Below are 54,122 nucleotides of genomic sequence, written 5' to 3' on the forward strand. Positions count from 1 at the left end.
TTGTCGAAAGTTAGGGGGTGACTGTGAAATCGGGGTCTGTCCCCTAATATGTCCCCCTAATATACAAACAATGCGTCTGCTCCGCGTATTACGCTGCAACAGCGAACCGTAAATCACAATGCAAACCTTGATGATATTGCTGGTCAGCTGCGTGAACAGGGATATACAGTCAAAGGAAATGGTGCTCGTTTCTATGATAGCGGAGGGAAGACTTATACTCACACGGATCTTGTCGCTCTGCGACCTAATGGCGATCCGATCATTATCGAGATGAAGACCGGTGGAGCAGTGAATGCAACACGACAAAATGAGATATATCCTCAGATATTGGCTGGCAACGCATTGCCGTCGCGTCCTATAGCACGCATGCTCGGTATTAAGCCGAACGTGCCGTTAAGGCAACAGGGCTACCCTAATGGAATTCCTATTTATCAAGTGACGGCGCGTGGGTTATGAAAGTTGATATCCTAATTGGTAAAGCTATTGAAAAAAATGGTGGAAAGTGGAAGGCGGATCGAGATGGGGCATTTTGGGAGGCGGAGAGAAATGGCTTCGTTATCCAAGCTGAGCCATTTATAAGAAATCGTCCGTCTGGCCGCATTTGGTTGGGTATGGATTGCTCTGTCAGTCATAAAGATTTTGCTAAGGTAGCTAACTTCATTATGAAGGAGCGACCCAAGAGCTTTGTTTCGCTGCGCTGGTTTCAGAAAAATGAAGAAGTGGATTCGATAGAGCAAGCACCAGTCACTTTCACTAGGTTAATAGAGGAGGTGCTAGCTGAGATAGATGCTGAGGAGATCGGACAGGCTATCGAAGAGTTTAGGCATAATAGGCCTAATAGCCCTAGCATGTCGCAGGTATGCCATTTAGTAGCTCTAGCGTGGTCGAAAGACAGCGACACACTCGAAGACTATCAACGAATGTTCATTGCAGGTAATCGCTTGAACTTTGTACCTATGATCGACAAGGCTATGATTGACCGCGCCTTAGAGATTGCCCTGAAGTAAGGCACACGCGAATATAAGCGGAAAGGGGGACAGATTTATTTTCGAGTGGTTGGGATGGCCCAAGATTAAATAAATCTGTCCCCTTTTCTTCCTATATTCCCATCTAGGTGATGTAATGCAGGATTATCCCGTTATAAAAAACCTACTCTGCTCTATATTTTCGGTGGATGCTGGTTTGGATGAAAGTGAGGCGTTCGCTGCTTTGGGGCGTGTGCTAAATGATAAGCGTCAGAGAAAAAAGATAGAGCATGAATTGCTTGGGCTTTTTAATGATCAATCTGCTCTTTGGGTTGAGTTGCTTGATAATGACAGTTATGTTGTCTATCCAGCAGATGATAAAAGTGATGCTAAAAGCTACTTGATGGGAATATTGTGGAATAAAGTGTTCCCAGGTGTACCGCTGCCTTAAGGAAAAGGGGCAGATTTATTTTATTGCTGATGGACTAAGCTGAAAGCCTCAATGGAAGGAGGTTGTTATGCCAAGGATGGGACGCATTGTGGTGCCTAACTACCCGCATCACGTAGTGCAGTGAGGCCATAATCGGCAGGTGGTCTTTGTCGGCGATCAGGATTATCAACGTTACATTGCTGATCTGCGCGAGTTGAAAGACGTCTTTGGGATCAAAGTCTATGCCTACTGCCTGATGACGAATCACGTTCATCTGCTGCTGGCGCCCGGTGAGGCCATCGCTGGGTTGGGGCAGTTGATGAAGGCCCTGGCAGCGCGTGCCACGCGGTATAGAAATCGTCTGGAAGGGCGCACCGGCACTCTCTGGGAGAGCCGTTACAAGTCCAGTGTGGCCGAGTCAGACGCCTGCTTGCTTGCCTGCTGCCGCTATATCGAGTTAGACCCGGTTCGGGCCCGTATGGTTGCCGAGGCAGGTGACTACCTCTGGTCGAGTTACCAGATGCGCGCCACTGATCAAGCGGACAGTGATTGGTTGGATATTGACCCTTGCTTCATCGCACTTGGCAATACGCCTGAAAGGCGTCGTATTCGTTATATGGAGTTGATGAAATAGAGAGAGTTTACGGGCAACGGATAGAACTACGGGGTCAGGGGAGGCCTAGGAAAGTGTCAGAAAAATAAATCTGTCCCCTTTTGCATTTTTGCATTCAAAAGGTACTCACATAAATGTATGGGGCTATACTCGAGGTGAAAGCCCTGGCAAAGCAGTAAAGCTGGTTATACCTTTTGATGGTAATGAGAAGGCCTTTGAGGCAATATTGGAAATGCTAAATAGGTAATCAGATGACTCTATTCGAAGAATGTAAAGAAGCACTTGGTGCCGATTTTAGAGTGATTGATGGAGATGGTTTTGTTGCGGCGATGAATGTGTTAAAAAAATATCCAGTCTCAAAGAATGGGGTTGTATGGGAGGAGTTGAGCTTTAAAGATTACGATGGTATTGAAGAGTTGCTGAGTGGAGTTGCTAATAAAATAGATGGTGTGTACGTTCTGGCGGATGATGCTGAGATTCCTTTATTTTGCACAAATTTGAAGCTGATTGCGGAGAATATCTACGCTGTTACAGCGTTGTCTCCAAAGCTGTTGATTTTTAACGATAGGGTGATTATGCAGCCTTTATTCCCAACTGAGATGATACGTTTGGGTTACAGAATAGGGGAGGAAAGGTAAAAATGGAAAGATTTGAATGGCACTTATTTAGCCCTTAACTGATTGATTCTAAGAAGAGAGGCCGATCTTGGTCTGCGGTGATAGTTGCGAACATACACCGAGCCCAAAAAGCAGCCGATATGAATTCTAGGCATCAAGCTGTCATTCATCAACGGCAATGTGCCCGGCGACATATATCAAGTGCCTACGCCTTCTCCAACGACCGATGCAGCCAAAGCAATCGATAGGGGCAGGCTGGATGGCGCAAAGAGTCCCCTGAGAGATCCCGAGGCGAGGTTGAGAGAATGGGTTGAATAATGCATCGAAATCAAATTCAGACCCAGCACTGAGAGACGCTTTGCAAGCGGCGTTGGACTCAGGGAAATCCAAGGTTCAAGGCGTGACCGTCAAAGTCGGTCTGCCGGTCTTTGGTAAAACAGGTGTTGCAGAATTTAAGGTGGAGCCATGGTCCAAGAAATAATTCAGTGCGAGCGCTCGGGCGTAAACCCGAAATGGCCTTCTTACAAAAGTGTGCTGGGGCGCATAGCCAAGGGGCCACACGTATCAGATGAATACGAGTTGAATGGCATCCGTGAATATGTTGAGCGCGGCGATGTATTTGCGAAGCCATCAATGCCTGTACCAAATAGTGACAACGTTACGCGTAGTAGCTCCGAATGGATGGCCGTCACACGAGCCCACAGGGTATTGGCAACCGCACCAGATAATCCGCAATGGCTTCTAGAGTTGGCCCATTGGTTGCGCTATTACCAAGTAGGAATTTGGCAGTTGTTCTTCTGGGCGGGCCAGTTCGACATTATTGCCAAAGCGGCAGGCAATGATCGACGTCGCCAAAACTATAGCATCCAGACCACCACCAATATGATGGCCTCCATGGCGATCCTAGGCTGGAAGAATGCTGTCATCCATCAGGGCTATCTCACCCATGCGGCTCTCAACCGTGGGCATCAATTAGTGATTGAGTACGAAGAGCAACACCGCCGCGCCCAAGCCTTTATGCTGCGTGTGTTTGCCGATTGGGTGGGTGATGTCTCGCATCAATGGCCTGCTTATGCTTATGACGAACCCATCTACGAAGCCTTGTTGGCCGAGTGGCGCACTCCCAGTCCCGACGACCTGATGCCCTGTCTGTTGGCCGCGTGTGACCGCCACACTTGGCAAACCGGCAAAGAGAGCCAGAAGAATTCCTACGACTTCAATCAGGACTGGCACTTGGAGCGCGTGCCGGTGGAAATTCTCTATATCCTGCGCCTGCGCCAGTGGGAAGGTTTAGCCAATCCGCAGAAGATCGATCATCCGCTACTGGCCGCGCCCTTTGACCAATTGCCGCCCGAGCAACCAGTACCTGAGTTGGACGAGTTGATGCAAGGTGTGCTCAAGCGCGCAAGGGAAGATTGGCCACAGTACGATGAAGTGCTGTCTTTGCCAGAATTGAGGGGTTGTAAATCAGGGTCAGAACACGATAGAAATAATTGAAGTCGCATTGCGCCGGGATCAGATTACGGTTAGATAACAAGCTCTTTGATAATTTGGAATTTACATCTGTGATGATCCGTTGTTGTCCCGCAGCGTCGAACACCATGTCCGAACAGGTGCGGATACTAAGCAGGTGGCTTCAGCTCTTTTAAATAGTTATCGCTGGCTTTGAATACGCCCCTATACCAACGACCGCCTGGTCCAAATGGCGCCCTGTTACCGGTCGTGATGTATTTTTTATTTAAGTGGTCTGAACCCGATTCTTCTGTTTCACAAACTAAAAGAGATGTGTACGCGCTAGCTGCTGTGGTTATCATGGCTTCGCTCGGTAGCGAGGGCAAGAAAGCGGCGAAGAAAATCGAAGATACGCCTTTTCAGGTAGGTTACTTCAAGCGTCACTGATGCAATGACAGATAATAATTTTAGAAAGCTAGTTAAAAGTATGCGGCAGGATGGGCTCAAGGATCCAGTTATTCAGTATGTGGAGATCAATAGTGTGCCTCATGTCGTAGTAGGTAATAATCGACTGACTGCGGCAAGGTTTCTAGGAGAGACGTCTGAGTTTATATGCAAGAAGGTCAGTTTCCCAATTCCTAGAACCAATTTTCATACAGAAAAAATATGTTTTAGATACAATTGGCTCGGTTAGACAGCCTAGATGTAGGGGTAGTTGATGTGGCAATTTGGCAATTCGTTTTCTTTCTCGTTCCGCAGGACAAGATTTTGAGAGAGGATGGCTCTTCTCCTCTATATTTGGAGCAATTTAAATCACGTGATGTTGATACTCTTTTTGAGGAAGAGATTTCTGAGGAGTTCATTGATTATTGGGGTGGAGGGTGGCTTCAGTTAAGGGAATATGTTTCTAATATGTTTCCCTCTTTACCTTCTTGGAGTGTAGATGCCGAATTCTTTGGTATTGATGGGCAGGTAAGGGTAGAGTTTTGGAAGGATGAAGTAATTTGTATGGTTGATGCGCGTGCCGATGTAAATAAAAGTATTTACTTTTTTTCATCACTAGCAGAAGAATGTAAGTGCGTCGTCATATTAAAGGAAGGTGGTCGAGTAATTGCTCCCTCAAATTTATCTTTGTATGAGGAGTTTTTGAAATCTAAAGCGTATCAGTTTATTCAGAATCCTCACAAAACATTGCTGGATGGCTAAATAGGGGAAAAGGGGACACCCATTAGCCAGCCTCGCCTCAAGACCCAAAGCCACCCACTCTGCTTTTTAACCGCATAGTTTCCAGCGCCGAACCTGATGGGTTGAACCGCTCGAGTCTGTTGCCCGTTCTTGTCTGCGACCGAGTGGAGCCAGTCACTCATATGGATCAAGCGGTCGCTAGGGCATAGGCGAACCGTATCTCTCCTGTCCGCTTACTCCTCAGCCCCATCGATGGCCATGGAGTGCTCGGTTCCATAGCTGGGGAAGTGCAGGCGGAAGCAACTGCCGCGGCCTGGTTCGCTTTCTACAGTGAGCTGGCCGTTCATTTCATTGACGAAGCCGCGCACCATGGAGAGCCCCAGGCCGGTGCCCTTGCCGTCTGCCTTGGTGGTGAAGAAGGGCGCGAAGACCTTGTCCAGCACCTCGGGCGCCATGCCGCAGCCTTCGTCGACCACGCTGATCACCACGTAGCTTCCCGGTTGGAAGTTGGAGTTGTGATGGGTGAAGTTGGTGCGGTCGAGGTTGGCATCGTGGGTGCTTAGGGTCAGGGTGCCGCCGTCTGGCATGGCATCCCGGGCGTTGATGGCCAGGTTGAGGATGGCGCTTTCCAATTGCTGTTTGTTGGCCTTCAGAAAGCGTGCGTCCGGCGCCAGGCTGAGGTTGATCACGACCTTGCTGCCGACCGCGGTGCGGATCAGCGAAGCCATGCCCAGCAGTACCTGGTTGGGGTCGATGCGCTCCAGTTTCTTGGCGCGCTTGCGAGAGAAGCGCAGCAGGTTGTCGGCCAGCGAGGTGGCTCGATCCACCGCCTCCTTGCAGAGATCGTAATACTTGCTCAGGCGACTGGAGCCAGCGGTCTCTACATCTTTCTCCATCAGTGACAGGGCCATGGACATGCTGGCCAGCTGGTTGTTGAAATCGTGGGCGAGGCCGCTGGTGATCTGGCCGACCACTTCCATTTTCTGCGACTGGAACAGGGCGCTCTCCAGATGCTGCTGGTTGAGCTCCTGGGCGACTTGCTGGCGAAGGTCCTGCACGCTGTTCATGAAGCCCAGCATGGTGCCGCTCTCATCGAACAACGGGACGATATTGGCCAGCACCGGCACACGGGTGCCATCGCGGCGTTCGACGATGGTGCGGAAGTTGGTCACGGCTTTCTGGGTGACGAGAATATCCGCCAGCGGCGTGAGTTCATGGGGGATGTGCACGCCTTCGGGGGTGAGCAGCTTGTGTGCCCCGCAGAATTTGATCTGGCTATCGCCCAGCTTGGGAGCCTCGCCCCAGATTTCCGCGGCCTTGTGGTTGTATGCCACCACCACGCCCGCTGAATTGCAGAGATAAACGCCTACCGGTAGATGCTCAATGAGTTCGTGGCTGAGCTTGCTTGCCAGAGAAGTACCGGCGGGCAGCAGCAGGCTTATGCTGAGCGAGTTTTCTGACATGAGCTTCTACTGATGCGGGAAGGGGGATATCGCCGGCTAGGTTAGTGCCATTCCCCCCACAGTGCGAGGGGGGGTATCAGGTATTCATCGGAGTGACGCCTGCGAGCTCGAATATGTCGCGGGCGAGGGCACCGGCGCATCGGCTGGCGGGTGTATGCCGGCTGTCCGGTCGTCTCGATGTCGATGCAGTCGCGAGGTGGTATCGCGGTGCCTGGAGTCAGTTCTGGCTGAACTCGCCAAGAATCTGCAGCAGGGTGTAGGCACCTGCACCGAGCAGAGATACCAGCGATACGGTTATGGCGATTGCGATCCAGATCATGGCGAGGCTCATCTAGCGAATGGGGATGCATGCCTGATGCGCGACCTGTCGAGGCATCGTGCTATCAGGGCATGATCAAAATAGAATGAGTCTTGTCGCCTTTGTTCAGGCTATTTTTGCGACCGGTCAGTCATCTTTTGGGACCGTCCAGAACAGCTGGTAACCGTCGTCCCGGTGGGCGATCGTGACGTTATCGTTCTCGCCGATTTCTTCCAGGATGCGCGCCCAGTCATCGGGGCTGTCACCCTCTGCATGGAGCAGTACGGCTGTCTGGGATTTTTGCGCGGCCGGTGAATTGATGGCCCGCGAAACCCGGGCGCCAAGCAATTCGTAGGAGGAGGGTGTCGCTGCAGCTGATGAGGTGCCTTTTGCCATGAGTACTCGCCTTTATTGCTGTATGTGCATACAGTAATGGCGAGATCGACAAATGTCACTCTGCCTTGTCGTTTTGCGAGGGGTGTTGATTGAGAGGGATGAGAAGCACGCGCCGCCATCCGTGCAATGGCTTGAGCCGCTCATCTATGCAGGTGCGGCCAGTCACTTGCGTGAGGCCGCATCACAGGGGCAGCGCATGGCAATTGGTTTTTCCACTCGGCAGAACCGTTGCCAATCAGCTGTCAGTAGCCCAGAGAGCCTTTCAGGTCCGCGTAGACGGCGGTCATCAGGATCTTGTTCTGCATCTGCGCGGCAGACAGCCGGCGCGTGGCCACGAGGTTGCATTGCAGATCGAGGCAGTCGACCTGCAGACCCTCCGAGGAGGTTTCCGTGATGATGTGGTAACGGCCAGCGGTTACGGTCTTGAGTTGCTTGATGAGCATGTCCATGCGATTTCCCTCGGTATGTTTCACGGTCTGTAATTTGAGAGCGGTGCCGCGTGGTTGGCGTTCCGCTTAAATTATTCGCCCTGGCACTGCGTGAGTGTCCGCCCTGGCGATTACAGGTCGATGACGCTGATGCCTGGCGCTGCGGTGCGTGAGGCGAAGCCTGCCGCCACCAGGGCAGTGGCATCCGTGCGTATTTATTCCGGCTGCCGGCAGGTGGGTGATGATGCCTAGGCGCAGGGCGTTCAGCGGGGCGTTTGCTGCTTATTTGGGCGAGCGCTATTCGCGGGCATTGCTGCCATTCCCCGGTCACGCTAGCCGGCAGATGAGGCTGCTGCGCCATCAACTTATAATTGGCGCTGGTGAATTGACGTGCAGAGCTAACTCAGGCGTCAGGTTTTTTGTTATGGTGCATTTCTCTCAGGTAGTCGCTGTGCGGCGCTCGCGCAGGTACGAGGTGTTCGTTTGATTAAGGTATTGGTTGTCGATGATCATGACCTCGTTCGCACGGGCATTTCACGCATGCTGGCCGATATAGAAGGCCTGCAGGTCATTGGCCAGGCCAGCTCCGGCGAAGAATCGCTGAAGAAGGTCCGTGAACTGAAGCCCGATGTCGTTCTGATGGACGTGAAGATGCCAGGCATCGGCGGCCTGGAAGCGACCCGCAAGCTGATTCGCAGCCACCCCGACCTCAAGGTCGTGGCCGTCACCGTGTGCGAAGAGGATCCATTCCCGACCCGTCTCCTGCAGGCCGGTGCGGCCGGTTATCTGACCAAAGGCGCCGCGCTGGAAGAAATGGTGCAGGCCATTCGCATGGTGTTCAGTGGGCAGCGCTTCATCAGCCCGCAGATCGCCCAGCAACTGGCCCTCAAGTCGTTCCAGCCGCAGAGCAGCAATTCGCCGTTCGATCTGCTCTCCGAACGCGAGATCCAGATCGCTCTGATGATCGCCGGTTGCCAGAAGGTGCAGAGCATCTCAGACAAGCTCTGCCTGTCGCCCAAGACGGTGAACACCTACCGTTATCGAATTTTCGAGAAGCTGGCGATCACCAGCGATGTGGAGCTGGCGTTGCTTGCAGTGCGTCACGGCATGGTCGATGCCACCAGCTGAAGCCACTCCCGTGTTCGATGCCAGTGCCTTTCTCGCCACCTGCAGCGGTCGTCCAGGCGTGTACCGCATGTTCGACGCGAGCTCGAATCTGCTCTACGTCGGTAAAGCCAAGAACCTGAAGAAGCGTCTTGCCAGCTACTTTCGCAAGACCGGGTTGGCGACCAAGACCTCCGCGCTGGTCGGCAAGATCGCCCAGGTGGAAACCACCATCACCGCCAACGAGACCGAGGCGCTGCTGCTCGAGCAGACGCTGATCAAGGAGTGGCGGCCGCCGTACAACATCCTGCTGCGTGACGACAAATCCTATCCGTACGTTTTCCTGTCGGATGGCGACTACCCGCGTCTGGACATTCATCGCGGGGCCAAGAACCGCAAGGGCCGCTATTTCGGGCCGTATCCGAGCGCCGGCGCGATCCGTGAAAGCCTGGCGCTGCTGCAGAAGGCCTTTCTGGTACGGCAGTGCGAAGACAGCTACTACAGGAACCGCACCCGGCCGTGCCTGCAGTATCAGATCAAGCGCTGCAAGGCGCCTTGCGTCGGCCTCGTCGAGCCGGCCGAGTACGCCGAGGATGTACGGCACTCGGTGATGTTCCTGGAGGGGCGCAGCAACGCCTTGAATGCCGAGCTGTCCACCAACATGCAGCAGGCTTCGATGACACTGGATTTCGAGAAGGCTGCCGAGCTGCGTGATCAGATGGCACTGCTGCGCCGCGTGCAGGACCAGCAGAGCATGGAAGGCGGCACCGGCGACGTGGATGTCATCGCGGCCATGGTCAACCCCGGCGGCGCCTGCGTGCACCTGATCAGCGTGCGCGGCGGGCGCGTGCTGGGCAGCAAGAATTTCTTTCCCCAGGTGGCCATCGAAGAAGAGACCCAGGACGTGCTCGTGGCGTTTCTCGGTCAGTACTACCTGGGCACTCAGGAGCGCGATTTGCCCACCGAGCTGATCGTCAACGCGCCCCACGAAGACTATCCCGTGCTGATCGCCGCCATTCAGGAGCTGCGTGGGCGTGAACTGGGCATCAGCTACCGCGTCCGCGGTACCCGAGCGCGCTGGCAGGCACTGGCGGTGACCAACGCCGAGCAGGCGCTGGGAGCCAGATTGGCCAACCGTGCCCATATGGCAGGGCGCTTCGATGCCCTGGCCGAAGCCCTGGACATGGACGAAGTCCCGCAGCGCCTGGAGTGCTTCGATATCAGCCATTCCAGCGGCGAGGCGACCGTGGCCTCCTGCGTGGTCTTCGGCCCCGAAGGCCCGATCAAGTCGGACTACCGGCGCTACAACATCGAAGGCGTGACCGGTGGTGACGATTATGCTGCCATGCACCAGGCGCTGACCCGCCGCTTCAGCAAGATCAAGCAGAACGAAGGCAAGCTGCCGGACATTCTGCTGGTCGACGGCGGCAAGGGCCAGCTGGCCATGGCCCGCGAAGTGCTGACCACCCTCGAGGTTCCAGAGCTCATTCTGCTCGGTGTGGCCAAGGGCACGACGCGCAAGCCAGGCCTGGAAACCCTGTACCTGAACGACGCCGCCCACGAGTTCACGTTGCCGGGCAATTCGCCGGCCCTGCACCTGATCCAGCAGATCCGCGATGAATCGCACCGTTTCGCCATCACCGGGCACCGTGCCCGGCGCGGCAAGACACGCCGCACGTCGAGCCTGGAAGAGGTGGCAGGCGTCGGGCCAAAGCGCCGCCGTGAACTGCTCAACCACTTTGGTGGTCTGCAAGAATTGTCCCGTGCCAGTGCGGAAGAAATCGCCAAAGCGCCCGGTATCAGTAAAAAGCTCGCTGGGTTGATTTATGCAGCCCTGCACAGCGAGTAGAATGCCGCCTCACTTAACCGCCCAGTCGAGCCGATGAATATCCCCAACCTCCTAACGGTGCTCCGCGTTCTGCTGATCCCGATCTTCATCCTGTTGTTCTACATGCCATTTTCGTGGAGCTACTGGGCTGCCAGCGCGGTTTTCGCCTTTGCCGCCGTCACCGACTGGCTCGATGGCTACCTGGCACGTCGCTGGGAGCAGAGCACGCCGTTCGGCGCCTTCCTCGACCCTGTTGCCGACAAGCTGATGGTCGCCACCGCCCTGGTGTTGCTGGTCGCCGAACATGCCAACCTGTGGCTGACCGTCCCGGCGACTATCATCATTGGCCGCGAGATCGTCGTGTCCGCGTTGCGCGAGTGGATGGCCGAGCTGGGGGCGAGGGCGCATGTCGCCGTCTCCAACCTGGGCAAGTGGAAGACCGCTGCGCAGATGGTGGCGCTGGTGATCCTGCTCGGCAATCCGCCGCTGTTCGGCTTCTGGGTGCTGATCGGTTACGTATTGCTGATCGTCGCTGCCGTGCTGACCCTGTGGTCGATGGTGCAATACCTGCTGGCCGCCTGGCCGCACCTCAGCGTGACCGCCGAAAAGAAATAACTTTTTTGAATCAAAGGCTTGACTGGGCGTTACGAAGCTATAGAATGGCGCCCGTCGACAAGACAAGCGGGAATAGCTCAGTTGGTAGAGCACGACCTTGCCAAGGTCGGGGTCGCGAGTTCGAGTCTCGTTTCCCGCTCCAATTTAAACGGGCCGTCAAGTACGGCCCGTTCGGTTTAAAGGCTGAGTAGCAGAGTGGTTATGCACCGGATTGCAAATCCGTGAACGCCGGTTCGATTCCGACCTCAGCCTCCAAACAGAAAGCCCCGTAGTCACTGACTACGGGGCTTTTTCTTTGCCTGCGATTTGATGGCGATTTCCGAAGCTTTTGGGCGGAAATGGAAGTTCTTCGAGATCGATCTGAAAACCCGGGACATGAAGCCACGCTGGCGAGGTGACGCCACGGCATGAGCGACCGATAGCGGCCGCCTCTTCGCGCCGTGTCGGGTTCCCTTATGGGGGCGTTTTCACGCTTCTGTGGGCGGGGTGCTGTAAATCAGCACGCCGTCCCAATCGCGGCTTCGGTGCGATTCATCATCCCTTGGTTCTGACGATCCGCCCGGACTTCACCTCGCCTGCATATTTGTTGAGCCGATCCTCGCCATTGATCAGTACGCCGACCATACGAAGAATGGCCCAGGCGTCCGCTTCGTTCTCGGTGCCTCTGAGGCGTTCGGCAATTTTGACCAGGTCGACAGATGCCCATTTCAGGTCTTCTGCGACTGCCTTGAGGTCATGTTTCAATATCTGCGTTTGACGCTGTCCCATAGTGCCTGTTTCCCGTCCGTTTACCCGCTATCGCCCCATGAAGATCCGCCATCGCTGTCGGCGCTGGTGGGAGGCCGATTCCAATGCTGCTCGTCATCGAGCGGCCATGAGCCGTCAATGATCGCCGATTACTGCCTTGGCGCTGAAGCGCTGTTTTGGGATCGCGCGGCAATGCGCTATTAGAACACCTGCGTTATGGCTGCGATGTGTGCCTGCCGCCAGTATGGATCTGCCGCCGTGGTGCGTGCGGCATATCCCTCGGACGCAAAGGACTCCATCATGAAAAGCCTTTACCGAGCGCTGGGCTTCAGCGCCATTGTCACTCTGACCGCCATGACTGCCGTTACCGCACAAGCCAGTGCGAGCGCGGCACCGATCGTCATGCCCGCCAAGGTTGCGCTGGACAGTGTGCCGGCCAAGCCTGCGGTGCAGACTCCGTTCGCCAGTGCGAGTCGTCCTGAAGACGCCAAGCATATGGAGGTGGCGCTGTTGCAGAATGGTTGCAGTGACCCGGATCCGTGGTACCAATTCAGCGGTATCCAGGCGCTGACCTGCCTGTTATCGGGGCAGTGGTAAGCGCTGCGCCCCGGCCGCAATGCGACTCGGGGCGCTCCGGCGCTTCGAGCGCATCTGCCTGGGACGATCAATGTGAACGGCTACCCACTGCGGCTTTCCAAGGAGTGTATTCATTGCCGCGGTAACCCTTGTGTCCTCCCTGATCGCCATACCCGATGCACCCGAAGCGGAAACGTCCGCCAGCGACTCCATGATGTTCGGCACGCCGAAAGAGCGTCTGGACTTCTACCGCCGGGAAATTCATTACGAAACTGGCCAGCTATCGAGCCGCACCAACGCCTACCTGGGTGCGCAGTCGTTTCTGGTGATTGCCTACGCGTCATCGATGGCCAATACCAATGAGACCTGGGGCGATCTGTTCACCCTGATCATTCCGGCTCTGCTGGCCTTGCTGGGCATCGTCAGTTCGCTGAGCGCATGGCCTGGCATCAGGGCCTCGGCGGCTATCATCGGGCACTGGCAGTTCAAGCAGGACACGCTCTTGCGCAGCGAGCCGCGGTTCGGTCACGCCTATGACGACTCACCGTTGTTTTGCGAAACCGAGGCGTGTGAAGAGCGCTATCGCAAGTCGCTACTGTTCTCGCTGCGCTCGCCCTGGCTGTTCAGCGGCTTCTGGGGGATTCTGGGCGCGTTCTCGGTGTGGCTGCAGTTCGCCACAGCCAATATCTGAAATGGTTTTGACGCTCAGGCAAGGCGGGCGCTGCCCCGGCTCAAGCCCCGCGTGGGCGGGGCCGGGTCTCTATACGACGGGAAGCCAGGCTGACTGGATCAGCGAGTACCCGTCTTGAGGCCGTCGAGGTAATCGATATTGGGCTCCTGAACCTTCTTGCCGGCCTTGGCTGCAGTTTGCAGTTCGCTCTTGAGCTTCGCTTCCAGGGCGTCGATCAGCAGGGACTGGCGTGCCTGGCCTTCGAGGTGTGCCTCGATAGCCCGGATGATCTCGGTGTTCATGCTGGTGTAATTCTCATTGGCCAGGTCTTCGATGCGCTTGCGCATTCCGTCCGGCAAACGAACCACGAACTTGTCAGCGGTGCGAGCGTTGAATACTGGTTTGGTCACGGTAGGCTGCTCCATGTTGGGTGGTAATAGCTATTTGATGCCATGCAGCACAATAGTTCATATCCCTGGACGATCGGCTGTTTATTCATTTTGCTGTGGGCCGTGTCACGCCGGAAAAGCGAATGGCGTAACATCAGGTCAGCCATCAATGGATGGAGGTGAGGATGCTCAGCGCAATTGACTGGATTTATCTTGTGGTGCTGGCCGTGCTCGCCATCAGCGTGCTCTATGCCTACTTCAGGCCTGCCGCGAAGAAGCGCAAGGCCGAACGCGATTCCAGTAGCTCCAGTGGCGGCTCGGGCGGCACCATGATTACCGACAACGATGTTTCGGCGGATGCTGGCGGTGGTGGCGACGGCGGCGGCGGGGGAGATTGAGCAGGGTGCATTCGCGCTCTTGTTCTGCGACAACTATTTCGCTCCGGTGCTAGGTGATCGAACGCTTCGAATTGTGGCATAGTGATATTGCATGCCAACCTGGTTGGGCATCCGGTAAGGAAAACCGGCAAGGTAGCGCAGCGCTATCCGAATCAACGAGAAGGAGCTCGACATGAATGCACGAAGTATTCCCTTTCCGAAAATCGCTACCGATACCGGCCTGGCCGAAAGTGTGGTCTCCACCTGGGTCACGCACTCCCGCCCCTACCCGGACGGCAGTGGCTACAAGGTGTTCTTCAAGGTCGAAACCCCAGCTGATGTTCGGCAACTGGTGCCAAGAATGACGCCTACCAACATGCTCATCGTACTGGCCACATGACCGGTAGGCGGTAGCCCTACGGCGAGATAGGGTCACTGGCCGGGAAGGTTTCCTCGAGCGCGTTATCCATCTGCGCCTCCCTGTCTTGCGCCTGGCGGCTGATAGTCACGTCATCGCGGTCAGCGGCGGGGGCGTGTCGCTCGTAGGGCGTTCCTTCCGTTTCAGCGGCGCTCAGAAAGTCCTTGAGCTGGCAATGCCCGGTGATGCCACGCTGGGCGATCAGCGCCGACGCCGCGATCTTGATCAGCCCGACGACTCCACCCTGCCTGATACCACTGACTGCACCCACCACGCCTACGGCTAGCGAGAGCAGGCGTTCGGTACCTTCAACATTGTTGTACGCGTGCATGTGACACCTCATCTGGATGTACCTCCGCATGGAGGTAACGCAATAGTGAGGGGTGTCGCAGAGGCAAGGTTCAGGGTCGCTTACCAACGGTTGAATCAGGTGGCAACGACGGATTTCGATAGGCGATGCTGGCCAGCCGACAGGCGGGACGAAATGCCTCATGCCAGTTTATTTGCGCGAACTAGACTTGAGGGGTCATCAACGTGAGGAAGGAGTTTCCAAGATGATGTCCGTTCTCGAGCAGCGCCACATTGTCGAATGTGCGTTTCTACCGCTGGCCTGCAACTGCTCCATCGATGGTAGTGAATCGGTAACCATCCAGATTCGGGATCCGGTCACATCGCAGGTTTATCTGAATGTCACCGGCATATCCCGTTCCGAACTCTCCACCTCGCGGCAGATATCCCAGCTGGTGGCGCAGCTGCGTCAGGATCTGCGCACGCTGAATTCAGGGAGCGATCGCAAGGAGGCCTGAGGCCGTCATCCGCGCTCGCGGTCAGACAGAGTGAACTGCCTCCCTATCCCGCAGCCTCAGTTAGCAATACTGACTGGTGAAGAGGATGAAGATATGGACGGTGGAAAATTCGATGGCCTCGACCTCGAGCGCTTCCATTCGCTGTTGGCGCAAGAGCTGGGGCTGACCGAGGATGAGCTGGAAACCTGGATGGTGGAGGAGCGTGAGCGGGTCGACGAGGACGGCCAGTTGATCGGCCATGCCGTCACTTTCAAGCACGACATGCCCTTCGATCTGCGTGCTCGCGTGCGCGGCATGGCCGGCGACCATGTCGCCTATACCGGGCTCATCGAGCTGGACTCCTGAGTGCGCAAAGGCGGCGATCGGCAAAAAACCTGAACTCTGGCGGCCGGCGGCGCCTCCAAAATAGCGTCAATCACTTTATGGAGTATTCGCTAATGGCTCGTAAAACTTCGCTGGAAAGCGGCCTGGATCAGTTTCAACAGGAAAGCGCCAAGGAATTGAAGAAACTTCTCGACCAGGCCAGCAAAGCGCTGGGCGATGCCGAGTCCTTTTCTGGTGACAAGGCACACGAAGCTCGTGAGAAAGTGATCGCGCTGCTCAATGAAGCCAAGGGTTCGATCACCGACAAGGGCCGCGAGGCCGTCGAGCTGGGTCGTGAAACCATCGGTAACGCTCAGGATCGCATCGAAAGCAATCCATGGACGTCCGTCGCCGTGGCCTCGGGCTTCGGTCTGCTGATCGGCCTGCTGGTCGGTCGTAGCAGCAAGTAAATCGCCGCCAGCGGGTCGCAGCTTCGGGTTGCGGCACGCCAGTATCGATTCGAGCGCAACTGCATGGTCAGCCTGCGGTCGACTGAATAGCCTCGTAGATCACTGATTTACGGGGCTTTTTATTGCGCCGTTTAACCTTGCAGCGCCGCCTGGGGGTGTATATAGTCCAGCCCTCGCACATTTCGCCGCCCCGATGGTGAAATTGGTAAACACAGCAGACTTAAAATCTGCCGACCGCAAGGTCTTGCCGGTTCGATTCCGGCTCGGGGCACCATCTGCAGCTCCAGGCTGCGATCCCTCCGTGCGATCCTCCCTATCTTCCAGATCATTCACGCCACGGGCTCGTCCATGGGGCGTGCGTAGCCTGGCCGCCATTTTACCGACGGCAAGACCGGCAACCCCCTTAGAAGTGAGCCTTGACCAGTAGGCTGATGGCGCTCTGGTTGGTGCCGCCCAGCACTTCGTCGCCCAGCGGGCTGTCGTTGTCGATGCCGTACTTGTGCTTCCAGTAGTCGTATTCGACGCCCACGTAGAATTTCTTGCCCCAGCCCATGGCCTTGGCCAGGTCGTATTTGATCTGCGGGTTGATGTGCAGGTTGGCGTGGTAGCTGTCGTCGTTGTCGACCACCCAGTCGATGAAGCCGTCGATCACTAGGTCGGAATTGCCGACCGGCACGGTGTAACTCCACACAGGGGTGATCTGCCAGACGTTACGGCCGTCGCGCTTGCCATCGGGGCGGCGCAGGTAGGTGTTGAGCTGGAAGTAGTCGAAGCCGGGAATCTCCAGGTCGATGGCCGGGCCCAGCAGGTAGGCGTCGACGTCGTCTTCACCGAACTCGTAGGTGGCGGACAGCAGCACATCCTTCATCGGGCCGAACGACAGGTCCGCACCGCTGATCTTGCCGAACGACAGGCGTGGGCTGATCTCGCCGTAGAAGGTATGCCCGTCGCCCGCGCCATTGGTGGCCTCGGTGTTGTACTTGATGCCGTCGACGAACAGGAACAGGTCACCGAAGCTCCAGCCGCTGGCGTGCTCGAACGTCAGCGTCTGCTGGCGAGGCGGGTCGATCTTGAAGTCGATGCCGTTGAGATAGGTCAGGCTGTTGTCCTGCCACAGCAGCAGGTCTGCCATGGTCTGCACAGGAGTCAGCAGGCTGCCCGCCAGCAGCAGGGAAGTCGCGGTGTGTTTCATCGGGCGTGTTCCGAAAATGTTGAGTGATCGGCCCGCCGGTTTCGGCGAGCGGTGGCAAGAGCGGTACTTGGCGGTCTGCAGATGCAGGCGAGGGCTCTGCAATGCCTGTCCCGGCTCAGCGCGGCGCGGGAGTGTACAGCATTTGCGAGGGTGGATCGTGTCGAGGTGAGGATGGCGGCAGAGACGAGAACGCCGTTTCCTCAGGACGAGAAAACGGCGTTGTTGGCAAAGCTCAATCGAACGTGGTGATCGGCCAGCGACGGATCACGCGTCGAGCTGTTTGGCCGTCTCGACACCTGATGAGCTGAGCTTGATGGGGTAGTTGAGGGACAGTTCACCTGCAGTGCCCGAGACGGCACCATCGTGAATCAGCCCACTGTCCTGCAAGTGCTTGAGCGTATCGGCGACCGCGTGTTCGCCGCGGAAATTATCCAGCACCTCCTTGCCAAGGCCGGCAGGGTGAGCGTGCAGCAGGCGGGTGAGAACCTCTTTCTTCAAATCATTGTCAATGGACATGCGAACCTCGCGTTGCGGTGGGTTTCACTGTTTGTGACTGCCTGGCTGAGCAAACGTTTTAGGTGATTACCGTCCTGCCGTTGTAAGCCGCGGGCGTCCTGATAAACTGCTTCGGCGTCGATAACCCTCTCTCATTCAGGGACTTCCATGATCAAGAAATGCTTGTTTCCCGCCGCTGGCTACGGCACTCGTTTTCTCCCGGCAACCAAGGCCATGCCCAAGGAAATGCTGCCGATCGTGAACAAGCCGTTGATTCAGTACGGTGTGGAGGAAGCGCTGTCGGCTGGCCTCAACGAGATCGCCATGGTGACGGGCCGCGGCAAGCGCGCCCTGGAAGACCACTTCGATATCAGCTACGAGCTGGAAGAGCAGATCCGCAACACCGACAAGGAAAAGTACCTGGTCGGTATTCGTCGTCTGATCGACAACTGCACCTTCTCCTACACCCGCCAGGTGGAAATGAAGGGCCTGGGCCATGCCATCCTCAGCGGCCGTCCGCTGATCGGTGACGAGCCGTTCGCCGTGGTACTGGCCGATGACCTGTGCCTGAACCTCGAAGGCGACAGCGTGCTGACCCAGATGGTCAAGCTGTACAACCAGTTCCGCTGCTCGATCGTGGCGGTGCAGGAAGTGCCGATGGAAGAGATCCACAAGTACGGCGTGATCGCCGGCGAGACGATTCGCGACGATATCTTCCGTGTTAACAGCATGGTCGAGAAGCCGAAGCCGGAAGACGCGCCGTCGAACCTGGCGATCATCGGCCGTTACATCCTGACGCCGGACATCTTCGAACTGATCGAGAAGACCGAACCGGGCAAGGGTGGTGAAATCCAGATCACCGACGCGCTGATGAAGCAGGCCCAGGACGGTTGCGTGCTGGCCTACAAATTCAAGGGCCAGCGTTTCGACTGCGGTGGCGCAGAAGGCTATATCGAAGCCACCAACTTCTGCTACGAGCACCTCTACAAGACAGGCAGGGGCTGATCGCTCGCTGGCAGCACTGGCTGACAGAAAAACCGCCCTCGGGCGGTTTTTTCATGCTCAGCTTTCGCTGATCGGTTTGGCCCCTGGTCCCAGCGGCTGGCCGTAGCTGAACTCGATGTAATGACCTGCCGGATCCCGCACACCACAGAAAAATCTTCAGTAAAGTGATAGCCTCTAGTTTTGAGCAGGGGCGAACTCATGCCGTTGGCAATCTCTTATGTGCGGTTTTCGAGCAAGGCCCAAGAGGAGGGCGATAGTCTCCGTAGACAGCGCCAGATGGCAGCGGATTGGATTAGCCGTAACCCTGACTACACCTTGTCCGATGTGCGATATGAAGACCTTGGGTTGTCCGCCAGCAAAGGCCATCACCTGGGCGGGAATCTTGGCAAAATCCTTGAGGCGGTCGAGAGCGGTGCGATTCCCTCGGGCTCAGTGATCCTTGTCGAAACCCTAGACCGATTTTCTCGTTTACCGGCAATACAGACGCTGACCATGCTCCAGTCGGTAGTAGAGCGTGGCGTGGACTTGATCACGCTGAATGATGGCGTCCGATACAACCAAGGCAGCGTAAACAGCAGTCAGCTTTTTATGCTCGCTGGGGCAGCATTGGGAGCCTATGAGTACAGTCGGCAACTGGCACGGCGGGTTAAGGAAAGCTTTGCAGGGCGGTCTCTGAAGGCGAAGGCGGGACAGCGGATAAACCGGCGTAACGGCTTCTGGTTGAACTCAGATGGCACTCTCAAAGGGCCGGATGAAACAGCCATAGTAAATGACGTGTTCGATGCATTCGTCCGTGGAACAAGCATCCATGAGCTAGCGCGTAAGCACTCAAAGCATTTTGCCAATCCTTCATCTGTAAGGAAGCTGCTGACTAATGTCGCCGTGATTGGGCACTGGCAGCAGTACAGTGCGGGAGTAGACAAGGTTTCTGGGAAGACAATCAGGGCGCCAGCAGACCTGATCAAGAACGTCTTTGATCCTGCCATCGATGAGGTGCTTTTCCATCAAGCTCAGCAACTGATGCGGAAGCAGGAGACGGTCACGCATGCGCGGGCTAACCCCCTGGCCGGTATCGTTGTATGTGCCACGTGTGGCGGGAACTTTGCCAAGCGAAACGCCAATGGCAAGAATGCGACTGCCACCATGAGTTGTTACACACGCGGCCTGAATAAGGCGAATTGCACAAACTCGAAGAACTACCCGATGCCAGTGCTGGGGGCTGTCTTCTTTGAAACGATGCGTGGTCACGTCTTTACCAGCTTGCAGAAAACGAAACTCGGCACCATCGAAAAAGAGCGCGTATTGCTCGAAGCACTGATCGACGAGAACGAGACCAAGCGGCGGCGTCTGATGCCACTGATTGCAGATGGCGATGATCCACTGGCGCTTGATACATATCAGGCATTGAAGGCAGAGCATGCTGACATAACAAGACAACTTGCGGCGTTACCTAAAGTGGGCAACAGCGGGACAGTGCTTATCAGCGATGTGTACAAGACGATCAATGGCGATCCATTCGCTCTAGCCAAAACGCTCCAGCTCGGCGGATACCGCATCGTCTGTGATGAGCATGGGGTAATGCGGGTTGGTGATGAGGTTTACGAATACGCCGGGTATGTACGCAAAGGGCGGACGCACTGGATCAAACTACCGAATGGGGAAGTCGAGTCTGTTGACGCTCTGTTGCGGGCGGGAGGAAGTGAACCGCAAGACGGGGAACTCCCACCTGATGACCACCCGGAAGACCACGATCTGGAAATCATAGATAACCCTCCATACATCGAGTGGAAGCGTCAGCGACCAGAGTGATTTATAGATAATAGACTGAGATAAAACTATGAGCGGAATTGAAAGCAGGCATAGCTATGAGAAAGTAAAGAAAGATTTTCAGAAGTTACTAGAGGATTTAGATGCAGCTATTAAAGAATTTAAACCAAGATTCGACATACGCTCAACCAGACTGGCTAGGTTTGAAAAAGATTTACGCAATATAACTCAACTGGACAATAAATCAATTTCAAGGTTGGCGGAGATTGTTGCAAAGTTTGGTAGTGTGAGCAAATTACTTGCGCTCAAGGGTTGTTATAACGAAAAGGATTTACTTAAAATAGTTGAAGGTGGGGCTGATTATACTATTGATAGTGATGAGGGCTATAATGACCATTTGTTTGAAATGTCAATGGCTGCAAGGTTCATCCCTCGCAATGCTGATAGCGTAAGTATAAATTTAAAGGGTGAGTGCGACATAATAATTGATGATATCGTCGCAATTGAGTGTAAGTATATACATAGTATCTCTAGTCTCACGAAAAATGTGAGCAAAGCGAAGTCTCAGATAAAAAAGCGGATAGAAGATGATCAGGCGAAGTTTGGGTTTATAGCATTAGACCTGTCAAATGTAATATCAAGAGAGAGGATCGAAAGCTTTTCAGCCTATACATATGAAAGTTATATGGGGAGCTACGGTGTACTGCGGCAAAAAAGAAAGCTAAACGGTAGCTTGATAGAGGGGGTGAGAAGTAATCGCAATGCTGCTCAAATAATATCTAACGTTATAACTGATGAGCTTGAGACTCAATTTTATGGTGAGGTTGGTTTTGAATATGATATGGGTGAGGACTGTAAAGCAATAATTCTTCAGGCGTTGATCAATGTGTGTGTCGAGCATGAAGGAGAAATACTGCCTGTTTCGTTTAGGGGAGTAACGTATGTCTTGAATCATAGACTCTCTAAAGAAGAGGCTGCTGCTATTAAAAAATTTATTCACTCTCTTCCAACTGGCATATAAAGCTGTAGGTGCTAGTATCAAAATGGTGGTATGTGGTTTTTTGCTTATAAAAAGTTCAATAGCTCCATGGAGGGAGCTATGGAAAATATAGTCATCAAGACGTTGGATTTCTTTGCGGGATTGTTAATTGTCCTGTCACTGGTTGCAGCAGCATTCGCCATTCTCTTTGCACAGAATCGAATCGGTGTTCTGACTGGATTGGGGATATTCGTCGGTGCCTGCTTTACGTGCGGCTTCTGGATGGCAGTGTCCAAGATCATCGATAACCAAGAGCGGATGATCGTAATCAATAAACGCCTTCTACAGTCTATGGAGAAGATTGGTGACGGTCTCTCTGAGCCAGTGCCCGGTCAGGCGAAAGATGAGTCAGGTAAGGCCTCCTCTGAAAAAAAATTCAGCTCCTGTCCTTGAAAGCATGGCCAGTGGCCATATTTCTGGTTTTCCACCAATCCAAGGAGTTAGGAAATGAAGTCCAGAAAGCTGCACACAATCCACGATCTAATCGTGACCAACTATCGGGTTACCCAGTTGCCTTCAGGCAAGTTCCTGCACCAGTTCAACCCTCAGAGTTCTGACCGGGTGTACGAGTTTGAGGGGAATAGTACAAGGGTGTTGGTCAACGGCGAGCGATACAACGTCGGGTATACCCCTGCACCTGATGGGCGTTGCTTAGTCGATATCTCTGCACTGGGTAAGGTGGATACCGCAGACAAGGTGCTGAGCTATCAAGTGTCCAAGCAGCTATCAGCGGATATCTACGCGGAGAATCGGGCCAAGAACGATGAGCGTGTCAGTCATCGCGCCACTGATGGTGGGTACTACTGGGGCAAGAAATATGCCTGGCGCCGCTATGGGCTTGTGATTGCAAAGGATGCTTTCTTCAAGTACCTCGACCACATCGGCCATCCATCTGTTCCCTGTGTAACCTCTAATCCTGATCTGCCGTTCGCTGCTAATGAGCAATCCACGGCGTACCTAGATCATGGTTTAGAGCAAGCGATGGATGCGCTGATAAACACAGCTGTAAAGGTGGGGCGGTACTATGAGTCGCCGCGATATCCCGGCAGCTTTCAGATTAAAGCCATCAACGCAATCACGGACAAGAAGTAGAAACCTTCCCCCGCCAAAAAACGGGATGCATCGCGTCCCGTTCTCCAGTTTCAACATAGAAAATATCTGATGGGTCAGATGCTCGCCACGTCGAGGCGACAGCCGAGTATCAAGATAGCTCTCTACCTGGGGTGTTTAACACAGCCCACCCAGGCCACAGCTGAGACGTCTTAAAATCAAAAATATCAGAGGGGGCGACACTGCGTGTCTTCCTATTAGGCGTTCTCTGCTCCCGTAGGCGTGTCCCGCATCGATGCTATTGGGAATCGACGTAGACGTCTCACACGAGCTATCAGACGGCATTCCAGAGGCGTTTGACAGTGCTCAGACTGCAACCAAGTTGCTTGGCTACAGCTGACTGAGAGAGATTGGTCTTCTTCAGCTCCTGCACTTGCTCGGAGGTAGTTGCAGCAGGGCGGCCAAGCGTCTTTCCTTCTGACTTAGCACGACTCAACCCGGCTTGTGTACGTTCGATCAGAAGATCACGCTCAAACTGAGCTACAGCAGCGAGAACGCCCATCGTCATCTTCCCGGCAGCTGAGGTTAGGTCTACGCCGCCAAGGGCCAAGCAATGCACGCGGATGCCCTGAGACTCCAAGAGCTGGACGGTTGTTTGCACATCAATGGCATTACGGCCAAGGCGGTCTAACTTGGTGACCACCAGCACATCACCATTCTCCATACGCTCAAGCAACTTGTTGAAGCCTGGACGCTCGCTTGCACTGGTGGAGCCGCTGATGGTTTCGGCAATGGCACGTTGAGCCTGGATATCGAAGCCAGCGGCTTTGATTTCCTGAATCTGGTTCTCTGTGGTCTGGCCTGTGGTGCTGACGCGGCAATAGGCGAAAGTGCGGCTCATGGCTGAATGCTCTTTGGTGTCATAAACGTGGGTTCATTATGGGGTTGGTTTCACAACTTGTAAACCCTAATTTATGACATCAGCTGCATGGGTTCTCCTGGGTGGTGTCAGATACGACCGTTTATGAGCCAGGAGAATCTTGATCCCTACACCAAACTGCACGGCGCTATCATCGTGGTATGTCCAACCATAAGGTATCCGTTCATGAGCAACCCACGAGCGCTCACAATCAATATCGAAGCCGTCTCTGCCGAGCACCTACGTAAGCTGCTGGAACTCGCTTTGTTCGACCTCGACAAGCTGAAGGAGGCGGCATGGTCTGAGGATGAGGGGGAATCTATTCCCTTGTCGATGGCGGGAGATATGGGCAGTTACCGACTGGAATACAAGCTGGGGACGCATGCTCTCATTGCTGAGCACCAGAGCCTGCTTGGGCAAGGCTACACAAAAATAGAAACCAGTTCATGGAGGAAAGACAACTACAGCCTGTACGAGCACGCTGAGAAGGCTCCCGTCAGGCTCTACCTAACCTCTGCTCAACTGACGAGCCATGACGCTGAGGAACATGAGAAGAACTTCTTGCGGTTTTAAAAGCGCCTAGGGTGCACCTTCCTTCTCTGCGATGCGGAATGTTTTGCTTCGTTTTGATTATCTGGAGCAATTTTGCAAAAAAGGAGGGGAAAGCTGCCCTGTTTAACCCAAGAGGGGTTGAGTAACGTGATTGCTGGGGGAGAGACGTGCTACGAATAGAAAAGCCCTGGGAAACCATCTATTAAAAATGATTTTCCAGGGCAATTTTCATTGTTGTTTTCTAGGGCGTCCACGGCCTCGTTTCACCGGCTCTGCGTAGACGCCACGGACGTGTGCCACGCCTGCGAATAGCTGGTCTACTAGCACTTCTTCCTCGACTTCGTCATGGAGGGTGGCTAGCCGTATTGGTGGATGTTCTGCATATCGATTGGCAAGCCAATCATGGTGCTGCTGGGGTGTTGTTTCCATTTGATGATTCCTTTGTCTGTCACAAGCGTGACGAGAGAATTTAAGCTCCTAAGCTCGAATAATCTGGCGATAAGTTACGCCCAAGAATCGGGACACTTTTAGGAGCAATAGGTGGGAGTAGGCGTTCAGGGTTTCTTTGCATCAGTTCCGATGTTGAAAACACTGCCAGCGCTGATGATTCCGCCTGGGCCTGGGACTTCGATCTTGTTGGTTCCTGCACTAATCGTCGTCTTACTCTGGCTGAGGTATGCCGGGTTACAAAACGCAGGTGATCGTATGATTCCAGCCACCTCGGATACCCTCAGCGACTGGTGGTCGATTGCACGTAACAACGTCGATTCTGTGTGCTGGTGTTGAAACCTGACAGCCTCGATGCGTGTACTGATCTCGCTGGTGTTCCAGCAGACGACCCCCAGGAAAACAAACAACACTATCGAATTGAGCACCTGCAAAACTGAGCTGAGGTGCTTCATCGTTTGGCTTCCAGCATGTTTACCTTGGCCACGCTGAAAGTTTTGTCCATGTGATATCGAGCGGCATCAATAGCCATGCGTCCAAGACGATCTTGAAGCTGGTCAGCAATCTCTGAAGCGTTCACTCCTGCTGCGTTAACCGCTACGTGGAACTGGTTCGTCGTGATGCTATTCATGTTCGTCGTGCTGGAATCGATCAGCTGCTGCATGGCCTGGGCGGGGTTTGTGGCGAGCGTATCGAGCATCGATGGCGTGAATTTCGGGATCAATGGCGACGGTTCACGTAAAGGGAGTGGGGGTTGTGCATCGAATGGACGCCCTGTGTAGCCATCCTTACGAGATGCCTTGTGTTGCTGCCACTCACGTTCCAGACCGAACATGCGGAATAGCCTGTTTACATTGTCCTCAATGCGTCTAACGATGGCATCAAAAGCATCTGGTACCGCAGCAAGGATCGGGTCTAGACGTGTCCAAACCTCATCCATACGTGTCAGGAAGGTGTCGAAGCTCTCGCCGATCTTCTCGAAGGCAACCGAGCCCATGAACGTCGTAACGTTCGTCAGCAAAGTGAGCAGTGGCTCAAGGTGCGTGGTGAGCTGATCGAACTTGGCACCAAGCTGGTCGAGGTATTGGATGGCCTTAGGGTCGCCAGTAAGCTCGTTGATCTTGGATTGTAGCTTCTCGATCCAGGCAACCATGCGCGTACTGCCATCGACGAAACGGGTTTCCAGTCTCAAGCTTGCAGATTCCAGCGTTGAGAATCCTGGGATCAATTTTTCAAGCGAAACCTGAAGGCGTTCCTTTGCTTGGTAAAGCTCGACAGAGGATTGCTTCAGGGCCCCATCATTAAACTCTGCCGTACGAATGCTGCGTTCAAGCTCCATGTTTTGAAGGCGAGCTTTGGAAGCATCAGCCGACTGGCGAACCTCATCGAGACGGCCACCGGCATTGGAGCGTTCCTGTAGCACCTGACCAAACTGTTTCCAGAACTCGACAAGTGGCTTACCTGCAATCTTGCGGTCTTCCATGTCTTTGGAAAATCGTAGCGATGCTTTGTCGCCAGTGAGGCCAGATTTAGTCTGACGTGACCATGCCTCGGCTGCTGCACTCCACGCCCCTGGAAGCCTCTCTGCGAGCTGCTGACGCATCTCTTCGCTGTAGAGCTGGCCTTTGCTCAGGGACTGCTGGATAGCTCTCAGAGCGCCTGCCTGATCGTCCGTCGAGACCCCAGCACCACGGCCAAAGGACATAAGCCCCTGGAGCATTGTGGCGCTTTCTTGAGGGGTCATTCCCGCCTCAGTCAGGTTCACCGTAGCCATGGTGTATGGACGGGCAATTTCTGATCGGACGATACCTAGATCATTGGCCAGGGCGGTTAGGCGATTCTCTGCCTGTGTGGCTAGTGCTGGGCTTCCTGTCGCTACGCGAAAATTGGCACGTTCAACCATGCGCTCATCACGAGATGAAATGTCTGTCTTGGCGAACTCGTTCAATTTAGCCTGAGCTGCTACGGCTGCTGCTGCGACAGCCCCCAAACCAACAGCGGCTGGATGCAAGTTCATACCGAACATGCCAAGACTTGGGATCGATGCACCTACGCCAGCACCAAGGCCAGCAGATGCAACATGACCGAGTGAGCCACCCAAACCACGACCGCCAGCACTACGCCAGATCGACGGGGAAGGGGAAGGGGCGGCGTGTCTTCCTGAAGGACTACGCATGGCACCTGGGAGACGTTTGTTGATGCGTTCTTCAAGGCGTAATGCCGTGATACGTGCACGATCTGAAGCGGCCTGTGTGCGTGCTCTAGTGGCTTCTAAGCGGCTTGCTGCTGCACTGGTACGAAGCTGTTCTTGCTGGAGCTTTAAACGACCTTGTTCTTGTCGAAGGCTGAATGCCTGGGCTGCTTGCTGAGTTTTGATCTGTTGAAGCTGTGCACGGTGTTGTGCAGTTTCCTGCTTGGCCTGCTGCTGGCTGAGCTTCGACTGAAGGCTTTGAGACTTAAGCTGTTGGTGATCCACCGCTAACTGAAGTCTCGAAACCTTCAAACTATCCGCAAACTGTTGCTTGGTCAGGCGCTGTTGCTGTTGCAACTGGCGTTGAATGTTTGCATTACCCTGGGGATTGAGACCGAGCCGCTTGTTCAGCCTCTGGGCTTGCCGGTCAAGCTGCGACATCTGCTTAGCAACACGATCAAGAAGACGTTCAAATTTAAGCAAACCAGATGCATCAGCATCAAATCGTAGTTTACCAACTAAGCTCGCTATGATTTTTTCTGACATCTCTTACGCCCCCATTCTTTGCTCAAGCATCAGCTTGAAAACATCCGCTTGAGATTTTCTAGGCGACTTGGATAGTTTGAGTTTTATATCTTCGATGATGGCGTCGATACTTTCATATGCACTGCCGTGTAGTAATGGCTGACTGGCCTTATCAAGTAGAGCTTTGGATACTGAAACTTCATCTTCCACGATAGTTTGTTGCAGCGCTTTGAGAACGATAGTTGCGTTCTCTTTCATGCTTGGTGTGCCGTACTTTTGGAGAAGTAGCAGCTTTGTACGATCTACGCTCATGTTATACGGCCCTCAGTTCGGGAGTTGTGATAATGGTTTTAGGTTTGAAGCTGTACGTTGTACCTGATTCGCTTATGGTGACTTCTTTGTCATTCAGCCCGAGGTCATCGGCGATGGAGTCTAAGGTTAAAAGCAGTACGTCGAGTGTGTGGTCGAAGCTCTCAGCTTTATCAGCGAATATGTTAGTAAAATGTTCGACGATAGCCATTGCATGCGGTGTTAATGTGAATGTTCTTTCTTCGACGCTATAAGACTTAATTTTATTAGCGGCTGGGTTGCCGTTGATCAGTTTCATGTGTGGTATCTCCATGTGTGATTGGTCTGTTTTTCTTTTGGCTTATATAGTTCAAAAACTGGTTGATCTATATCATCCTCGATATCGAAGTGGTTAGGCTCTAATAAATCTGGATGAATGACGCTGTTAAATTCAGCTTCTAAGATTACAAGTTCTGCGTAATCTTGAACGGTGAAAATAGCGCTCCTAGTTGGTTCAATCTGAGAGGCAGTATCGTCCTTAAAAACAGGGACAACTTTAGGAGCGAAAGGCAGCACTAGGCTTTCAGAAGTGTGGTAGGTATTGAGAGCTGTTAGAAAATCCTCAATCTTCCCGCCGTGTAGTAAGTTGAACTGAGCTTGTCGGAGACCTTTTAGCGGCTCTAACGCTACCTTGTATTCACTTTCGGAAGGGCCGCACCATTGCAGATCGAAGACAAGAGGCAGAATGGTGTCAGTTGCTGCTAACCATGGCTCGATAACTTTTTCCAGGTTGGGGCGGTGCTGTGATAGGCGTTTGAGTTCTGCCAAGAACACGTCATTGCTGTTAATTCCAGAAACTGGAGCATAACCAGCTGACTTTCCAGTAATCTCAGCTTTGAGCTTTGAAAGCGCTGCTGTAGTCATTCCCTCACGTTCTGCAAGAGCTGGAACACGATCATCAGTACAAGAAGCCAGCCAATCTAGAACTGCTTGGCGTCTAGCTGGTTGAAGCTTCAACTTAACAGCGATTGTGGCGGTGTAGTCTTCGCCAAGGTATTCAACTATCTTTGCGACTACCGAGCTTTTAGTATCCTCTTTGCGTACTAGCCACTTTGGTTTTAGGTTAATTCTACTGATCTTGTGACCAGCGCCAGCGGTGAAGCCGTTGCTGTGACTGCTGTTAAGGTCGCGGTAGCTCACTGTCAGGTTCTCGGCATACATGGTGCCGATGGAGTGGGGATGGGTAACGGGGAAGATGTGACACAAAGAAAATTGATCGTCTTCACCGTATGCGTTGGCTTTCAGTGAAAACTTGTACAGAGAATAAAGTTTTTCTAGTTCGCTGAGCGACTTAGGCAAGACTTCTATCGTTCCACTTCTGCGACACGAGTCCGCAAGGTAGTAAACGAATGCCGAAGTCGAGAATCTGTACTTACGCTGATCATCTAGTTTCTTCGATCTTGCACGTTGAAATTGCTTCTTATGTGCTTCAGTACAGTATTGGGCTTTGGCTGATTTGAATTCAAATAGCTGGTTGCAGAATCTGCAGGGTTTGGTTTTGTTCATGTTGGGCTCCATCAAGGCAAGCGGGTTTCGGATTAATTAATCCATATGATTTTCTGCATCTACCAGAGCAGAATGGTTGTAACTTTACGCTGTAGAATACGTGGCCACAGTTTTTGCAGGTGACGAGTTTCATTCTGAATCCTCTTAATATTTGAAGCGGCTTATGCCGCTTCCTTCAAGGCAACTGTCTGGCAATAGAACGAGCAGTATTTTGAATTTCTCTTATGTCGCTCGTTACATTCCACACAGTCCTTTTCATGGCTTTCAGGCTCTGCTTTTCTCCATGTTTTAATCTGGACTGCATGCGGGTAATCCCACCAGCGTTTCATGGTCGTTCGCCTAGTGCTTCAATAGCCGCTTTTCGAGCTGCTTCGACTGCTTTTTCTTTGGCGGCTTCAACTTTCTTTAAAGCCTCACGTTCACTTCGAGCTACCGACTCAGCTACAATCTTTTCAAGATGCTGATCGTATTTCTCTTGTAAGTACTGTTTGTACTTTTCACGAACTTGCTCTGTGAGAGATTCAATGTCTTTCTCTTGGTCAGCTACAGGTCGAGTGACGAATGTAAAAGAATAGCCACTGCTCATGTTGGTATGAGCGGTCACGTCAAAGTCATAACCAACTTTAATCTTTTCGATGACGGCAACAAGCAAGCCTGCTGGGTAATCTGCACTGACAAGCTCGATAGCTCCGAGTTGATTAGCGTATGGCTGATGCTCGCGGCTACGGTAGAAACTGAGTTCGTTACTTAGCAGGGCTTGAAAATCTTCTTCGTTATAGATGTGAGTGATTGCAGTCATTATTTAGTCTCCTGTGGTTTTATGATTTTTAAAGCTTCTTTAAATTCTGTGATAGCTGTCAGTAGCTCTAACTTGAGTTCAGCGAGCCCGATTTTCGGTACTGGTGACTTCAATTTTTGGCGAGCCCTGTAGGCTGCAACTGTGCACTTGTTACTGCAATGCACCTTGCGTGGGTTAGCATCATGATCAATGTGGGCGCCGCATACTTCACAAGCACGTTCTGGTTTTATTTCGGACATAGGTTTACCTCCAAGGTAAGTAGGATGATTAGTAATGGTGTGTCATGGTGTCAGGCAAAAAAGAAAGACGACAAGAGCCGTCTTCTAAGGATTAACACATGAGATATTCGAAAATTAGTAGCCACTTTCTAGCAGACGGTGGCGGCGTCAGGCGATGGGTAATCACGACCCGGCTAGAATTTGAAGTTGCTTAACGGTAGGAGGGCGAAACAACTTCGGAGAGACGGTAGAGTGACTAAGTACCGTTGAACTTATGCGAGGGAAAATTGAAAACCCGTCACTGAAATGGAGAAATTTTTCTCTATTTCTATATATATAGTATCACGGATAGTGGCATTTTGTCAAGACTCTGACGGAAAAATACTTGCAATCGCTTGCTGGATGTGCTTTCGATTTCTGTCGTGGTGGCGCCTGCCAATCTTCTGCTTTACACAAAATATCTTTGCCCGCAGTAGTAGCCAACCGGATAGGGCTCGTCGCGCTGCGCCCAGACCAGGCAGCCGGCCGCCTGGGCCTTGGCAGCGATGGCGTCGACTGCCTCGCGGCTTTGCAGGGCGAAGCCGAAGTGGCTGTAGTCATTGGCCGCCAGGCGCCGCGGCTCGCCACCGGGCATGATCACGAAGATGAATTCGCTCTCGCGACCTGGCTCGGCCATCCACACGATCTGCGAACCCTTGCCGGGCCTGCGGTGGATGACGTGCATGCCGCAGAAGCCTTCGTAGAAATCGATACAGGCCTGCAAATCGGGGACGTGCAGAGCCAGGTGTGTGAGGATCGGGCGCATACGTAGCTCCTTGTTCTATCGAGACTAGACCGGCCGCATCGAGGATAAGTTTGCGCCATGTGCCAGGCGGGCAGGGCGCTTCGTTTACGGTATGCTCTGCATCTGTTCAGGAGGCTGTGATGACCTACGATTTCGATCTGTTTGTAATCGGTGCCGGTTCCGGCGGTGTACGTGCGGCGCGCTTCTCCGCCGGCTACGGCGCCCGTGTGGCGGTGGCTGAAAGTCGCTATCTGGGCGGTACCTGCGTCAACGTGGGTTGCGTGCCTAAAAAATTGCTGGTGTACGGCGCGCAGTTCGCCGATGAGTTCGAGCAGGCGCAGGGTTTTGGCTGGACGCCCGGCGAGGCCAAGTTCAGTTGGCCGACGCTGATCGCCAACAAGAACCGCGAAATCGAGCGCCTCAATGGCATCTACCGCAAGCTGCTGGTGGGTAGCGGCGTGACCCTGCTCGAGGGCCATGCGCGGCTGCTCGACGAACACAGCGTCGAAGTCGACGGCAAGACCTACAGTGCCGAGCGCATCCTCATCGCCACCGGTGGCTGGCCGCATGTCCCCGATATTCCTGGGCATGAGCATGCGATCAACTCCAACCAGGCGTTCTTCCTGGAAGAGCTGCCCAAGCGCGTAGTGGTGGTCGGCGGTGGCTATATCGCCGTGGAATTCGCTTCGATCTTCAATGGCCTCGGCGCGCAGACGTCGCTGTTGTATCGCGGTGAGCTGTTCCTGCGTGGTTTCGACAATTCCCTGCGCACCCACCTGCATGAAGAACTCGCCAAGCGCGGCCTGGATGTGCAGTTCAACACCGATCTCGCGCGGATCGACAAGCAGGCCGACGGCAGCCTGCAGGCCACCCTGAAGGATGGCCGCACCCTGCAGGCCGATTGCATCTTCTACGCCACCGGGCGCCGGCCGATGCTCGAGAACCTGGGGCTGGAAAACACCACCGTCAGCCTGGATGACAAGGGCTATATCAAGGTCGACGACGAGTACCAGACCACGGCGCCATCGATCCTCGCCATCGGTGACGTGATCGGTCGCGTGCAGTTGACGCCCGTGGCCCTGGCCGAAGGCATGGCCGTGGCGCGTCGTCTGTTCAAGCCGGAGGAGTACCGCAAGGTCGATTATCAGAACATCCCGACTGCGGTGTTCAGCCTGCCGAACATCGGCACGGTCGGGCTGACGGAGGAGCAGGCGCGGGAGGCCGGCCACCAGGTGAAGATCTTCGAAAGCCGCTTCCGGCCGATGAAACTGACCCTGACCGAAAGCGATGAGCGCACGCTGATGAAGCTGGTGGTCGATGCCGACACCGATCGCGTGCTGGGCTGCCACATGGTCGGCCCCGATGCCGGCGAGATCGTCCAGGGCCTGGCCGTCGCCATCAAGGCAGGGGCGACCAAGCAGGTGTTCGACGAAACCATTGGCGTTCACCCGAGCGCGGCCGAGGAATTCGTCACCCTGCGTACCCCGGTGAACTGACTTGTCGATGAGCCAGTTGTTCTACCTTGCGGATCTGTTCGGGGTGGCGGTATTCGCCATCACCGGCGCGCTGATGGCGGGGCGCAAGTCCATGGATCTGTTCGGTGTGCTGGTGATCGCCATCATCACCGCACTCGGCGGCGGTACGCTGCGCGATGTGATCCTCGACAATCATCCGGTCAGCTGGATTCGCAACGACACCTACATTCTGGTCGCTTCGCTGGCTGCCGTGTGCACGGTGATCTGGGTACGCCTGACCCGACCGATTCACGAAAAAGGCCTGCTGATCGCCGATGCCTTCGGGCTGGCTGTGTTCACCGTGATCGGTACCGAAGTCGCCCTGCAGTACGCGATGCCGTCCAGTACGGCGGTAATCATGGGGGTCATGACCGGTGTCGCGGGCGGCGTGATGCGTGACGTGATTTGCAACGAGATCCCGCTGATCTTCAAAAAGGAGATCTACGCCACCGCCTGCCTGGCTGGTGCGGTAACCTTCGTGCTGCTGCGCATGCTGGAAACGCCGCATTGGCTGGACACCGGTATTGCCATGCTGGTGGTTCTGGCGATCCGCCTGGCAGCGATCCGCTGGCACTTCTCGCTACCCCGATTCCACCTGCTCGACCGCGACTGATTCAAGAGGCGGCGAGCTGCTCGATAACGCTGTTACCCATCTGTATTCACCAAGGAAGGTCGATGCGTCGTTTGCTCTTGTGTCTGTGCGTGCTGAGCATGGGCGTCTGCGCTGAGGAGGTGGTCAATGACGTCACCGGCCTCAACCAGGTCGTCGTCGAGCGGGTCGTCGTGCCGCGCAGCGAGCAGGATGTCGTCGAGGCGCTGCGTCGCCATGCCGGGCCGGTCAGTATCGGCGGGGGGCGTTACAGCATGGGTGGGCAGACGGCCTCGGACGGTGCGCTGCAACTGGACATGCGCGGGCTCGATCAGGTGCTCGAGTTCTCCGCCGAGCGCCGGGAAATTCGTGTGCAAAGCGGTATCACCTGGCGCGCCATACTCGAATACGTCGATCCTTACGATCTCTCGCCGCAGATCATGCAGTCGTACGCCAACTTCACGGTGGGTGGCTCGCTGTCGGTCAACGTGCATGGTCGTTACGTGGGCGAGGGGCCTATCGCCGGTTCGGTTCGTGCCATTCGCGTGGCGCTCGCCGATGGTCAGGTGGTGGACGCCAGCCCGAGTCAGAACGCCGCGCTGTTCCATGCTGCGATTGGCGGCTACGGTGGCCTCGGGGTGATAGTCGAGGCCACGCTGGGCCTGGTGGAGAACACGCGCATCGCCAGAGAAAGCCAGGTCATGCCCTTGCAGGACTATCGCCCCTGGTTCTATCGCGAGGTCGCCCCCCAGGCGGATCTGGTGATGCACAACGGCATCCTCTATCCCAGTGACTTCTCCACGGTGCGGGCCGTGTCCTATCGGCGCACGGAGGCTGCTCTCACCGAAACAGAACGGCTAAGTCCAAGGCAACAGAGCAGCCAGCTGCAGCGCGCGGGGATTCGTTTGAGTGGATCGTCCTCGGGCATCAAGCTGCGTGAAGCGGCGCTCGATCCGCTGCTGTTCCGCAGCCCCAAGGTGCAGTGGCGCAACCATGAGGCCAGCCTCGATGTCAGCGAGCTGGAGCCGATATCCGGCCCGGGCTTCAGTTATGTGCTGCAAGAGTATTTCGTGCCGCCGGCACAGCTTGAGCGCTTCATCGGTGAGCTGGCGCGCCTGACCCATCGGCACCAGGCGACGCTGATCAACGTCTCCATTCGCCATGCCAAGGCTGACCCGGATACCTTGCTGAGCTGGGCGCCCGAGGAGGTCTTCGCTCTGGTGCTCTACTACCGGCAGGGCAGCTCGGACGGCGAGCGGCAGAAAGCCACAGCCTGGACCCAGGACCTGATAGCCGCAGCCCTGCGCTGTGGCGGGCGGCATTACCTGCCTTATCAGATTCACGCCAGCCGCGAGCAATTTCTCCAGGCTTATCCGCGGGCGCCGGAGTACTTCGAACTCAAACGCCAGCTGGATCCCACCTACAGGTTTCGCAACCGTCTGTGGGACGCCTATTACCCTCGGTAATTATCCAGAGCGAAGCCTCTCGATCACTTCACGGCATCGCCGAGAAACTTGCTGAGAAACTGCTGGGTACGCGCCTGCTTGGGCGCGCTGAACAGCTCGCGGGCATCACCCTGTTCGACTATCACGCCCTTGTCGATGAAGATGGCTCGGTTGGCCACGTCCCGGGCGAAGCTCATCTCGTGGGTGACGATGACCAGGGTGCGATTCTCCTCGGCCAGGGCTCGGATGGTCGCCAGCACTTCACCGACCAGTTCCGGGTCCAGCGCCGAGGTGGGTTCGTCGAACAGGATCACGTCCGGTTCCATGGCCAGCGCACGGGCAATCGCCACACGCTGCTGCTGGCCGCCGGACAGACGCTTCGGAAAGGCGTCCTCCTTGCCTGCCAGGCCGACCTTGGCCAGCAACTGCCGGCCTCGTTCCAGGGCCATGTGGCGCGGTTGTTTCTTGACCACCACCGGGCCTTCGATGACGTTTTCCAGCGCGGTGCGGTGCGGGAACAGATTGAAGTTCTGGAAGACGAAACCCACGTGCTGACGCAGCTTGCGGATCAGCCCCTGTTGCTGGCCCATCGGCTTGCTGGCATCGATCTCGACGTCACCGACGCGAATGCTGCCGCCATCCGGTGTTTCCAGCAGGTTCAGGCAGCGCAGCAGGGTGGTCTTGCCCGAGCCACTGGGGCCGATGATGGCCACCACTTCGCCAGGCGCGATATTCAGGTCGATGCCATCGAGCACGGTCTGGCCTTTGAAGGCCTTGGTCAGGTTGCGAACGGTGATCATGCTTCTGCTCGTGTCCGGTAGAGCCATCAGTTTTCCGCCTCGTGGCGGTTGACCCGCGCTTCCAGGCGGTTCTGCAGATGCGCCAGTACGCTGGAGAGTATCCAGTAGATCAAGGTGGCCGCGAGGTACATGGTGAAGACCTCATAGGTGCGGGCAGTGATCAACTGGGCCTGGCGGAACAGCTCCGGCACCTGGATGGTCGCCGCCAAGGCGGTGTCCTTGACCAGCGAGATGAAGCTATTGCCCAGCGGCGGCAGGGCGGTGCGCATCGCCTGCGGCAGAATGGCACGCATCATCGTCTGGGTCCTGCTCATGCCAATGCTGGCTGCCGCTTCCCACTGGCCGCGATCGATCGAGGCGATGGCTGCACGCATGATCTCTGCAACGTAGGCTGCCATGTTCAGAGAAAAACCGATCAGGGCGGCGGTCAACGGTTCCAGTTGCACACCCAGTTCAGGCAGGCCGAAGTAGATGATGAACAACTGCACCAGCAGCGGCGTACCCCGGAAGAACGAGATGTACACCCTGGCCAACCAACCCAGTGGCGCAATGGCGTAGAGCCTGACCAGGGCAAGTCCGAACCCCAGCAGCATGCCGAAAAACATGCCGCCGAGGCTCAGTACGATTGTCCAGACGGCTCCCTTGAGCAGGAAAGGTAAGGAATCCAGAACCAACTGGAGGCTGTCTTGCATCATTGCGTGACGTCAGCCTTGAACCATTTTTCAGAAAGTTGTTTCAAGGTGCCGTCGCCGCGCAGCTTCTCGATGGCCTTGTTGATGGCCGCCAGCAGCTCAGGATTGCCTTTGCGCAGTGCGATCCCCGATTCCTGACGGGAGAAAGCGTCACCGGCAACGGCCATGCGCTCACCCGTCTTGGCGACCATTTCGAATGCGGCCAGGCGGTCGACGAGAACCACATCGATGCGCCCGACATTGAGGTCCTGGAACTTGGTCGGATCATCATCGTAAGTACGGATGTCGGCCTGCGGAACGTTCTCTTTCAGCCACTGCTCGTAGTTGGTACCAAGGCCAACACCGACCTTTTTACCAGCCAGGTCCGCTGCAGTCTTGACGCTGGCGGCATCGCTCTTGCGGGTAAGAGCCTGGATGCCCGAGACGGTGTAAGGGGTCGAGAAATCGTACTTTTTCTTGCGCTCGTCGGAGATGGTGACCTGATTGACCACTATGTCGATGCGACCCGACTCCAGAGACGCCAGAATGCCGTCCCACTTGGTCGGCTGAAAACTGACTTTCACGCCCAGTTCCTTGGCCAGCGCTTCGGAAAGGTCCACCTCGAACCCAGCGAGCTTGCCGCTTTCGTCCTGAAAGTTGAACGGCGGGTAGGTGCCTTCGAGGCCCACCTTGATGCTGCCGCTGTCCTTGATCTTCTGCAGATCGTCGGCAGCGTATGCCTGGCTACCGAGGCCGGCGCAGAGGGCCAGGCCGAAACTGCCGATAAGGAACTGGCGACGCAGTGTTGCGAAAGTCATAGCTGAACCTCGGGTCTTGTTGTGTGTGGAAGTGCGGCAACTCTAATGGTTCTAGATATATTCTATAAAATAATAAAAAATTATTTGCATATGCCATTTTTATGGCGTCAGGGATTGATAGGCGAACAATGCCGGTGCACCGCCGGTATGCAGGAACACGATCGGCTTGCCTTCTGCGAATTCGCCTTTCTGGACGCCATCCAGCAGCCCAGCAAATGCCTTGCCCGTGTAAACCGGGTCGAGTAGCAATCCCTGGCTGCTGGCGAGTAGACGAATCGCATCGAGTGTACCGGTATTCGGTTCGCCGTAGCGGGGGCCGTAATACTCATCCCACAGCTCGATGGACAAATTGTCCGGCACGCTGATGCCCAGCAGTTCGGCGGTTCGTTGCACCAGTCCCAGTACCTTCGGGCGCTGCAGGTCTGCAGGCCGTGAGACGGTGATGCCGAGCACACGCCAATCGGGTAGCAAGTGGGCCAACGCCAGCGCCATGCCCGCATGAGTCGCTCCGCTTCCGGAAGCCACCACCACCGTGCCGCTATCGAGCTCCAGCGCATTGACTTGCTCTGCGAACTCCAGCCCAGCCTTGACGTAACCCAATGTGCCCAGCGCATTGGATCCGCCAATCGGGATCACGTAAGGGTGCTTGCCGGTGGCGCGCAGGCGCTCGGCCTTGGCCACCAGCATCACGTCCGGCTCGTTCAGGTTGTCGACGATCTCCACTCGCGTGCCGAACAGATCCAGCAGCAGGCGGTTGCCGTTATGCAGGTAATTCTGCTCCTGGGTATCGATGGGGTTTTCCAGCAAGGCGACGCAGGCCAGGCCCAGCTTGGCAGCCAGTGCCGCAGTCTGCCGCACGTGATTGGACTGGATCGCACCAGCGGTGATCAGCGTATCGGCTTGCTGCGCCAGTGCATCGGCCCCGAGGTACTCCAGCTTGCGCGCCTTGTTGCCGCCGAGGGCAAACAGGGTCAGGTCATCGCGTTTGACGTAGATGTCCCGGCCAACGTGGTGTGAGAGGCGCACCAGGTGTTGCAGCGGAGTGGCATGGGGTACCAGTTCGAGGCGCTCGAATCGGCTCAGAGCTTCACTGATCATGGGGGGATTCACTGCCGAAAAGGAGGATGAATATCACTTTAGAAGTGACAGCCCGAAACACAACAAGTGCGTAAGCTTCTACTTATTCTCAAAAGAAATATAGGAATGAATTAAAAGTATTTTCATCGTATATCTGCGCGCCGTATCTTCAGCGCGCCGTCCTACCCTGTGCGGCCGACCACCACCATGCCGATGTCGATCCACCGGCAACTACCGAGAACAATCATGAAAAAAACGCTTCTGTTGGCTGCATTGGCCTCCGTCCTGGCTACCCAGGCATTCGCCGCTGAAAAACTCACCGTAGCGGCAACGCCGGTTCCCCATGCCGAGATTCTCGAGCTGATCAAGCCGAAGCTGGCCGCGGAAGGCATTGATCTGCAGATCAAGGTTTTCACCGACTACGTGCAGCCCAACCTGCAGGTCGAGCAGAAGCAACTCGATGCCAACTACTTCCAGACCAAACCGTATCTGGACAGCTTCAACGAAAGCCGCGGTACCCACCTGGTGATCGTCAAGGGCGTACACGTCGAGCCTTTCGGCGGCTATTCGCGCAAGTACAAGAGCCTGAAGGAACTGCCGGACGGCGCCACCATCGCCATCCCCAACGAGGCCAGCAACAGTGGCCGTGCGCTGCAACTGCTGCAGCACGCGGGTCTGCTGACCCTGAAAGACCCGGCCAACATCCAGGCAACGCCGAAGGACCTGGCCACCAACCCGCACAACTTCAAGTTCAAGCAGCTCGAAGCGGCCATGCTGCCGCGCGTGCTGGATCAGGTCGACCTGGCGCTGATCAACACCAACTACGCGCTGGAGGCCAAGCTCAATCCGAACAAGGATGCCCTGGTGCTGGAAAACAAGGATTCGCCGTACGTGAACTACCTGGTAGCACGCCCAGACAACCAGAACAGCGAAGCCATCAAGAAACTGGCTGACGCCCTGACCAGCCCGGACGTGAAAGCCTTCATCGAGAAGAAGTACTCCGGTGCTGTAGTCCCGGCTTTCTAAAACGCGGCGAGCTCACCCTCGCTGACCCAAACGCCGACAGAGCCTTCGCTTCTGTCGGCGTTTTTATTTTCAGGGTGTCGTAGCGCCGTTGAACTGTTTGCGAAATGCCCCGGGCAATATGCCGGTTACCTTGGCGAACGCTCGAGTGAAGGCCGCTACCGACTGATAGCCCACGGCCTCGGCGACGTCTGCCACGGCGACTCCTTGCTTGAGCAGCCGGGTGGCCTGGCGAACCCGCAGGCTGATCAGCATCTGCCCGGGCGAGGTGCCCGAGAGTTCCTGAAAGCGCTTGCAGAACGCCGAGCGCGACAGCCCGGTGTAGCTGGCCATTTCCTCCATGGGCCAGCTGTGTTCGGGGCGCGCGATGAGCTGTTCGATCAGCGCGCTGAATTGGGGCTGACGGGCCAGGCCGAGCAGACCGCCGAGTTGTTCGGCCTGACCCTGTTCACGCAGGACGTAGAGAAACAGCAGATGGCTGAGCCGTTCGAGGAAGGCATCGGAAGGGCCATCGCCGCGCGCGCACTCGTCGAGAATCAGCTCGAACAGCCGGCGCGCCGCACTCAGCGACGGATCACCGGCACGCAATACCAGAAAGGCCGGTAACGCCTGCAGGATCAGGCTGCTCAGGCCCGGGCGAAAATGAAAGAACCCGCAGACCAGGCCGACGCCCTCGCGGGGCTGTTGCTGCAGCGGTTGCATCGCCACCTTGGGGCTGCAGCGTGCTGCATCGGCCGCCGCCGCATTGGACAGGCGATAGCGAATGTCATGGAGCAGAAACACCGCATCGCCTGCATGCAGCGCCACGGGCTCGCCGCCATCGTCCAGGTGCAACCAGCAGTCACCGTGCAACAGCACATGAAAGCTGGCCCTGGCCAGGCCATGGGTACTGGCCTGCCAGTTGCCGCAATAACGACCGACATGGAACAGGCTGGCGTCCAGTTCCAGGCTCTCTAATAACCATTCAAAAGGGGGCAGGGACGAATTCATCTAATGAAAAGACTCAAGAGCAAGTAATAGCGACTTTCTCATATTGTTGGGCTTTCTTATAACCAAGAAAATGGATCGTAATTCGCTCAACCCAGGAGTTATCCCATGTCTCGCGTGACCTTGCATACCGTGGAAACCGCTCCCGTAGAGGCCCAGCCTTTTCTGCGCAACGCCCAGGCCGCTTCCGGGTTCGTTCCCAACCTGCTGGCGGTGCTCGCCAATGCGCCGGCCGCGCTGGAAACCTACGTCACCGTCTCCGGCCTGAACGGCAAGGCCAGCCTCGGCCTGGCGGAACGCGAAGTGATCCAGCTGATCGCCGCCACCACCCACGGCTGCGCCTTCTGCGTTGCCGGCCACACGGCGGTCGCCAGCAACAAGGCCAAATTGCCTGCCGAGGTCGTCGAGGCCTTGCGTGCCCGCGGCGAGCTGCCGGACGCCCGTTACGAAACCCTGGCGCAGTTCACTCGCGAGGTCATCGCCACCCGCGGCAATGTCAGCGACGCGGCGTACCAGGCATTTCTCCAAGCAGGCTTCACCGAGGGCCAGGCCCTGGAGGTGATTCTCGGGGTGAGCCTGGCCACCTTGTGCAACTTCGCCAACAGCTTCGCCCACACCCCGCTCAACCCGGAGCTGGAGCGTTATCGCTGGGACCAGGCCGGCGCGTGAGCCGCAGAGGAGATTTCGCCATGCTGGATGCCAACCTGAGCCGCTGGCTCGACGAACAGGCCGGGGCACTGGACGGCGGCCAGTGCGATGCCGAGGCCGTGCTGCCGCAACTGGCGGCTGCCGGTGTGCTGCGCCTCGGCGTGCCGAAAGCGCTGGGCGGCGAGGGTGGCCACGTGGTCGACGCCTTGCGTGCGATAGCCGATGTGGCCAGCCATTCGTTGACGGCCGCCTTCGTGTTCTGGGGGCAGCGGGCGTTCATCGAATATCTGCTGCAGGGCGACAACCCGGAGCTGCGCGAGCGCCTGCTGCCTGCGCTGCTCGCTGGCGAACAGGCCGGCGCCACCGGGCTGTCGAACGCCATGAAGTACCTATCAGGGATTGAGGAGCTGGGCGTCAGTGCCACGCCTATCGACGACGGCTGGATCCTGAATGGACGGCTGCCGTGGGTCACCAATCTGCGCAAGAGCGGCTTCGTGGTGGCGGCAGCGATCGATCTGCCTGATGCCCAGCCGTTCGTGGCGGCATTTCCGGGAGATCTGGATGGTGTAGGGCGCAGCGAGGACCTGCAACTGCTCGGCCTGCAATCCAGCAACACCGCGGCGCTGCAGTTGCACCAGGCGCAACTGCAGCGCGAATGGCTGATCGCTGCCGACGCCAGGCGCTTTCTGCCGCAGGTTCGCCCGGCCTTCCTGGGCCTGCAGTGCGGGCTGTCGATAGGGCTGGCAGAGCGCGCACTGGCTGAAGTACGTGGCGCGCTGGCGCAGCGCTCGATCCTGCATGGCGATTACGAACGACTGGCGAGCACCCTGAGTCTCGAGCGCTTGCGCCTGGAGCAGGGCTTGCATGACGGCACCTTCCTCGCGCAACCATCGGCGCTGTTTGCCCTGCGCATCGGCCTGGCCGAGCGCGTCGCTGACGCTCTGCAACTGGAACTGCAGGCCAGTGGCGGGCGCGCCTATCTGCAGCCCCATGGCGATGGTTTCGCCAGGCGCTGGCGGGAGTCGGCCTTCGTGCCGGTGGTCACCCCCAGCCTGGTGCAACTGCGTGCTGAGCTGCAGAAGAAAGCCGCCCAGGTGTCGGCGTGAGCACGGTACTGCAGGCCCGGGACATCGGCCTCGCTTACCCGCAGGGCACAGCCTGGCAGCCGGTGCTCGAAGGGTTTCAACTCGATCTGCAGGCTGGCGAGGTGGTGAGCATTCTCGGCCCCAGCGGCGTAGGTAAATCCAGCCTGCTGCGGGTGCTGGCCGGTCTGCAGCAGCCGAGCCAGGGCAGGGTGGAACTGTTCGGCGAAACCTTGCGAGGCCCGCATCCGCGGGTGGCGGTGGCCTTTCAGGATCCGTCGCTGCTGCCTTGGCTGACGCTGGAAAGGAACGTCGCCTTCGGCCTGGATTTCGCTCGGCAGCCGCGTCGTGAGCCAGCCCAGCGCGAGGCGTTGATCGAGCGCGCCATCGCTGCGGTGGGCCTGAGCGAGGCCCGCGGCCGCTATCCGGCGCAGCTGTCCGGTGGTATGGCACAGCGCACCGCGCTGGCTCGCTGCCTGGCGCGCGAGCCGCACGTGCTGCTGCTCGACGAACCCTTTGGTGCTCTGGACGAAGTGACCCGGGCACAGATGCAGCAGTTGTTGCTGCAGATCATCCGTGAACAGCGCACCGCAGCCGTGCTGATCACCCATGACATCGATGAAGCGCTGCTGCTCTCCGAACGTATTCTGCTACTGGGCGACACCCCGGCGCGCACGTTGGGCGAGTGGCACATCGACCTGCCGCACCCCCGTGCGGATCTGGTCGACGAGCTTGGCGCGCTACGCGTCGACATCCTCAAAACCCTACGGCGGGCGAGCCGCGATCACGCACCCTCACCCCTGCAGGAGCCACAGCATGTGCCTGGACGATCCGACCCATTCCCGACGTGACATTCTCAAACTCGCCACACTGCTGACCGCAGCCGGTGCCTTGCCTTTGCTCAACAGCCTGCAGGCGCGGGCGGCCAGCGAGCCTGACGCGCCGGTGCGTATCGGCTACCTGCCGATCACCGACGCCACGCCGCTGCTGGTGGCGCACAACAACGGCCTGTTCGAGGCCGAAGGCATCAAATCCGAGCGCCCGGTCCTGTTGCGTAGTTGGGCCCAGGTGATCGAGGCGTTCATCTCCGGCCAGGTGAATGTCATTCACCTGTTGTCGCCGATGACCGTCTGGGCGCGGTACGGCAGCAAGGTGCCGGCCAAGGTGGTGGCCTGGAACCATGTCGGCGGCTCGGGCCTGACCGTGGCGCCGGACATCACCGATGTCAAACAGCTCGGCGGCAAGACCGTGGCCATCCCGTTCTGGTATTCGATCCATAACGTGGTGGTGCAACAGCTGCTGCGAGATGCCGGCCTGACGGCGGTGAGCAAGGCGACCACCGCCAGTCTCGCCGCCAACGAGGTCAACCTGATCGTGCTGGCGCCTTCGGACATGCCGCCGGCCCTGGCCAGCAAACGCATCGCCGGCTATATCGTCGCCGAGCCGTTCAACGCCCTGGCGGAAAACCTCAAGGTTGGCCGTATCCAGCGCTTCACGGGTGACGTATGGCGCAACCACGCCTGCTGCGTGGTGTTCATGCACGAACACGACCTGAACAACCGACCGGAGTGGTCGCAGAAGGTCGTCAACGCCATCGTCAAGGCGCAGTTGTGGACCCGAGACCACCGCGAGGAGGCCGCGCAGTTGCTGTCCAAGGACGGTAGCAATCGCTACACGCCACACACTCCGCAAGTGCTCAAGCAGGTCCTTGCCCCCGCGGCCAGCGAGCGTGAAGCCTACCTGGCCAGCGCCGCGATCCAGCACGGTGACTGGGCTGACAAGCGCATCGACTTCCAGCCCTATCCGTTCCCCAGCTACACCGAGGAACTGGTTCGTCGCCTGAAGGGCACCCTGATCGAGGGCAATAATGGCTTTCTCGCCAACCTCGACCCGGCGGCCACCGCCCGGGATCTGGTCGATGATCGTTTCGTACGCACGGCCATCGAAGCGGTTGGCGGCCTCAAGGCATTCGGCGCACCGGACAGCTTCGAGCGGGTCGAGGAGATTACCGTTTGATCAACCTGCTACGTACACACGCCGGGCCCTGGGGGCTTGGCGTGCTTGGATTGCTGAGCCTGTTCGGTCTGTGGTGGCTGGCGCTGGCGTTGTTCAGCAGTGGCGAGGGCCTGGCAGCACTGTTCACGCCGCAGGCCACCCTGGTCAGCCTGATCGAACTGCTGCAGCGTCCGGAGCTTGCCGAGCACGTCCTGGTGAGCCTCCGGCGTATTTTCATCGGTTTGGGCCTGGCATTGCTCATCGGTGTGCCACTGGGCTTGCTGGTGGGCAGTCTGCGTCATCTGGAATGGGCGACCACACCGGCATTCCAGTTCCTGCGCATGATCTCGCCGCTGTCGTGGATGCCCATCGCCGTCATGCTGATGGGCGTCGGTGATCAGCCGATTTATTTCCTGCTGGCGTTCGCCGCCGTCTGGCCGATCCTGCTCAATACCGCCGCTGGCGTGAAGCAGCTCGACAGCCGCTGGCTGCAGCTGGCACGCAGCCTCAGCGCGACGCGCCGGGAAACCCTGCTGCGGGTGATCCTGCCGGGTATCGTCGGCCACGTGCTGACCGGCGTGCGCCTGGCCATCGGTATCCTCTGGATCGTGCTGGTGCCCTGCGAGATGCTCGGCGTCAGTGCCGGGCTGGGTTACTACATCCTCGACACACGCGACCGCCTGGCCTACTCGGAGCTGATGGCGATGGTGCTGTTGATCGGCGTGCTGGGCTTTCTGCTCGATGCCGCAGCGAGGTGGCTGCATGGGCGCTGGAGTCACGTCTAGCGCCATGCTGGCGTACCGACGATCCAGCCATAAGTTAATTCTAAAACGATATTTAAAAGGAGATTCTTATATCTATATAGTTCGCCCATGCGTACCCGCTGGCTAACCGGCGCGCCGCACGACTGAATACAGGTGCCGAACACCTGCTTCTGAGATGCGCCTTGCTGGCGCCCTTACGTGTGGAGTTGCGCGAATGTCTGCCGTGTCCTTGAGTTCTGCCAATCACCAGCCAACGCAGAATTTTGAAGTACGCCCCTTTTCCGCTGCAGTCGGTGCCGAGATCGTCGGTCTCGACCTCAGCCGCCCGTTGAACGACGCTGATTTCGCCCGCGTTCACCGGGCTCACCTCGACCACAACGTCGTGGTGTTCCGCGACCAGCGCATTACCCCTCAGCAGCAGATCGATTTCAGCCGTCGTTTCGGCGTGTTGCAGATCCACGTGCTCAAGCAGTTCCTGCTGGCCAACCACCCGGAAGTCTTCATCATTTCCAACATCGTCGAGAACGGTCAGCCGATCGGTCTGGGCGATGCCGGCAAGTTCTGGCACTCGGATCTGTCCTACAAGGAATTCCCCAGCCTGGGTTCCATGCTGCTCGCCCAGGAGCTGCCGGAAGAGGGTGGCGACACGCTGTTCGCCAGCCAGCAACTGGCCTACGAGACACTGCCATCCGAGCTGCGCCAGGCCATCGATGGCAAGCGTGCGGCGCATTCCTACACCGCCCGCTATGCCGATGAAGTGTTCAAGGGCATCCGCCGCCCGACACTCACCGAGGCGCAGTTGGCCGAGGTCAAGGCCGTGATCCATCCGGTGGTGCGTACCCACCCGGAAACCGGGCGCAAGGGCCTGTTCGTCAACGAGAACTTCACCACCCACATTCTCGACGTCCCCGAGGACGAGAGCCGGCAGATCCTCACCGAGCTCTACGCCCACAGCGCGAAGCCCGAATTCATCTACCGCCACCAGTGGCAGCCGAACGACATGGTGTTCTGGGACAACCGCGCGCTGATCCATCTGGCGACCGGCTGCCCGAGCCATCTGCGCCGGCGCATGCACCGCACCACGATCCAGGGTGATGTTCCTTTTTAGACGCCTCACCCCGTTGTAACCCTATTTCTGCACCTTTGACTGGAGCCTCGACATGTCGGCAGGTAAGCGCTTTCCCTCTGTTCCCCGTTTTGGCCGCCTCGCCGGTGGCATCGCCCTGAGTCTGAGCTTGCTGGCAGGCAGCCTGGCGGCGCCGCAAGTCGCTCACGCCGAGGGGCAGATCCGCATCGCCGAGCAGTTCGGCATCGTTTACCTGTTGCTCAACGTGGTGCGTGATCAGCAACTGATCGAGAAGCATGGCAAGGCCGAAGGTCTGGATATCAAGGTCGACTGGCAGCAGCTCTCTGGCGGCTCGGCGGTCAACGATGCGCTGCTGTCCGGTGCCATCGATATCGCCGGTGCCGGTATCGGCCCGCTGCTGACCGTATGGGACCGCACTCACGGTCGCCAGAACGTCAAGGGCGTGGCCTCGCTCGGCAACTTCCCGTACTACCTGCTGAGCAACAACCCCAAGGTCAAGACCATCGCCGATTTCACCGAGAAGGATCGCATCGCCGTTCCGGCGGTGGGCGTGTCGGTGCAATCGCGCTTCCTGCAGTACGCCGCCGCCAAGCAGTGGGGCGACAAGGAGTTCAACCGCCTGGATAAATACACCGTGGCGCTGCCGCATCCGGACGCCACGGCGTCCCTGAAGGCGGGGGGCACCGAACTGACCGGGCATTTCTCCAATCCGCCGTTCCAGAATCAGGCGCTGGAAAATCCGGACGTGCACGTGGTGCTCGATACCTACGAACTGCTCGGCCCGAACTCGCCGACGGTGCTGTATTCCACCGAGAAATTCCGCAACGACAACCCCAAGACCTACAAGGCCTTCGTCGGTGCATTGGCCGAAGCGGCCGATTTCGCCCAGAAGGACAAGGGCGCGGCCGCGGACACCTACATCCGCGTTACCGGCGCCAAGATCAGCCGTGAGGATCTGCTGAAAATCATCGACAACGATCAGTTCCAGTTCACCGTCACCCCCACCAATACCTATCCGCTGGCCGACTTCCTGCACCGTGTCGGCGCCATCAAAAACAAACCGGCCACCTGGCAGGACTACTTCTTCGAAGACGCCGCCATCGGTCAGGGAAGCTGAAAACCATGAATGCCCCTCTGCAAGGCCACACGGCCAGCACGCTGAATCCAGGCGCCTTCGACACCGTTCTGCAGGTGGAGAAGGTCAGCCTCGAGTACCGCACCCCGCAGCGCGTCGTACGCGCCACCCACGAAGTCAGCTTCGAGGTGGATCGTGCCGATCGTTTCGTGCTGCTAGGCCCATCCGGCTGCGGTAAATCCACGTTACTCAAGGCGGTCGCCGGGTTCATCGAACCAGTGGGCGGCAGCATCCGTCTCGACGGCGCCCAGGTACGCGAACCGGGCCCGGATCGCATCGTGGTGTTCCAGGAGTTCGATCAACTGCCGCCCTGGAAGACGGTGAAGCAGAACGTGATGTTCCCGCTGCTGGCCTCGCGCACCCTGGGTCGCAAGGACGCCGAGGAGCGCGCCCTGCATTATCTGGAGAAGGTCGGCCTGGCCGCCTTCGCCGATGCCTATCCGCACACCCTGTCCGGCGGCATGAAAGCCCGTGTGGCCATCGCCCGGGCACTGGCCATGCAGCCGAAGATCCTGCTGATGGACGAGCCCTTCGCCGCCCTCGATGCCCTGACGCGGCGCAAGATGCAGGAGGAGTTGCTGGAACTGTGGGAGGAGGTGCGCTTCACGTTGCTGTTCGTCACCCACTCCATCGAAGAGGCGCTGATCGTCGGTAACCGCATTCTGCTGCTGTCACCCCATCCGGGGCGGGTGAGGGCGGAGATCAACAGTCATCAGTTCGACCTGCACAGCCTCGGTGGTGTGGGCTTCCAACAGACCGCGCAACGCATCCACCGCCTGCTGTTCGACGAGGAGGTCGACAGCGGCCAAGGCGCCGAGCTGGGCTTCCACGATATCCGCATCGCCTACTGAGGAGATTGAAACCATGAGTCTTTCCCCCGCACGGCGTGAGGAATACGAAATCCCCCTGCAACCGTTGCCTGGCCTCAAGGTCGAGCGCGAGCTGTCTCTGGGGCAGCGCCTCTGGCAACAGGGCTGGCTGCGCAAGTCGGTGATCCTGCTTGGCCTGGCGCTGATCTGGGAGCTCGCGGCCCGTTACCAGGGCAATGACCTGCTGCTGCCCAGCTTCCTGCAGACCGCACGCGCCTTCATCGAAGGCGTGGGCACTGGCGAGCTGGTGGAGAAGACCGCCATTTCCCTGTCGGTGCTGGTCAAGGGTTACCTGATCGGCATCGGCATGGCCTTCCTGCTCACCACCCTGGCGGTGTCGACACAGCTGGGCCGTGATCTGCTTTCCACCCTGACCTCGATGTTCAACCCGCTGCCTGCCATCGCGCTGCTGCCGCTGTCGCTGCTGTGGTTCGGCCTGGGCGAGAACAGCCTGATCTTCGTGCTGGTGCACTCGGTGCTGTGGGCGCTGGCGCTCAATACCTACGCGGGTTTTCTCGGCGTTTCGGAAACCCAGCGCATGGCCGGGCGCAACTATGGCCTTAAGGGCCTGCGCTTCGTGCTGTTCATTCTGGTGCCCGCTGCACTGCCGTCGATCCTTGCCGGCCTGAAGATCGGCTGGGCCTTCGCCTGGCGCACGCTGATCGCCGCCGAGCTGGTGTTCGGTGCGTCCAGCGGCAAGGGCGGCCTGGGCTGGTACATCTTCCAGAACCGTAACGAGCTGTACACCGACAAGGTGTTCGCAGGTCTGGCCGCGGTGATCCTGATCGGGCTGCTGGTGGAGAACCTGGTGTTCGCCACCCTGGAACGCGTCACCGTCAAGCGCTGGGGGATGCAGCGCTGATACGCAGGGGGCACGTCACCGACCTACCTGTGCAGCACGAGTCGTAGGGCGGGCTTCAGCCCACCAGTTGGAGGCACCGTTGGTGGGCTGAAGCCCACCCTACATGCTGATACGCAGGGGCACGTCACCGACCTATCTGTGCAGCACGGGTCGTAGGGTGGGCTTCAGCCCACCAGTTGGAAGCACCGTTGGTGGGCTGAAGCCCACCCTACAAGGGGCACTTCACCTATCTACCTGTGCAGCACGGGTCGTAGGGTGGGCTTCAGCCCACCAGTTGGAAGCACCGTTGGTGGGCTGAAGCCCACCCTACAAGGGGCACTTCACCTATCTACCTGTGCAGCACGAGTCGTAGGGTGGGCTTTAGCCCACCAGTTGAAGGCACCGTTGGTGGGCTGAAGCCCACCCTACATGCTGATACGCAGGGGCACGTCACCGACCTATCTGTGCAGCATGAGTCGTAGGGTGGACTTCAGCGCACCAGTTGGAGGCACTGTTGGTGGGCTGAAGCCCACCCTACATGCTGATAGGCAGGGGCACGTCACCGATCTACCTGTGCAGCACGGGTCGTAGGGTGGGCTTTAGCCCACCAGTTGGAGGCACCGTTGGTGGGCTGAAGCCCACCCTACATGCGGAACCGGATCGCTGATCGGCCCACTGCAGGGCATTCGGAACGACCAGGATGCACAAGTAATTTTACTGAATCACATAACGAGAACTACACGATGACCAACACCTTCAAACTCGGCCGCCTAGCCACCGCTTTGGGGCTGCTCGGCGCCCTGGCAACCCCGCTGGCCGCTCACGCGGAAGGCAAGATCAGCATCGCCCAGCAATTCGGCATCGGCTACCTGGTGCTGCACGTGGTCAAGGACCAGCAACTGATCGAGAAGCACGCAAAGGCCCAGGGCCTGGACGAGATCGAGGTCGAATGGCGGACCATTTCCGGTGCCACGGCAATGAACGAGGCGCTGCTGGCCGGTGCCATCGACGTGGTATCGGCAGGCGTGCCGCCGATGCTCACCGTCTGGGATCGCACCCACGGCAAGCAGAACGTCAAGGCCGTCGCCTCGCTGGGTTCGCTGCCCAACTACCTGCTGAGCAACCGCGCCGAGGTCAAGACGCTGGATGATCTGAGCGACAAGGACCGCATCGCCGTGCCCGCCGCTGGTGTCGGCTTCCAGTCGCGCACCTTGCAGATCGAAACCGCCAAGCTGTACGGCAATGCCGACTTCCAGCGTTTCGACAAGATTTCCGTGAGCCTGCCGCACCCGGACGCCACCGTGGCGCTGACCAAGGGTGGCTCGGAAATCACCGCGCATTTCTCCAGCCCGCCATTCCAGTACCAGGCGCTGGAGAACCCGGACGTGCACAAGCTGATCAGCTCCTACGACATCCTTGGCGGCCAAGCCACCTTCAACGTGCTGTACGCCACCGAGAAATTCCACGACGAGAACCCGAAGACCTACAAGGCCTTCTACGACGCACTGGTCGAGGCATCGCAAATCATCAAGGCCGACAAGGCCGCGGCGGCAGAGACGTACATCAAGGTCGAGAACTCCAAGCTGCCGCTGGCGTTCGTCAAGAAGATCATCGAAGACCCGGAGAACGACTTCACCGTCTCGCCGCAACGCACCTTCATCTACGCCGAGAAGCTGCATGAACTGGGCGTGCTGAAGAACAAGGCGGCTTCCTGGAAGGATTACTTCTTCGAAGAAGCCTACGCCAATCCGGGTAGCTGATAGCGGTGACCAGAAACTAGCGGGCCGTTGAAAAACGTCAGCGATGGCAACGCAGATAGTTTTTCAAAGCCTGCTAGCGCGGGTGATCCCCGCGCGCAATTAGCCCTGCACTGCTGCGCACAACGCGGCAGTCGATTGTTGGTGTCGATGATGCGTTCGTTCGTGGTAACCGGCCTGCAGGTGCAGGCCCCCTTGTATGACGGCGGTGCGCAGCCATGAGCTTCGACTGGCCGTTCGTTTTATCGACGCTGCCGGCCTTTTTGAAAGCCGTTGGCGTTACCCTGCAGGTCGGTGCCATTGCCATCGCCTGTTCCTTGCTGGTAGCGCTGCTCAACTCGGCGATCCTGGTCTGGCGGGTGCCTTTGCTGCGCCGCCTGGTCGGCTTGTACGTCGAGGTGGCGCGCAACACGCCGTTGCTGATCCAGCTGTTCTTCATCTATTTCGCCTTGCCGGTGATCGGCATTCGGCTGTCCGGTTTCGCGGCGGCGATCATCGCCATGACCTTTCTCGGCGGTGCCTACCTGACCGAGGTGCTGCGCGCTGGGGTGGAAGCGGTGCCCAAGGCGCAGATCGAATCGGGGCTGTCCATCGGCCTGTCGCGCTGGCAACTGCTGCGCCACGTGATCCTGCCCCAGGCCGGTCTGCTGAGCCTGCCAGCGCTGTTCGCCAATTTCATCTTCCTGCTCAAGGAAACCACCGTGGTATCGGCGGTGGCAGTGCCGGAGATTCTCTACACCACCAAGAGCTACATCGCTCTGTACTACAAGACCTACGAGATGCTCGCGGTGATGACCGCCCTGTGCGTGCTGCTGTTCCTGCCGCTGTCGCTGTTGCTGGGTGTACTGGAAAGGAGGCTGCAACATGGCCAGTTCGGGTCTTGAGCTGCTCTGGGTGTCGGCGCCACAACTGGCCCGCGGTGCCTGGGAAACCCTGAGTATTTCGGCGTCGGCCATTGCCTTCAGTACCGCTGGTGGGGTGCTTTACGGCGTGCTGCGCAGCCTGGGTTCGGGCTGGGTCGACGGTGTGCTGCGGGTCTATCTGGAAATGTTCCGGGCGATCCCGGTGCTGGTCTGGCTGTACCTGTTCTTCTTCGGCCTGCCGATCTTCGCCGGTATCAGCGTGCCGAGCTTCTGGTGCGCGGTGCTGGTGCTGTCGCTGTGGGGCGCCAGCGAGGTGGGCGAAGTGGTGCGCGGCGGCTTGCAATCTCTGCCACGTGGTCAGCGCGAGGCGGGCCTGGCAATCGGTCTGAATACCTGGCAGCTGTACGGCGAGGTGCTGCTGCCCCAGGCCCTGAAACGCATCACGCCGCCGACCATCAACGTCTATACGCGACTGATCAAGACCAGTTCGCTGGCGGTGCTGATCGGTGTGGTGGATGTGATCAAGGTAGGCCAGCAGATCATCGAACGCACCTACGAGTCGGTGCTGATCTACGGCTTTCTGTTCCTGTTCTTCTTTGTGCTCTGTTATCCGCTGTCGGCCGCTTCGCGTGTGCTTGAACGGCGCTGGAGTCATGCATGACCGCGTTGATCGAACTCGCTTCATTCAGTAAAAGCTTCGGCGCCACACCGGTGCTGCGTGCCGTCGACCTGCGCGTCGAACGCGGCGAGGTGGTGGTGATTCTCGGCCCCAGCGGCTGCGGCAAAAGCACCTTGCTGCGCTGCCTCAATGGCCTCGAGCAAGGGCAGGGCGGCAGCCTGCGTTTCGCCGGCCGCGAGCTCAATGGCAAGACCGACTGGCGTGCCGTGCGCCAGGAAATCGGCATGGTATTCCAGAGCTACCACCTGTTCCCGAACAAGACGGTGCTGGAGAACATCCTGCTCGGCCCGCTCAAGGTGCAGAAGCGTCCCTTCGCCGAAGCCCTCGCGCAGGCCGAGCGTCTGCTCGAGCGGGTCGGCCTGCTTGACAAGCGCAATGCCTATCCCCGCGAACTCTCGGGTGGGCAGCAGCAGCGTATCGCCATCGTCCGCGCGCTGTGCATGAACCCGCAGGTGATGCTGTTCGACGAGGTGACCGCAGCCCTCGACCCGGAGATGGTCAAGGAAGTGCTGGAAGTCATCCTGGGCCTCGCCGAAGGCGGCATGACCATGCTCATCGTCACCCATGAAATGGCCTTCGCCCGGGCGGTGGCCGACCGAATCCTGTTCATGGACGGCGGCGTGATCGCCGAACAGAACGACCCTGAAACTTTTTTCAGCAACCCGCAAACCGCACGCGCGCAGCAGTTTCTGGAGAAGTTCTCCTACGTGGAAAACATGCCCAAAAGGAAAGCGCAATGACCTTCAAATCTGCCCTAGCATTCCCGTTACTCGCCGCCAGCCTGCTGATTGGCTGCGGCCCGTCCGATGAACCCAAGCAGGCCGCTGCCGAGCCTGCCGCCCCGACGCCACCCGCTGCCGAAGCGGCACCGAGCGACAGCTACCTGGAGAAGATCAAGGCCCGCGACAAGCTGATCGTCGGCGTCTTCAGCGACAAACCGCCGTTCGGTTTCGTCAACGAGCAGGGCGAGCACGTCGGCTTCGATACCGATATCGCCAAACGCTTCGCCAAGGACTTGCTCGGTGACGAGAAGAAAGTCGAGTTCGTGGTGGTCGAGCCGGCCAGCCGCATCCCGTTCCTGCAGAGCGACAAGGTCGATCTGATCCTCGCCAACATGACCGTCACTCCCGAGCGTGCGCAAGCGGTGGACTTCACCAATCCCAACCTGCGTGTCGCCGTTCAGGCTCTGGTGGCCGACGGCAGTGAGGTGCAGAAACTCGATGATCTGGCCGACAAGACCACCATCGTGACCACCGGCACCACGGCCGATATCTGGCTGACCAAGAACCATCCTGAGTGGAAGCTGCTCAAGTTCGAGAAGAACTCCGAGTCGCTGCAGGCGCTGGCCAACGGCCGCGGCGATGCCTACGCCCAGGACAACCTGGTGCTGTTCAGCTGGGCCAAGCAGAATCCGGGCTATCGCGTTCTGCCCGAAACCCTGGGTGATGAAGCTCCGATCGCACCTGCAGTGAAGAAGGGCAATATCGAACTGCGCGACTGGGTGAACGACGAGCTGGCCAAGCTGGGAGAAGAGAAGTTCCTGCTCGCTCTGTATGACCAGTACGTGCGCCCGGAGCTGGCGGAAGGTACCGACCCGCAGGCGATCATCGTCGAAGGCGGCAAGTGGAAGGAGTGATTCGCTCCTGACGGCAACTGCAAGTCAGCAAGGCCCGCCCTGGAAACCAGGCGGGCCTTGCTGCATTCAGGGCTCGTGAAGTTTCTCAGACGGTGGTCTGAGGCAGGCAATAGGCAAGGGTGTCGCCTTCAGGACGATTTTTTTGCGCTCAGGTTAGAACGATTATTCACTTCGGTTATTTGCTAAGCACTGAAAGATATATCCATAACGTCCATATCCACTTCATGGCATCTACGCTGATCGCTGAAGCGTCGTTTCCGACGCTGGGGCACGTTACGGTGACACAAATCGCTCGATTTTCCCCGTCAACACGCCCGTTTTGGCTGCGCTGCTGACAGCTTGTCTGGTGTGCTGAGCGGCCTAGAATCGCCTCCAACGAAACAGCTTCAAGACCCTTCCAGCCAATCAAGGAGTTCACCATGATGAACGCAATGCAAATGCCGATGAATGCCAACATGCCGATGATGATGGGCATGCCCATGATGATGGCGACCATGAGCTGCGACATGCAGGCCGACTGCATGAACTGCACCATGATGCCGGCTGCTGGCATGGACAAGGCGATGTTCAAGAACAGCGCCGAAATGATGTCCATGATGATGGATTGCGCCATGCCGATGATGATGCACTGCGGCAACATGTCGATGATGTGCATGTCGCAGGACGCCATGGCCAAGATGCCGATGAACATGATGATGATGCCTGCCATGGGTATGGGCATGCCGATGCCGTCCATGCAGTGCGCCATGGAATGCAGCATGAGCGCCGACGGCATGATGATGTGCAAGATGATGCCGATGCCCGGTATGGACATGATGATGTTCAAGCGCTGCTGCGAACTGATGATGAAGATGA

The 54,122-nt window shown here is 57.3% G+C and carries 60 protein-coding genes, 3 tRNA genes and 3 pseudogenes (1 of these 66 running past the window's edge); 44 read left to right on the forward strand and 22 right to left on the reverse strand.

What is annotated here, in order from left to right; genetic code table 11:
• The first annotated feature begins 452 nt into the window (after positions 1–452).
• From QRN22_RS14180 to QRN22_RS14205, 6 genes and pseudogenes are all read left to right on the forward strand, one after another.
• Positions 453–1,007 (forward strand): DUF6990 domain-containing protein, encoded by a 555-nt coding sequence (locus QRN22_RS14180; RefSeq protein WP_042554577.1) that lies wholly within the window; start codon positions 453–455, stop codon positions 1,005–1,007.
• 115 nt (positions 1,008–1,122) lie between these two features.
• Positions 1,123–1,416, forward strand: coding sequence for a hypothetical protein (locus QRN22_RS14185; RefSeq protein ID WP_082045816.1), 294 nt, complete (start codon positions 1,123–1,125; stop codon positions 1,414–1,416).
• Positions 1,417–1,483: 67 nt separating this feature from the next.
• A pseudogene (locus QRN22_RS14190) lies at positions 1,484–2,097 on the forward strand (transposase).
• Positions 2,098–2,259: 162 nt separating this feature from the next.
• Positions 2,260–2,646, forward strand: coding sequence for a CDI toxin immunity protein (locus QRN22_RS14195; RefSeq protein WP_042554578.1), 387 nt, complete (start codon positions 2,260–2,262; stop codon positions 2,644–2,646).
• 768 nt (positions 2,647–3,414) lie between these two features.
• Positions 3,415–4,122: a hypothetical protein gene (locus tag QRN22_RS14200; protein ID WP_042554579.1), complete on the forward strand. Its 708-nt coding sequence runs from the start codon at positions 3,415–3,417 to the stop codon at positions 4,120–4,122.
• 675 nt (positions 4,123–4,797) lie between these two features.
• Positions 4,798–5,283: a hypothetical protein gene (locus tag QRN22_RS14205; protein WP_156152727.1), complete on the forward strand. Its 486-nt coding sequence runs from the start codon at positions 4,798–4,800 to the stop codon at positions 5,281–5,283.
• 212 nt (positions 5,284–5,495) lie between these two features.
• On the opposite strand, the gene QRN22_RS14210 is transcribed toward QRN22_RS14205, so the two are convergent.
• From QRN22_RS14210 to QRN22_RS14220, 3 genes are all read right to left on the reverse strand, one after another.
• Positions 5,496–6,725 (reverse strand): two-component system sensor histidine kinase NtrB, encoded by a 1,230-nt coding sequence (locus QRN22_RS14210; protein WP_042554580.1) that lies wholly within the window; start codon positions 6,723–6,725, stop codon positions 5,496–5,498.
• Positions 6,726–7,170: 445 nt separating this feature from the next.
• Positions 7,171–7,419: a DUF1654 domain-containing protein gene (locus tag QRN22_RS14215; protein WP_042554581.1), complete on the reverse strand. Its 249-nt coding sequence runs from the start codon at positions 7,417–7,419 to the stop codon at positions 7,171–7,173.
• A gap of 242 nt (positions 7,420–7,661) precedes the next feature.
• Positions 7,662–7,868, reverse strand: a complete 207-nt coding sequence (locus QRN22_RS14220; RefSeq protein ID WP_042554582.1) for a hypothetical protein — start codon at positions 7,866–7,868, stop codon at positions 7,662–7,664.
• A 462-nt stretch (positions 7,869–8,330) separates the two neighbouring features.
• Here QRN22_RS14220 and gacA point away from each other — a divergent pair, with 462 nt between their 5' ends.
• The 5 genes from gacA (at position 8,331) to QRN22_RS14245 (ending at position 11,649) form a co-directional block, all read left to right on the forward strand.
• Complete coding sequence (gene gacA, locus QRN22_RS14225) at positions 8,331–8,975, forward strand: response regulator transcription factor GacA (RefSeq protein WP_042554583.1); 645 nt, start codon at positions 8,331–8,333, stop codon at positions 8,973–8,975.
• Complete coding sequence (gene uvrC / locus QRN22_RS14230) at positions 8,962–10,800, forward strand: excinuclease ABC subunit UvrC (RefSeq protein WP_042554584.1); 1,839 nt, start codon at positions 8,962–8,964, stop codon at positions 10,798–10,800. The genes gacA and uvrC overlap by 14 nt, the downstream gene beginning before the upstream one ends.
• Positions 10,801–10,833: 33 nt before the next feature.
• Entirely contained in the window at positions 10,834–11,394 is a 561-nt protein-coding gene (pgsA, locus tag QRN22_RS14235; protein ID WP_042554585.1) for a CDP-diacylglycerol--glycerol-3-phosphate 3-phosphatidyltransferase, read from the forward strand.
• Positions 11,395–11,460: 66 nt separating this feature from the next.
• Positions 11,461–11,536 (forward strand) — tRNA-Gly (locus QRN22_RS14240).
• A gap of 39 nt (positions 11,537–11,575) precedes the next feature.
• Positions 11,576–11,649 (forward strand) — tRNA-Cys (locus QRN22_RS14245).
• A 279-nt stretch (positions 11,650–11,928) separates the two neighbouring features.
• Here the strand turns inward: QRN22_RS14245 and QRN22_RS14250 are convergent.
• Positions 11,929–12,162 carry a hypothetical protein gene (locus tag QRN22_RS14250; protein WP_042554586.1) on the reverse strand — a complete coding sequence of 78 codons (234 nt, stop codon included), beginning with the start codon at positions 12,160–12,162 and terminating at the stop codon, positions 11,929–11,931.
• Positions 12,163–12,441: 279 nt separating this feature from the next.
• Between QRN22_RS14250 and QRN22_RS14255 the strand changes: the two genes are divergently transcribed.
• Together QRN22_RS14255 and QRN22_RS14260 are read left to right on the forward strand one after the other, a co-directional pair.
• Positions 12,442–12,738, forward strand: a complete 297-nt coding sequence (locus QRN22_RS14255; RefSeq protein ID WP_042554587.1) for a hypothetical protein — start codon at positions 12,442–12,444, stop codon at positions 12,736–12,738.
• Positions 12,739–12,928: 190 nt separating this feature from the next.
• The gene (locus tag QRN22_RS14260) at positions 12,929–13,408 is read left to right on the forward strand and encodes a hypothetical protein (protein WP_042554637.1); all 480 of its coding nucleotides are present in this window, start codon (positions 12,929–12,931) and stop codon (positions 13,406–13,408) included.
• 98 nt (positions 13,409–13,506) lie between these two features.
• Here QRN22_RS14260 and QRN22_RS14265 read toward each other — a convergent pair whose 3' ends face one another.
• Entirely contained in the window at positions 13,507–13,797 is a 291-nt protein-coding gene (locus tag QRN22_RS14265) for an Arc family DNA-binding protein (protein WP_082045818.1), read from the reverse strand.
• A 164-nt stretch (positions 13,798–13,961) separates the two neighbouring features.
• Between QRN22_RS14265 and QRN22_RS14270 the strand changes: the two genes are divergently transcribed.
• Together QRN22_RS14270 and QRN22_RS14275 are read left to right on the forward strand one after the other, a co-directional pair.
• Positions 13,962–14,174 (forward strand): hypothetical protein, encoded by a 213-nt coding sequence (locus QRN22_RS14270; RefSeq protein ID WP_042554588.1) that lies wholly within the window; start codon positions 13,962–13,964, stop codon positions 14,172–14,174.
• Between the two features lie 172 nt (positions 14,175–14,346).
• The gene (locus tag QRN22_RS14275; protein ID WP_042554589.1) at positions 14,347–14,553 is read left to right on the forward strand and encodes a hypothetical protein; all 207 of its coding nucleotides are present in this window, start codon (positions 14,347–14,349) and stop codon (positions 14,551–14,553) included.
• A gap of 16 nt (positions 14,554–14,569) precedes the next feature.
• Here QRN22_RS14275 and QRN22_RS14280 read toward each other — a convergent pair whose 3' ends face one another.
• Positions 14,570–14,902, reverse strand: a complete 333-nt coding sequence (locus tag QRN22_RS14280; RefSeq protein ID WP_042554638.1) for a YgaP family membrane protein — start codon at positions 14,900–14,902, stop codon at positions 14,570–14,572.
• A 223-nt stretch (positions 14,903–15,125) separates the two neighbouring features.
• Here QRN22_RS14280 and QRN22_RS14285 point away from each other — a divergent pair, with 223 nt between their 5' ends.
• The 4 genes from QRN22_RS14285 (at position 15,126) to QRN22_RS14300 (ending at position 16,424) form a co-directional block, all read left to right on the forward strand.
• Entirely contained in the window at positions 15,126–15,377 is a 252-nt protein-coding gene (locus tag QRN22_RS14285; RefSeq protein WP_042554590.1) for a DUF1652 domain-containing protein, read from the forward strand.
• A gap of 93 nt (positions 15,378–15,470) precedes the next feature.
• Entirely contained in the window at positions 15,471–15,722 is a 252-nt protein-coding gene (locus QRN22_RS14290; protein ID WP_042554591.1) for a hypothetical protein, read from the forward strand.
• A gap of 92 nt (positions 15,723–15,814) precedes the next feature.
• On the forward strand, positions 15,815–16,150 hold the full coding sequence (locus QRN22_RS14295) for an ElaB/YgaM/YqjD family protein (RefSeq protein ID WP_042554592.1): 336 nt from the start codon (positions 15,815–15,817) through the stop codon (positions 16,148–16,150).
• A 187-nt stretch (positions 16,151–16,337) separates the two neighbouring features.
• Positions 16,338–16,424 (forward strand) — tRNA-Leu (locus tag QRN22_RS14300).
• 129 nt (positions 16,425–16,553) lie between these two features.
• On the opposite strand, the gene QRN22_RS14305 is transcribed toward QRN22_RS14300, so the two are convergent.
• Complete coding sequence (locus QRN22_RS14305; protein WP_042554593.1) at positions 16,554–17,342, reverse strand: outer membrane protein OmpK; 789 nt, start codon at positions 17,340–17,342, stop codon at positions 16,554–16,556.
• Positions 17,343–17,606: 264 nt separating this feature from the next.
• Positions 17,607–17,858, reverse strand: coding sequence for a hypothetical protein (locus tag QRN22_RS14310; RefSeq protein WP_042554594.1), 252 nt, complete (start codon positions 17,856–17,858; stop codon positions 17,607–17,609).
• Between the two features lie 147 nt (positions 17,859–18,005).
• Between QRN22_RS14310 and galU the strand changes: the two genes are divergently transcribed.
• A complete protein-coding gene (gene galU, locus QRN22_RS14315; protein ID WP_042554595.1) occupies positions 18,006–18,842 on the forward strand; it encodes a UTP--glucose-1-phosphate uridylyltransferase GalU in 837 nt (278 codons plus the stop codon).
• Between the two features lie 57 nt (positions 18,843–18,899).
• Here galU and QRN22_RS14320 read toward each other — a convergent pair.
• A pseudogene (locus tag QRN22_RS14320) lies at positions 18,900–18,995 on the reverse strand (VOC family protein); the annotation flags it as partial.
• Between the two features lie 45 nt (positions 18,996–19,040).
• On the opposite strand from QRN22_RS14320, the gene QRN22_RS14325 reads away from it, so the two are divergent.
• From QRN22_RS14325 to QRN22_RS14340, 4 genes are all read left to right on the forward strand, one after another.
• The gene (locus QRN22_RS14325; RefSeq protein ID WP_052493815.1) at positions 19,041–20,651 is read left to right on the forward strand and encodes a recombinase family protein; all 1,611 of its coding nucleotides are present in this window, start codon (positions 19,041–19,043) and stop codon (positions 20,649–20,651) included.
• Positions 20,652–20,679: 28 nt separating this feature from the next.
• Positions 20,680–21,630, forward strand: a complete 951-nt coding sequence (locus QRN22_RS14330; protein WP_042554596.1) for a hypothetical protein — start codon at positions 20,680–20,682, stop codon at positions 21,628–21,630.
• Between the two features lie 78 nt (positions 21,631–21,708).
• Positions 21,709–22,041: a hypothetical protein gene (locus QRN22_RS14335; protein WP_042554597.1), complete on the forward strand. Its 333-nt coding sequence runs from the start codon at positions 21,709–21,711 to the stop codon at positions 22,039–22,041.
• Between the two features lie 54 nt (positions 22,042–22,095).
• Positions 22,096–22,740 carry a hypothetical protein gene (locus tag QRN22_RS14340; RefSeq protein ID WP_042554598.1) on the forward strand — a complete coding sequence of 215 codons (645 nt, stop codon included), beginning with the start codon at positions 22,096–22,098 and terminating at the stop codon, positions 22,738–22,740.
• A gap of 292 nt (positions 22,741–23,032) precedes the next feature.
• On the opposite strand, the gene QRN22_RS14345 is transcribed toward QRN22_RS14340, so the two are convergent.
• Positions 23,033–23,599: a recombinase family protein gene (locus QRN22_RS14345; protein WP_042554599.1), complete on the reverse strand. Its 567-nt coding sequence runs from the start codon at positions 23,597–23,599 to the stop codon at positions 23,033–23,035.
• 204 nt (positions 23,600–23,803) lie between these two features.
• Between QRN22_RS14345 and QRN22_RS14350 the strand changes: the two genes are divergently transcribed.
• Positions 23,804–24,190, forward strand: a complete 387-nt coding sequence (locus QRN22_RS14350) for a hypothetical protein (RefSeq protein WP_156152728.1) — start codon at positions 23,804–23,806, stop codon at positions 24,188–24,190.
• Between the two features lie 533 nt (positions 24,191–24,723).
• Here QRN22_RS14350 and QRN22_RS14355 read toward each other — a convergent pair.
• The 7 genes and pseudogenes from QRN22_RS14355 to QRN22_RS14385 form a co-directional block, all read right to left on the reverse strand.
• Positions 24,724–25,071, reverse strand: coding sequence for a hypothetical protein (locus tag QRN22_RS14355; RefSeq protein WP_042554601.1), 348 nt, complete (start codon positions 25,069–25,071; stop codon positions 24,724–24,726).
• Positions 25,068–27,353: a tape measure protein gene (locus QRN22_RS14360; RefSeq protein ID WP_082045820.1), complete on the reverse strand. Its 2,286-nt coding sequence runs from the start codon at positions 27,351–27,353 to the stop codon at positions 25,068–25,070. The genes QRN22_RS14355 and QRN22_RS14360 overlap by 4 nt, the downstream gene beginning before the upstream one ends.
• Before the next feature lie 3 nt (positions 27,354–27,356).
• Positions 27,357–27,644: a hypothetical protein gene (locus QRN22_RS14365; protein ID WP_042554604.1), complete on the reverse strand. Its 288-nt coding sequence runs from the start codon at positions 27,642–27,644 to the stop codon at positions 27,357–27,359.
• A 1-nt stretch (position 27,645) separates the two neighbouring features.
• Positions 27,646–27,939, reverse strand: coding sequence for a hypothetical protein (locus QRN22_RS14370; protein ID WP_042554605.1), 294 nt, complete (start codon positions 27,937–27,939; stop codon positions 27,646–27,648).
• Entirely contained in the window at positions 27,936–29,186 is a 1,251-nt protein-coding gene (locus QRN22_RS14375; RefSeq protein ID WP_042554606.1) for a hypothetical protein, read from the reverse strand. Before QRN22_RS14375 ends, QRN22_RS14370 begins: the two co-directional genes overlap by 4 nt.
• A gap of 325 nt (positions 29,187–29,511) precedes the next feature.
• Positions 29,512–29,985, reverse strand: coding sequence for a hypothetical protein (locus tag QRN22_RS14380; protein ID WP_042554607.1), 474 nt, complete (start codon positions 29,983–29,985; stop codon positions 29,512–29,514).
• Positions 29,986–30,663: 678 nt separating this feature from the next.
• Positions 30,664–31,008: pseudogene (locus QRN22_RS14385) on the reverse strand (VOC family protein); the annotation flags it as partial.
• A 119-nt stretch (positions 31,009–31,127) separates the two neighbouring features.
• Between QRN22_RS14385 and gorA the strand changes: the two are divergent.
• From gorA to QRN22_RS14400, 3 genes are all read left to right on the forward strand, one after another.
• Positions 31,128–32,483 (forward strand): glutathione-disulfide reductase, encoded by a 1,356-nt coding sequence (gene gorA, locus QRN22_RS14390; protein WP_042554608.1) that lies wholly within the window; start codon positions 31,128–31,130, stop codon positions 32,481–32,483.
• A gap of 7 nt (positions 32,484–32,490) precedes the next feature.
• Positions 32,491–33,114: a trimeric intracellular cation channel family protein gene (locus QRN22_RS14395; RefSeq protein WP_042554641.1), complete on the forward strand. Its 624-nt coding sequence runs from the start codon at positions 32,491–32,493 to the stop codon at positions 33,112–33,114.
• Positions 33,115–33,176: 62 nt separating this feature from the next.
• Entirely contained in the window at positions 33,177–34,556 is a 1,380-nt protein-coding gene (locus QRN22_RS14400; protein WP_042554609.1) for an FAD-binding oxidoreductase, read from the forward strand.
• Between the two features lie 23 nt (positions 34,557–34,579).
• On the opposite strand, the gene tcyN is transcribed toward QRN22_RS14400, so the two are convergent.
• From tcyN to QRN22_RS14420, 4 genes are all read right to left on the reverse strand, one after another.
• The gene (gene tcyN, locus QRN22_RS14405) at positions 34,580–35,335 is read right to left on the reverse strand and encodes an L-cystine ABC transporter ATP-binding protein TcyN (protein ID WP_042554610.1); all 756 of its coding nucleotides are present in this window, start codon (positions 35,333–35,335) and stop codon (positions 34,580–34,582) included.
• A gap of 26 nt (positions 35,336–35,361) precedes the next feature.
• The gene (tcyL, locus tag QRN22_RS14410; protein WP_042554611.1) at positions 35,362–36,030 is read right to left on the reverse strand and encodes a cystine ABC transporter permease; all 669 of its coding nucleotides are present in this window, start codon (positions 36,028–36,030) and stop codon (positions 35,362–35,364) included.
• Positions 36,027–36,824: a cystine ABC transporter substrate-binding protein gene (tcyJ, locus tag QRN22_RS14415; protein WP_042554612.1), complete on the reverse strand. Its 798-nt coding sequence runs from the start codon at positions 36,822–36,824 to the stop codon at positions 36,027–36,029. Before tcyJ ends, tcyL begins: the two co-directional genes overlap by 4 nt.
• Before the next feature lie 99 nt (positions 36,825–36,923).
• Positions 36,924–37,922 carry a D-cysteine desulfhydrase gene (locus QRN22_RS14420; protein WP_042554613.1) on the reverse strand — a complete coding sequence of 333 codons (999 nt, stop codon included), beginning with the start codon at positions 37,920–37,922 and terminating at the stop codon, positions 36,924–36,926.
• A gap of 225 nt (positions 37,923–38,147) precedes the next feature.
• Here QRN22_RS14420 and QRN22_RS14425 point away from each other — a divergent pair, with 225 nt between their 5' ends.
• The gene (locus QRN22_RS14425) at positions 38,148–38,927 is read left to right on the forward strand and encodes a MetQ/NlpA family ABC transporter substrate-binding protein (RefSeq protein ID WP_042554614.1); all 780 of its coding nucleotides are present in this window, start codon (positions 38,148–38,150) and stop codon (positions 38,925–38,927) included.
• A gap of 69 nt (positions 38,928–38,996) precedes the next feature.
• On the opposite strand, the gene QRN22_RS14430 is transcribed toward QRN22_RS14425, so the two are convergent.
• Positions 38,997–39,914 carry an AraC family transcriptional regulator gene (locus QRN22_RS14430; RefSeq protein ID WP_042554615.1) on the reverse strand — a complete coding sequence of 306 codons (918 nt, stop codon included), beginning with the start codon at positions 39,912–39,914 and terminating at the stop codon, positions 38,997–38,999.
• A 105-nt stretch (positions 39,915–40,019) separates the two neighbouring features.
• Here QRN22_RS14430 and QRN22_RS14435 point away from each other — a divergent pair, with 105 nt between their 5' ends.
• From QRN22_RS14435 to QRN22_RS14505, 15 genes are all read left to right on the forward strand, one after another.
• On the forward strand, positions 40,020–40,580 hold the full coding sequence (locus QRN22_RS14435) for a carboxymuconolactone decarboxylase family protein (protein ID WP_042554616.1): 561 nt from the start codon (positions 40,020–40,022) through the stop codon (positions 40,578–40,580).
• A gap of 20 nt (positions 40,581–40,600) precedes the next feature.
• The gene (locus QRN22_RS14440) at positions 40,601–41,665 is read left to right on the forward strand and encodes an acyl-CoA dehydrogenase family protein (RefSeq protein ID WP_042554617.1); all 1,065 of its coding nucleotides are present in this window, start codon (positions 40,601–40,603) and stop codon (positions 41,663–41,665) included.
• Positions 41,662–42,492, forward strand: a complete 831-nt coding sequence (locus tag QRN22_RS14445; RefSeq protein WP_042554618.1) for an ABC transporter ATP-binding protein — start codon at positions 41,662–41,664, stop codon at positions 42,490–42,492. Before QRN22_RS14440 ends, QRN22_RS14445 begins: the two co-directional genes overlap by 4 nt.
• Entirely contained in the window at positions 42,458–43,657 is a 1,200-nt protein-coding gene (locus QRN22_RS14450; protein ID WP_042554619.1) for an ABC transporter substrate-binding protein, read from the forward strand. The genes QRN22_RS14445 and QRN22_RS14450 overlap by 35 nt, the downstream gene beginning before the upstream one ends.
• A 5-nt stretch (positions 43,658–43,662) precedes the next feature.
• The gene (locus tag QRN22_RS14455; protein WP_042554642.1) at positions 43,663–44,421 is read left to right on the forward strand and encodes an ABC transporter permease; all 759 of its coding nucleotides are present in this window, start codon (positions 43,663–43,665) and stop codon (positions 44,419–44,421) included.
• 193 nt (positions 44,422–44,614) lie between these two features.
• Positions 44,615–45,508, forward strand: coding sequence for a TauD/TfdA dioxygenase family protein (locus tag QRN22_RS14460; protein ID WP_042554620.1), 894 nt, complete (start codon positions 44,615–44,617; stop codon positions 45,506–45,508).
• Positions 45,509–45,560: 52 nt separating this feature from the next.
• Positions 45,561–46,604, forward strand: coding sequence for an ABC transporter substrate-binding protein (locus QRN22_RS14465; protein WP_042554621.1), 1,044 nt, complete (start codon positions 45,561–45,563; stop codon positions 46,602–46,604).
• Between the two features lie 5 nt (positions 46,605–46,609).
• A complete protein-coding gene (locus QRN22_RS14470; RefSeq protein WP_042554622.1) occupies positions 46,610–47,473 on the forward strand; it encodes an ABC transporter ATP-binding protein in 864 nt (287 codons plus the stop codon).
• 13 nt (positions 47,474–47,486) lie between these two features.
• Positions 47,487–48,353 carry an ABC transporter permease gene (locus tag QRN22_RS14475; protein WP_042554623.1) on the forward strand — a complete coding sequence of 289 codons (867 nt, stop codon included), beginning with the start codon at positions 47,487–47,489 and terminating at the stop codon, positions 48,351–48,353.
• Positions 48,354–49,075: 722 nt separating this feature from the next.
• Positions 49,076–50,092, forward strand: coding sequence for an ABC transporter substrate-binding protein (locus QRN22_RS14480; RefSeq protein ID WP_042554624.1), 1,017 nt, complete (start codon positions 49,076–49,078; stop codon positions 50,090–50,092).
• Positions 50,093–50,307: 215 nt separating this feature from the next.
• Positions 50,308–50,973: an amino acid ABC transporter permease gene (locus tag QRN22_RS14485; RefSeq protein ID WP_042554625.1), complete on the forward strand. Its 666-nt coding sequence runs from the start codon at positions 50,308–50,310 to the stop codon at positions 50,971–50,973.
• Complete coding sequence (locus tag QRN22_RS14490; RefSeq protein ID WP_042554626.1) at positions 50,954–51,613, forward strand: amino acid ABC transporter permease; 660 nt, start codon at positions 50,954–50,956, stop codon at positions 51,611–51,613. The genes QRN22_RS14485 and QRN22_RS14490 overlap by 20 nt, the downstream gene beginning before the upstream one ends.
• The gene (locus tag QRN22_RS14495) at positions 51,610–52,371 is read left to right on the forward strand and encodes an amino acid ABC transporter ATP-binding protein (RefSeq protein WP_042554627.1); all 762 of its coding nucleotides are present in this window, start codon (positions 51,610–51,612) and stop codon (positions 52,369–52,371) included. The genes QRN22_RS14490 and QRN22_RS14495 overlap by 4 nt, the downstream gene beginning before the upstream one ends.
• Positions 52,368–53,267: a transporter substrate-binding domain-containing protein gene (locus tag QRN22_RS14500; protein WP_042554628.1), complete on the forward strand. Its 900-nt coding sequence runs from the start codon at positions 52,368–52,370 to the stop codon at positions 53,265–53,267. The genes QRN22_RS14495 and QRN22_RS14500 overlap by 4 nt, the downstream gene beginning before the upstream one ends.
• 419 nt (positions 53,268–53,686) lie before the next feature.
• Positions 53,687–54,122, forward strand: the 5' portion of a protein-coding gene (locus QRN22_RS14505) for a hypothetical protein (protein WP_042554629.1). It continues 65 nt past the right edge of the window; only the first 436 of its 501 coding nucleotides appear in the window; it begins with the start codon at positions 53,687–53,689; its stop codon lies beyond the right edge, outside the window.

Source organism: Pseudomonas sp. MEJ086, from assembly GCF_030209025.1.
In the GTDB taxonomy this organism is placed as follows: Bacteria; Pseudomonadota; Gammaproteobacteria; order Pseudomonadales; family Pseudomonadaceae; genus Aquipseudomonas; species Aquipseudomonas fulva_A.

Bases quoted from the DNA above. Each gene is read 5' to 3' on its own strand.
- QRN22_RS14275 (WP_042554589.1), top strand. From the start codon at position 14,347: ATGAATGCACGAAGTATTCCCTTTCCGAAAATCGCTACCGATACCGGC.
- QRN22_RS14285 (WP_042554590.1), top strand. From the start codon at position 15,126: ATGATGTCCGTTCTCGAGCAGCGCCACATTGTCGAATGTGCGTTTCTA.
- QRN22_RS14350 (WP_156152728.1), top strand. From the start codon at position 23,804: ATGAGCAACCCACGAGCGCTCACAATCAATATCGAAGCCGTCTCTGCC.
- QRN22_RS14260 (WP_042554637.1), top strand. From the start codon at position 12,929: ATGATGTTCGGCACGCCGAAAGAGCGTCTGGACTTCTACCGCCGGGAA.
- QRN22_RS14280 (WP_042554638.1), bottom strand. From the start codon at position 14,902: ATGCACGCGTACAACAATGTTGAAGGTACCGAACGCCTGCTCTCGCTA.
- QRN22_RS14330 (WP_042554596.1), top strand. From the start codon at position 20,680: ATGAGCGGAATTGAAAGCAGGCATAGCTATGAGAAAGTAAAGAAAGAT.
- QRN22_RS14430 (WP_042554615.1), bottom strand. From the start codon at position 39,914: ATGAATTCGTCCCTGCCCCCTTTTGAATGGTTATTAGAGAGCCTGGAA.
- QRN22_RS14370 (WP_042554605.1), bottom strand. From the start codon at position 27,939: ATGAAACTGATCAACGGCAACCCAGCCGCTAATAAAATTAAGTCTTAT.
- QRN22_RS14185 (WP_082045816.1), top strand. From the start codon at position 1,123: ATGCAGGATTATCCCGTTATAAAAAACCTACTCTGCTCTATATTTTCG.
- QRN22_RS14460 (WP_042554620.1), top strand. From the start codon at position 44,615: ATGTCTGCCGTGTCCTTGAGTTCTGCCAATCACCAGCCAACGCAGAAT.
- QRN22_RS14340 (WP_042554598.1), top strand. From the start codon at position 22,096: ATGAAGTCCAGAAAGCTGCACACAATCCACGATCTAATCGTGACCAAC.
- QRN22_RS14210 (WP_042554580.1), bottom strand. From the start codon at position 6,725: ATGTCAGAAAACTCGCTCAGCATAAGCCTGCTGCTGCCCGCCGGTACT.
- QRN22_RS14355 (WP_042554601.1), bottom strand. From the start codon at position 25,071: ATGAAGCACCTCAGCTCAGTTTTGCAGGTGCTCAATTCGATAGTGTTG.
- QRN22_RS14485 (WP_042554625.1), top strand. From the start codon at position 50,308: ATGAGCTTCGACTGGCCGTTCGTTTTATCGACGCTGCCGGCCTTTTTG.
- gorA (WP_042554608.1), top strand. From the start codon at position 31,128: ATGACCTACGATTTCGATCTGTTTGTAATCGGTGCCGGTTCCGGCGGT.
- uvrC (WP_042554584.1), top strand. From the start codon at position 8,962: ATGCCACCAGCTGAAGCCACTCCCGTGTTCGATGCCAGTGCCTTTCTC.
- QRN22_RS14360 (WP_082045820.1), bottom strand. From the start codon at position 27,353: ATGTCAGAAAAAATCATAGCGAGCTTAGTTGGTAAACTACGATTTGAT.
- QRN22_RS14450 (WP_042554619.1), top strand. From the start codon at position 42,458: ATGTGCCTGGACGATCCGACCCATTCCCGACGTGACATTCTCAAACTC.
- QRN22_RS14335 (WP_042554597.1), top strand. From the start codon at position 21,709: ATGGAAAATATAGTCATCAAGACGTTGGATTTCTTTGCGGGATTGTTA.
- QRN22_RS14325 (WP_052493815.1), top strand. From the start codon at position 19,041: ATGCCGTTGGCAATCTCTTATGTGCGGTTTTCGAGCAAGGCCCAAGAG.
- QRN22_RS14465 (WP_042554621.1), top strand. From the start codon at position 45,561: ATGTCGGCAGGTAAGCGCTTTCCCTCTGTTCCCCGTTTTGGCCGCCTC.
- QRN22_RS14420 (WP_042554613.1), bottom strand. From the start codon at position 37,922: ATGATCAGTGAAGCTCTGAGCCGATTCGAGCGCCTCGAACTGGTACCC.
- QRN22_RS14480 (WP_042554624.1), top strand. From the start codon at position 49,076: ATGACCAACACCTTCAAACTCGGCCGCCTAGCCACCGCTTTGGGGCTG.
- QRN22_RS14470 (WP_042554622.1), top strand. From the start codon at position 46,610: ATGAATGCCCCTCTGCAAGGCCACACGGCCAGCACGCTGAATCCAGGC.
- tcyN (WP_042554610.1), bottom strand. From the start codon at position 35,335: ATGATCACCGTTCGCAACCTGACCAAGGCCTTCAAAGGCCAGACCGTG.
- QRN22_RS14215 (WP_042554581.1), bottom strand. From the start codon at position 7,419: ATGGCAAAAGGCACCTCATCAGCTGCAGCGACACCCTCCTCCTACGAA.
- QRN22_RS14375 (WP_042554606.1), bottom strand. From the start codon at position 29,186: ATGAACAAAACCAAACCCTGCAGATTCTGCAACCAGCTATTTGAATTC.
- QRN22_RS14395 (WP_042554641.1), top strand. From the start codon at position 32,491: ATGAGCCAGTTGTTCTACCTTGCGGATCTGTTCGGGGTGGCGGTATTC.
- QRN22_RS14345 (WP_042554599.1), bottom strand. From the start codon at position 23,599: ATGAGCCGCACTTTCGCCTATTGCCGCGTCAGCACCACAGGCCAGACC.
- QRN22_RS14290 (WP_042554591.1), top strand. From the start codon at position 15,471: ATGGACGGTGGAAAATTCGATGGCCTCGACCTCGAGCGCTTCCATTCG.
- QRN22_RS14400 (WP_042554609.1), top strand. From the start codon at position 33,177: ATGCGTCGTTTGCTCTTGTGTCTGTGCGTGCTGAGCATGGGCGTCTGC.
- tcyJ (WP_042554612.1), bottom strand. From the start codon at position 36,824: ATGACTTTCGCAACACTGCGTCGCCAGTTCCTTATCGGCAGTTTCGGC.
- QRN22_RS14180 (WP_042554577.1), top strand. From the start codon at position 453: ATGAAAGTTGATATCCTAATTGGTAAAGCTATTGAAAAAAATGGTGGA.
- QRN22_RS14495 (WP_042554627.1), top strand. From the start codon at position 51,610: ATGACCGCGTTGATCGAACTCGCTTCATTCAGTAAAAGCTTCGGCGCC.
- QRN22_RS14295 (WP_042554592.1), top strand. From the start codon at position 15,815: ATGGCTCGTAAAACTTCGCTGGAAAGCGGCCTGGATCAGTTTCAACAG.
- QRN22_RS14500 (WP_042554628.1), top strand. From the start codon at position 52,368: ATGACCTTCAAATCTGCCCTAGCATTCCCGTTACTCGCCGCCAGCCTG.
- QRN22_RS14195 (WP_042554578.1), top strand. From the start codon at position 2,260: ATGACTCTATTCGAAGAATGTAAAGAAGCACTTGGTGCCGATTTTAGA.
- QRN22_RS14255 (WP_042554587.1), top strand. From the start codon at position 12,442: ATGAAAAGCCTTTACCGAGCGCTGGGCTTCAGCGCCATTGTCACTCTG.
- QRN22_RS14380 (WP_042554607.1), bottom strand. From the start codon at position 29,985: ATGACTGCAATCACTCACATCTATAACGAAGAAGATTTTCAAGCCCTG.
- pgsA (WP_042554585.1), top strand. From the start codon at position 10,834: ATGAATATCCCCAACCTCCTAACGGTGCTCCGCGTTCTGCTGATCCCG.
- QRN22_RS14490 (WP_042554626.1), top strand. From the start codon at position 50,954: ATGGCCAGTTCGGGTCTTGAGCTGCTCTGGGTGTCGGCGCCACAACTG.
- QRN22_RS14250 (WP_042554586.1), bottom strand. From the start codon at position 12,162: ATGGGACAGCGTCAAACGCAGATATTGAAACATGACCTCAAGGCAGTC.
- QRN22_RS14270 (WP_042554588.1), top strand. From the start codon at position 13,962: ATGCTCAGCGCAATTGACTGGATTTATCTTGTGGTGCTGGCCGTGCTC.
- QRN22_RS14435 (WP_042554616.1), top strand. From the start codon at position 40,020: ATGTCTCGCGTGACCTTGCATACCGTGGAAACCGCTCCCGTAGAGGCC.
- galU (WP_042554595.1), top strand. From the start codon at position 18,006: ATGATCAAGAAATGCTTGTTTCCCGCCGCTGGCTACGGCACTCGTTTT.
- QRN22_RS14425 (WP_042554614.1), top strand. From the start codon at position 38,148: ATGAAAAAAACGCTTCTGTTGGCTGCATTGGCCTCCGTCCTGGCTACC.
- QRN22_RS14310 (WP_042554594.1), bottom strand. From the start codon at position 17,858: ATGTCCATTGACAATGATTTGAAGAAAGAGGTTCTCACCCGCCTGCTG.
- QRN22_RS14305 (WP_042554593.1), bottom strand. From the start codon at position 17,342: ATGAAACACACCGCGACTTCCCTGCTGCTGGCGGGCAGCCTGCTGACT.
- tcyL (WP_042554611.1), bottom strand. From the start codon at position 36,030: ATGATGCAAGACAGCCTCCAGTTGGTTCTGGATTCCTTACCTTTCCTG.
- QRN22_RS14365 (WP_042554604.1), bottom strand. From the start codon at position 27,644: ATGAGCGTAGATCGTACAAAGCTGCTACTTCTCCAAAAGTACGGCACA.
- QRN22_RS14440 (WP_042554617.1), top strand. From the start codon at position 40,601: ATGCTGGATGCCAACCTGAGCCGCTGGCTCGACGAACAGGCCGGGGCA.
- QRN22_RS14220 (WP_042554582.1), bottom strand. From the start codon at position 7,868: ATGGACATGCTCATCAAGCAACTCAAGACCGTAACCGCTGGCCGTTAC.
- QRN22_RS14475 (WP_042554623.1), top strand. From the start codon at position 47,487: ATGAGTCTTTCCCCCGCACGGCGTGAGGAATACGAAATCCCCCTGCAA.